We start from the raw sequence: 57,671 nt of genomic DNA on the forward strand, positions 1-57,671 counted from the left end.
AGGCAAAGAATGGCACCGCCCAGCTTATTCCAGAGTAACCTAATAAATTAACAAAGATTTTTTCTGAAATGGCCATCGAAGTATAGTAGGTTAAGACGAGTGAGCCAATTAGATAGAGCGGCATAATGAGGGAACGGAGCATGATCACTAAAATAATACTAATCCCAACAAGCATTAGCACTACGGTTCTTGAATAATCCGCTTTTGAAATAGAATCAAGGTCGTTATGCATACTTGATACACCGCCAACTGCCACTTTAGCATTTTCGAGTTTGGTGTCCTTAATCACCCGTTTGACTGCTTGCTTTATTTCTGGAACGCGGTCAATTGCTTCATTAGAATATGGATTTTTACTAAAGATCACATCGATCGTCATTACTTTTCGATCTTTTGACAAGTAAGCATCGAGTGCTTGCTCAAAGTCTTTACTGTCTAACACGTCCTGAGGAATATAAAATCCATTTTGTTTCTGATTAGATACTTCAGATAAGTAATCTTGAGCAGAATTCAGTCCGTCCGACACTTTATTTAAACCATCCGCACTTTGGGTTAAGCCATCTGAAAGCTGTGTGATCTGACTGCCCATATCTTGGAATCCTGTTAGGAGTTGTTTTTGCCCGTCATTGATTCCGGAGAGTCCACCGGTAAATTGGGGAAGTCCTGCAATGACTTTTCCTTGTCCTGCAGCCATTTTGTCAAGTCCAGTTTCAAGATCGGAAATCCCTTTTAACAGGCCTTCCATTCCGGTAATCAGGGCTTTCTGGCCAACTGTAATTTCTGTGAATTTACTGTTCGCAAACTCCATACCTTCTTGTGCACCTTTAAGTCCAGTATTTAATTGCTGTAACCCGCCAGCTAATTCTTTTGTTGCGGTTTGCGAGCCCTGAACACTCATTTTAATAGCTTGATAGTTTTGATTTTGACCGATATCACTGTATTGTTGTTCTAGATTTGAAAAATATTGATTTGTAGCCGTTAGAGTTTTGTTCAAGGAACCTAATCCTGTTGCTACTTTTTCATATTGCCCATGGAGAGTAGTTAATCCTGTACTTGCCTTTTTATATCCAGCGAGCAATTGTTTGCTTCCGGCTAAAACCTCTTCGGATTTTTCCTTAACCTGGGTTAAACCATCTTTAATCTGGGCAGAGCCGGCGGAACCAGATTTAAGTCCTTTCTCAATAACTGTCAGCCCGCCTTGGATGTCATCCATCCCCGTTTTTAGTTTATTGGTTCCATTAATTAACTCACTGATTCCGTCAGTGGCTTCCTTCATTTTCGGCTGATTTGCTGCCATCTGGCTGCCAGCTTCCTCCAGGCCATCGCTGATTTTTTTAATTCCAGCATTGCCTTGACCGAGTCCTTCCCCGAGACTTGCCACCTGTTTGGATAGATATAAATCATCAATTGTTTCCCCGATTGGACGGGTTACGGACCGTACAGCATTCACATCGTTGACACGTGCGAGCTCTTGACTTATTTTTTCAGTTATAGCCATATACTCGGAAGTATTCATTTGATCATCGTTTTTAATGACAATTTGGGTGGGCATAGACTCGCCTGGACCAAATGAATCAGAAATAATATTAAAACCCTTTATCGATGGAAAGTCATCACTGATTTCTTCAAGTGAATTAAACGATAATTGATCCTTATAGGTGAATAAGAAGGGGATAGAGATGACCCCGACAATAATAAATGCAATCAATGGACGTGTGAGTGCAAACTTGCCCACAAATCCCCAAAATTTACTTTCACTGTGTTCTAGTTTGCCCTTGGATGGCCAAAATAATTTTTTGCCAAGCACAGCCATGAAGAAGGGGACAACTGTAACAAGGGCGATTAATAGGATGGCGACACCTACGGCAACCGCCGCTGCTGATTGATAGAGCTTAAAGGTCGAAAAACCAATCGAAGCAAACCCAATCATAACGGCAACGCCACTAAAGAAAACCGTTTTTCCAGCGGTACGATAGGTTTCCATAATCGATTCTGTTACACTATCATTTTTTGCCATTTCTTCTTTAAAGCGGCTAAGCAGTAAAATACAATAGTCTGTTCCAATACCAAAAAGGACAGCAACTAAGAAAATTTGTGTAAAGGTTGAGAGTGGAAAGTTAACTTTATCCACTAATAAGGAAACAATCGATTGGGCAGTAAGATAACTGAACCCCACCGTAACCAATGGAATAATTGGTGCAATTGCCGATCGAAACACCAGTAGTAGTACAATGAGGATGAACCCCACGGTAATTCCCTCTGTTTTTTTCAAGCCTTCTTGTGAGTTGGTGACGAGGTCATCGCTGATTACCCAGTTACCAGTATAGTAATGATCCAGTTTTACATTATCAATTTCTTGATATAATTCATCAGCAATTTCTTTGGCTTCTCGGCCATTCACATCTACTTTTACGGAAACAAGAATTGTTTTTCCATCCTCAGAAACCAGTTGGTCTTTTAGGTCTTCTTGCTTAAAGTGGGATAAAATTTCGGAAATCCCCAGTTTTTCCTTGTTTTTTTCAAGCCTATTTACGGCTTTTTCCGCACTTTCAAAATCTGCCTTGGTTAACTTTGTATCACTATGAAAAACCAACGCTGTTTGTAGATTACTGCCACTGTTTTCACTAGATTGAACATCTTTGAGGATTTTTTCGGCTATTGTTGAGGAGTATCCTTCCGGTACAGTAATTTGACCTTTCTCCCGAACCAGTGCTTCCATATTTGGAGCTGCAATAAATAGTGCGGTGATAACGAGGAACCACGCGAGTATTATGACCCATTTTCCTTTTATGATTACTCTCACTGTTTATTCCCCCAGTTTTTCGTTTTTCTTGTTGTTTAAAATTTGTGCCAATTTTTCATACGTATTGATAAAAGTAGTAATTTCCGATTCTTCAAATTGGGTAATGATGGATTCAACAAGCATTTGAACTTTTTCTTGGCAATCCTCGTAAAGGGTGTAACCTTCCTTTGTTAGGGTTAAGTAAACCACTCTGCGGTCATTTTCATCACGTGTTCTTTGTATTAGTCCTCGGTCTACCATCCGATTAATGATGGCAGTGATGGCGCTTTTATTTACCTCAAAAGCATCGGCCAGCTCCGTAGAAGTGCATTCCTTTGCTTGGTGAATATATCTTAATATGTAATGCTGATCGTTTGTGAGTTCGTCGCCAATTTGCCCCTTGATTAAATATTCCGCTTTTTTGTGGACTTGAAAAGATACGGACACATATCGGTCAATTAACTCTTGAATGACGTTTTTATTCATGATTGTTTTCACCTCTTTATTTATAAAATAGTTCAACTGTTTAACTATTCACTTATTAAACTATATAATAACCAAATAATGGCTGTCAATCGAAAATAAACTTTGTTCAAATCGGTGATTCCCCGCAATTCTTAAGAACTTTTAAGGAAAAGTTAAGGAATATACATAATACTGGGTGTAAGTTAGTAATTTTGGCATCCTGGGCGGAATTCAGGAACGCAAAAAGGAGAAAGTATAGATGAAAAAATGGATAGTAATTGCAGGTAGCGTCCTAGTTATTGGTTTTGTCGGATATCAATGGAAACCATTATCGCTGAGTCCACAAACCGTGTCCGCGCAAGTTAGAACGGCAGTGGTCCAAAAAGGTACGTTAAACGTCAACATCAGTGGTTCGGGAACCGTTCAAGCGGTAACCAGCGAAGATATTAAATCAAAGTTTGATAATAGTGAAATAGACGAAGTGCTTGTAGCGGTTGGCGAGAAAGTAAAGAAAGGTGATGAATTAATTACCTTTTCGGATGGAAGTGACCCTATAACAGCATCAGCTACTGGAGTTATTACGAGCCTTGCTGTTTCAGCAGGTGAGCGTGTTACGAATGGACAAGTTGTTGCACATGTAACCAATTACAACGAATTACAAACCGTGGTCCAAATTGATGAGCTGGATATTTCCAAAATAAAAAAGAAACAGTCAGTTAACCTAACAGTTAATGCGTTTCCTGATCAAACGTTTACTGGCAAAGTTTCAGCCATTTCTGAAGAGGGGACATCCTCAAGCGGAATTTCCACTTTCGCTGTTACCATTCATATTGACAAACCAGATCAACTGAAAGTCGGTATGAGTGCTGAAGCACGAATTTTAACAGTCAGTAAGAAAGATGCCCTTTATGTTCCGCTTGATGCTGTATATACATCAAACAAAAAGAAATATGTCATCATCAATTCAAAGAGCACTGATAATAACACCTCTGAAACTAATAAAAAAACCATTCAAACCGGCTTAGCAAATGAAGATTATGTGGAAATAACAAAAGGTTTGTCAGAAGGTGAAACGATTAAGTTACCTCAATTAGCAAAAGCTAGCTCGTCTAAAACTTCAACTACAAATACTGGGGGAAGTGTTTTTGGTGGTTTGGGCAACGCGGGAGGAATGAACCGGAACTTTGGCGGTAGGGGCGGAAATTAAGTGGGAGGTAATTTTCCCTCTTAATTTCCCTCGTTATCAATGAAAGGTAAACAGCAATCATGTGGTATGTTAGGATTGCATTGTTTGTTATAATTATTTTTATATGATGCTTAGGAGAGAATGAGAATGCGCTTATTAGTTGTAGAGGATAATCTTCCTTTATTAGAATCAATCGTTCAGCTATTATCCGATGAGTTTGAAGTCGACCAAGCAACGAATGGTGAGGATGCATTGTTTTTGGCGATGCAGAATATCCATGATGTGATTGTATTGGATGTAATGATCCCTGAGATTGATGGATTTGAAGTGTTACGAACGATTAGGAAGGAAGGCTTAAAAATACCAGTTCTTTTCCTTACTGCAAGAGATTCGCTCGAAGATCGTGTCCAGGGACTTGATAGCGGCGGAGATGATTATTTGGTTAAGCCTTTCCAAGCAGCAGAATTAAAGGCGAGAATTCGTGCCTTGTTAAGGAGAAGCGGCAGCTTAACAACCAATCAAACGATTCAGTATCGCGGGATTGAATTGTTAGGGAAGGAAAGAGATATTGTTGTCGATAGCAAACAGATCAAACTGACAGCAAAGCAATACGAGCTGTTAGAATATTTGATTCAAAATAAAGGAGCCATTCTTACAAAAGAACAAATCTATGACCGTGTTTGGGGGTTTGACTCAGATACAACCATCGCAATTGTGGAGGTATTCATGCACCATCTCCGTAAAAAATTAGAACCATCAGGATATCAAACTGATATTAAAACGATTCGCGGCGTTGGCTATATGTTGAACGAAGAATAGGAGCTAACATGTTTCGGCAAACACTTATTAAATTAACCTATCTAAATTCATTAGTATTTATCGTTCTTATTAGTATACTAGGGACCGTCATTTATTTTTACACAGATAATAAATTATATAAAGATGTCAACCAATCCCTGCTCGAATCGATAGAACATTTGCAACAGCAGCCGGATGGACCAGGTGAAATTCGAGAAGGTAATGGGGGGAATGGCGGGCAATTTCCAAAATTTATTAGGCGAGACCCACGGATATTAACCCTAATCTGGGATGAAGACAATAAGCTGTTGTTGGAACAAAACCGGGATGCGGACATTTTTGAAGGTAATGAGAATTTAATCAAGCCAACAGAATTAAATACTTTAAAGGATGTGGATGTTGAAGATTTTTCATTTAGGTATATCGCCTTTAAGGTGGATCATCCCCAATTAGGAAAAATAACCGTTCAATTCATTCGCAATGTAAACTCTGAACAAGAATTATTGGACAGACTTTTGTTAATTATGTTAATTGGTATGGGTGTTGGAATCGTTTGTGCCGTGGCGTCAGGATATTTTTTAGCGGGAAAGGCATTAGTCCCGATTAAAAAAGCTTGGCAGAAGCAGACAGAATTTGTATCCGATGCTTCACACGAGTTAAGAACTCCATTAGCAGTTATCCAGGCAAAAACAGAAGTCCTATTTCGTGCTCCAAAAGCCACCATACAGGATCGGATTATTGATGTATCAACGATTTCCACTGAATCAAGACGGCTTTCTAAATTAGTGACAAACTTATTAACACTTGCGAGATCGGACTCTGATCAAATTGAAGTCAAAAAGGAACAATTCCAACTCGATGATTTGTTGAAAGAAATACTTCAACAATACGAGGAAATTGCAATGTATCAAGAAAAGTCGCTTCAATTGCAAGAATCGGAACCTGTGAAATTTTTTGCAGATAAAGCGAGAATTCATCAATTAATCGTCATCTTATTAGACAATGCCATGAAATATACAAATGAAGGCGGGGAAATATTGCTTTCATGTTCACAGAATCATTCCTCGATTTTTCTTAAAATAAAGGATACCGGGATTGGAATTCCCGAAAAAGATATTCCAAAAATCTTTGACCGTTTCTATCAAAGTGATAAAGCGAGGACCGCTGCGGAAGGAACCGGACTCGGTTTATCGATTGCGAAATGGATTATTGAGAAACATCATGGTAAGACAAAGGTGCAAAGCACCCTCGGTAAAGGAACGACAATTGAAATCATTTTTCCAAAAACCCAAAAAAGTTAATTTTTTTGGTTTTTTTTTTGAAAAAAATCAAGAGAAATCTATTTCTTAAGAAAAACTTAAGGAATCCCCTTCATAATGTGTTTGTTATTATTCAAGCAAAGATTTTTACATGGAAAACTGAAGGGAGAAGTCTTAACATGAAGAGTACAAGAAAGGCACATCTGTGGATAGGCTTAATTGCTTCCATTTTCATCTTTATCGAGTCCTTGACGGGTCTGTTAATGAATGAACCATGGTTAATCGGCCAAACACAGCTCGAAGGTGGAAAAGGGAATTTCCAACCAGGTCAGTTTAACCCAGGACAACGTCCACAAGGAATGAATGGTGGTTTTGAGCAAGGAAATCAACAAAATTCAGGACAGCAAGGCGGCCAATTTCAGGGACGAGTTAATGGTCAGAATGGAAGCGGTCAGTTCCAAGGGCAACGCGGCTTTGTAGGAAATGGAAACCTGCCGGAAGGAATTCGTGGACAAGCGATGGGCCAAGGTTCGATTATGTCAATCATCCGTGGACTTCATGAAGGTAGAATTGGAAATACAAATGTGAAATGGTTAATAGATTTAACGGCTGTTGCCTTAATGATTTTAACAGGAACAGGAATCTATCTTTCGATGAAGGTTATCGCTGCCGAAAATAAGCGAAAGAAGCGGCAGGCAGAAAGCTTATTTGAATAGATTAATAAAGTAAAAGCACACGATTGAAATTCGTGTGCTTTTTGACTAGCTTATTCTACAATAATCGTCCCTTTAAACATTTGCATTCCACAGCTAAAGGTGTATTCGCCTGAATGATCGGGAGTAAAGGTTAGTTTTGTAGTACCCGTTTTTAAGTTGACATTGTTAATATTAAAATCAGGAATCATAAAGGTGGAAATACAATTCGAGCTATCAAGCGGGTTGTTTATTTCTAGTTCAACCGGAACACCTTTTTTGACGCGAATGACATTTGGGGTATACCCTTGTGTGGTGACCTCCATCTTAACAAGCGGTTTACTTTCCTTTGTTACATCCACTTCCGTTTTGGGAACTTCTTGACTTTCAGCAGCTTGGGCAGTTTCTGGTTGGGTTGATTTACTTTGACCAGGAATTTCGATCATATCACTGCTATACATAAACAGAAATAACGACACCAGAACAACTCCCCCAGTGATGATCGCAAATGGCGAAAGTTCCTGTGTATCAAGGGATAATTTATTATTGGATTCTACGAAAATATACATAATCACAAATCCGATAATTAGGATATAGAATCCTAACAAGATTCCTAATAAAATCGTTGGATTAATAAACTGAATAAATGCACCAAGGATGGCGCCGATGATTCCGCCCATTAATCCTGAAATAGATCCCATTAAGATTGCTAGAATTCCGACTGGGTGGCCTGCTAAAAAGCCTACGACAAAACCGATAATCATACTGACTCCGACTACTAGAAAAATCTCACCTGAAATGATGCCGATGATACTGCCGGTCAGTAAACCTGTAATCACCGCAATGACCATACTAATCATTGTTCCAGAGGTAGTAGCTAGTTTATTTTTATGGCGGTAAACAGAATAGATGGAATATCCGGTTCCAGTGGCAACTATAATTGCCGTAATAATCGCAAATATATTCATTTTTGGTCTCCTCTTACGTGTAATTGATTAACAACATAAGAGTATTATAAATGCAAAAAAACCTTTTAAATTTGTATATTCAGTGATTAATATGAACGTTTTATGAATATTGTTGAGGTAAGATAAGTCGGGTGTAGTTTTGGGAGATGAATTTATTCCTTTTTTTCTTTATCAAGGGTATTTTTATAAATCCGTTTCATGGCCTCATTTTGCATCTTGATATATTCAAGCAAAAATTCTTTTTCTTCTTTTTCTTGTTGGAGATTATCTTTTTCTTTTTCCATGGAAACCACCACCCCTTTATTTTCTAATTACTAGCATTTTAACCGATTTAAACACTTGTTGAAAGTAAATGGTATGGCAATTTGTTGAAATCAGAAAAATATTCCATAAAAAAATTGACTTTTTTCATTTTCAAATATATAATTTTTAAAAATACTATTGAAACTATGACGGGGATTAGTAAAGTGAAATGGTCTTACGAAGAGAGGAAACCATTGGTGTGAGGTTTCTTAAGACGGTCATTTGAACCTGCCACCTGAGTTCTGTATCGAATTTGAAGATACATGCGGATCATGTCCGTTATCAAGGAAAGTGTATAGAGCAATTTTGCTTTATGAATTTAGGGTGGTACCGCCAGGCCTTGGTCCCTTTTTAGGATCAAGGCCTTTTTGTGCAGAAAAGCGGAAGCGCCCATATCTTTATTTTAAAAAAACAATGAGGTGTCAAACATGGCAAAAGAATTTGTAAAAGATGTTACGGCAATGGACGATGATTTCGCCCAGTGGTATACGGATGTCGTTACTAAAGCTGATTTAATTGATTATTCAAGTGTGCGTGGTTCAATGATTATCCGCCCGTATGGCTATGCTTTATGGGATAATATAAAAAATGAGCTGGATCGACGAATTAAAGAAACGGGGCATGAAAATGTTTATATGCCTTTGTTTATTCCTGAGAGCTTGCTTCAAAAAGAAAAAGACCATGTCGAAGGTTTTGCCCCTGAAGTGGCATGGGTTACACATGGCGGGTCTGAACTACTCGCAGAACGACTAGTTGTTCGTCCTACTTCTGAGGTTCTATTCTGTGAGCATTATAGCAACATCATTCATTCTTACCGTGATCTGCCTAAACTCTATAACCAATGGGCAAACGTGGTTCGTTGGGAAAAAACAACTCGTCCGTTCCTTCGGACATTAGAGTTTTTATGGCAGGAAGGGCATACTGCACATGCGACTGACGAAGATGCAATGGAAGAAACCATTAAAATGCTAAACGTTTATGCCGCTATATGTGAAGAAATCCTTGCGATTCCGGTTGTAAAAGGACAAAAAACGGAAAAAGAAAAGTTTGCCGGTGCAAAAGCTACGTTTACCATTGAAAGCTTAATGCATGATGGTAAAGCATTACAGTCTGGTACTTCCCACCACTTTGGAACAGGTTTTGCTGAGGCCTTTAATATTCAGTACACGGACAAAGAAGGTAAGCTTCAGTATGTGCATCAAACCTCTTGGGGCTTTACAACAAGAATTATCGGTGCCTTAATCATGGTTCACGGTGACGACCGCGGTTTGGTAATACCTCCAAAAGCAGCACCAACTCAAGTGATGATTGTACCAATTGCGCAGCATAAAGAAGGCGTCCTTGATTTTGCTTATGATTTGAAAAATTCACTTGGTAAGGTTGCTCGTGTTGATATTGATGCCAGCGATAAAAAGCCAGGCTGGAAGTTCAATGAGTATGAAATGAAAGGTATTCCAGTCCGTCTTGAGGTTGGACCTAAGGATATCGAAAATAAGCAAGTGGTTCTAGTAAGACGTGATACCTTAGAAAAAGTGTTCGTTCCATTAGATCAATTAGAAACAAAGCTTGTTGAATTATTAGATGAAATTCAAACAAATCTTTATAATAAGGCTCTAAATCACCGTGAAGAAAGAACTTCAGTTGCTTTAACTTTAGGTGAGTTAAAAGAGTCACTTGAAGCTAAACCTGGTTTCATTAAGGCTATGTGGTGCGGCGAATTAGCATGTGAGGAAAAAATTAAAGAAGATACTGGGGCAACATCAAGATGTATCCCATTTGAGCAAGAACAAGTATCGGAAAAATGTGTCTGCTGTGGAAAAGATGCAGACAAGATGGTTTATTGGGCAAAAGCATACTAAAAATAGCAATATTGGGGCTCTTCCTTGTATGGGAAGAGTCTTTTTTATTTTTTATGGTGCTGAAATTTTAGACAATATTATGTTATGAGCGGATTTTGCGAGGTAATGGGCAAATTTGCTGGTTTATGAGCGGGTTTTTTTCGGCTTTTTATCATAGGATTTTTCAATCAGCGAATTTAATGGTTCTATCAGCGAATTTCTCCATTCTATCAGCGAATCTTTCTAATCAATCAGCGAATTTTCCCATCCAATCAGCGAATCCATTCCCAGGAGATTTTTTTCTGAAAAAGGAATTACAAAATCAGTAGAGAATACTTTATTTTTAGAAGGAGGGCAAGATTATGAAACCAATACTATTAGACTTTTCAGAAGAGTTTTACACTGAGAGATTACTTATACGCAAGCCTTTACCCGGAGATGGTAAAGCTGTCTACCAAGCCATGCAGGCATCCTTAACCGAACTAAAAGACTGGATGCCTTGGGCCCATCGCGAGCAGACAGAGGAAGATGTAGAAGCAAATATGCGTGAGGCACATGCCAAGTTTTTAACCCGTGAGGATTTGAGGTTACATTTATTTAATCGGGAAACAGGGGAGTTCATTGGTTCTTCAGGTTTACATAGAATTAACTGGAGTATACCAAAGTTTGAGATAGGCTACTGGATTGATTCGCGCCTTAGCGGTAAAGGGTATATTACCGAAGCCACCGAGGTGGTCACTAAATTTGCCTTTACCGAACTTAAAGCAAAGCGGGTGGAAATCCGCTGCGACTCCCAAAATATCAAAAGCCGGGCCATTCCTGAACGACTAGGATTTACCTTAGAGGGGATATTACAGAATGAAGGACTTTCTTCGGATGGTAAAGAATTACGAGATACATGTATTTATGCGAAAACAATCCAAGGTTAAAAAACAAGAGTACCGACCCCGGTACTCTGAATTTTTTACATATTAGTCAAGAATATATCTCTTTAAATAGAATTTTGTAATCGCTAAATATTCGCGTGAATATGATTTTGGCACGGCGATCCATGGAGTTTCTGCTGGGAGCCCTTTAACCTCTAAACCGTAGTCTCGAGCAATGGAGACAGCACGGTAGAGATGAAAATTATTTGTCACCACCAGACCATGCCTCTTCCCCTTAGGAATAAGCCTTTTTGAAAAATTAATATTTTCATAGGTATCAGTAGATTGATCTTCTAAAATAATCCGAGCCTCGCTTATGCCCTGGTCGAGCAGTTCTCTCCTGATCGATTCCGCTTCAGAAATATCTTCACCAGGTCCCTTTCCACCAGATGCGATGACAATTGTATCTTTGTTTTTCTTTAAATATTCCGCTGCAGCATTTATTCTACTCGCAAATGCCAAAGAAGGGACGGTACCTTTAACCCTAGCCCCGAGAACAATTAAATAGTCTGCATTTTTAGGAACTTCTTTATGACTATATTGACTAATTTTAAATTGTAAAAAACCAAAATAAATCAAACCTAAAGTAACAAGAACACTCGCCAATACAAACACTCTTTTCTTATGTGTCATCATTTCAAATCCATTTCATGTTATTTTTTAAATTTATTATATAAAATAAAAGATTAAAGTGGAGGAAAACTCTAACATTTTTTTGAAATAGAGTATAATAATAGAAGAATTAGTTACATTTAATGCCTACAACATTAAATAATGGAGGTTTTTAAAATGTCATCAATTAGTCTATTGAAAAAAACGGCAGGTATAGTTTTAGAAAAGAAAAAGCTAACGAAAGTTGTTTCTAGAGTTGGTTTAGTATTGGATATCTCAGGTTCTATGAGAAACTTATACAAAAATGGTACGGTTCAAAAAGTTGTGGAGCGTATTCTTGCGGTAGCAAGCCAATTTGATGATGATGGATTATTAGATATTTGGGTATATGATAATGAATTTTCTCGGTTGAAATCAGTTTCTGAAGGGGACTTTATCAACTATGTAGAAGAGTATATTTTAGCTAACGATTTAATACATAAGTTTGGAAGGAATGATGAACCGCCTGTTATGGAGGATGTCATTCAGAAATACACGGTAGAATCTCCGGCCAAAGAACCCGTTTTTATTGTTTTCATTAATGATGGTGGCTGTAAAAGAACAATAAAGAAACCAGTAGTTGAATCGTCAACAAAACCGATTTTTTGGCAATTTGTCGGAATCGGTGACTCCAACTTTGAAGTTTTAGAAAAGTTGGACACTATGGAAGGGCGTTTTATCGATAATGCTAACTTTTTTCACATTAAAGATATCGAAAAAACCACGGATGAGGAATTGTATAATCAGTTACTAAATGAATTCCCATCTTGGTTAAATGAAGCCAAAGCTAAAGGGATTTTACCGGGCGGGAAAAATTAAAAAAATTAGGTAAGCATTAATTGTTCCCGCAATCATCTATTTTTCGATGGTAAGGGCACAAATAACATCAAACCTTCAACATGTGAAATCTCTGCCAACCAAATGATAGAAAAAGGACTGAATTCATCAGTCCTTTCCAACATTATTCGCAAACCCACGAAAGTCCAAGTGTTCCAACCCCCGTATGCACTCCCGCAACTGTAATCAACATCATTTTTTCCGTTTCAATCTCCGGGAATGTTTCGTTGACTAATTTCTCTAACGCAGTAGCTCGTTCGATATCGTTAGCATGAACAATAGCTGCCTTCCTAACAGTTTTTGTTTCCAAATCGGTTTTTAAATGATTAATTAACCATGCGATTGCTTTCTTTTCAGTTCGAACTTTATCTTTTATCTTAGCGCTTCCATCTTCAATTGCTAAAATTGGTTTGATGTTAAATAGAGAGGCTAGAATTGCTTGTCCGCCAGATACTCTGCCGCTTTTTTTGAGTTGGTCCAAATTTGAGGGGACCAAATATAATCGGGTGTGGTCGCGTAATCCATTTAGTTTGGCGGTCACTTCGCTGATATCATGTCCTTGTTCTACTAGCTCGATCCCTTTTTTTATTAAAAATGAGAGAGGGTAGGAGCCAGTCAAGGAATCAATAGGTACCAATTTGAAATCAGCCATTTCCGCTGCCATCACAGAGGTTTGAAATGTTCCGGACAGTAAGCTGGAGGCATGAATAGCGATTCCAAAATCATAGTTTTCCTTTAATTTTGTAAAAAGATTCACAAAATCACCAAGACCTGGCTGAGATGTTTGAAATTTCGAATCTTCCTTTTTCATTCGCTCGTAAAACTCTTTTTGAGTAATATCTATTGTTTCCTTGTAGGACTCTTGGTTAATGATAATATTTAGTGGAACAACGTGAATATTATTTTCCTCGATAAATTCATTGCTGAGAGAAGCCGTGGTGTCAGTGATCCACGCAATTTTTGCTTTGTTCATCTAATTCCTCTTCCTCCAGTGAAAATCTCTTATTTAAGTATCCCTTACCTCAATCGTTTTGGGTAAATATTAATGGAATTATTCTGTATTCTGAAAACTAGGTTTAACATTACAAGATGAAATATTAGACGACAAGTTATATATGTCATGTTAAAAAGTTAACACTTTGTGACAAAAATATATAGTTCAAATTATTCAAATATAGGAAACTGTGATTTAAATCACTTAGTACACGTGTGAAATTTCATATAATCACTATGGAAATAGTAATTACATAGGGAGTGTTATTCATGTTGGAACAAAAAACAATTGAAATAATTAAATCTACTGTACCAGTATTAGAAAAACATGGTGAAGCCATTACCACTCGGTTTTACCAATTGATGTTTGGTAACCATCCTGAATTATTAAATATCTTTAATCATGCCAATCAAAAACAAGGTAGACAACAAAAAGCATTAGCCGGAACAGTTTATGCCGCTGCCATGTATATTGATAATCTGGAAGCCATTCTTCCGGTTGTAAAACAAATTGCCGAAAAGCATAGAAGCCTTGGAATTTTGCCGGAGCATTATCCGATTGTTGGTAAACATCTTTTGCTTGCGATAAAGGATGTGCTAGGTGATGCTGCAACTGACGACATTATCGATGCATGGGCAGAAGCGTATAATGTCATTGCTGATGCATTTATCAGTATTGAGGCAGAATTATATGATGAAACAGAAAATCAGCAAGGAGGCTGGAGCGGCTTCCGCAACTTTATTGTTGACCGCAAAGTAGTTGAAAGTGACGTGATTACATCATTTTACTTAAAGCCTGAAAATAATAAGGCAATTGCTCATTTTACACCTGGTCAATATATAAGTATCAAATTAGAAATTGCTGGTGAGAAATTTACTCATATTCGTCAATACAGTCTATCAGATGCTCCAGGTAAGGGTTATTACCGAATCAGTGTGAAACGAGAAGCGGGTACTGAAAATCCAGATGGTATGGTGTCCAACTATTTACATGATGGTGTGAATCAAGGTGATATTTTAAAAGTTAGTGCTCCTGCAGGCGATTTTGTCTTAAATACTGAGAAAAATACTCCTGTCGTGTTACTTAGTGGCGGTGTTGGTTTAACACCAATGATGAGTATGTTAAAGACAGTTGTCGAGGTTCAACCAGAACGGAAGGTCACTTTTGTTCATGCCGCTGCAAATGGGAATGTCCATGCTTTAAGAGATGAAGTAGAGGAATTATCGAAATTAGACAACTTCAATTCTTATTTCTTCTATGATTCACCTACAGAAGAGGACCGCGAAAATAATCGATTTGATGTAGAAGGATATGTAACTCGCGATTGGCTGCAAGAAAAAGTCAATGCAAAGGATGCAGATTTTTATTTCTGTGGACCTGTTCCATTTATGAAAGCAATTAACCGTTCATTAAAGGAAATGGGTGTAACCGAAGATCGAATTCACTTTGAATTTTTTGGACCGATGGGAAATCTAGAAGAATAGTAATGAAAAAAAGCTGATTTCTGCTGGAAATCGGCTTTTTTTATTGTTTTTGCAAACACTTTTTCTTAAATTCCAATGTATTCATGGAAAGCGATACTAGATTAGAGAAGAATGGATAAAATACCTGTATTGATTAATGACTATTAACTGAAATAAATCCAAAAGGAGAAAGGAGCTTTCATCATTGCATTTTTTAACCACAATTATGAACGAGTATGGATACCTTGTCCTTTTTCTTTCAATCGCGCTAGGAATATTTGCGCTTCCAATCCCGATGGAAGCAGTGTTAACGTATGCAGGTTTTCTATCCTTTCTTGAACAACTCAATTGGTTTGGTAGTATTCTCTCCTCGGCATTAGGATGTACCTTAGGTATGCTGCTCTCCTATTTGGTGGGATTTAAACTCGGTATGCAATTTTTTGAAAAGCATGGCAAGCGACTTCATATAGAGTCAGAGCGTTTAGATGCCATTTCAAATTGGATGAGAAAATATGGAAATAAACTGTTAATCATCTCATTATTCATCCCCGTATTTAGACATTTCATCGGCTATTTTTCAGGAATCACTCGTGTTCCAATTAAGGTTTATACTTTATATACGGGAATCGGATCGACCCTTTGGGTTTCGAGTTTTATTTTTATAGGTAAAATCCTCGGACCTCAATGGGATATATTTTTTGAAGCCATCAAGAGATACGTGATTCTAACAAGTATCGTCCTTTTTATTCTAATTGGAGTCGTATATTTGTTTAGGAAAATTAGGAATGTAGTTATGGAAACGGGAACCAAATAAATGAACAAAACAAAGGAATTCTCTTTGAGGTTCCTTTATTTTTATTGTGTAAGTAATTATTAATGTTAACGATTATCAACACTTTGGAATTTTTCAGCAATTACAAGTATAGAAAGTTTGATTCATATCGCAACTATGATTAAATGAAAGATATAAATGGCCAGAAAGGAAGTTATTTGCATGAATAAGAATGTCATTCGTTCGATCACGGGCATAGCTGTGCTGTTTTGCCTCCTCTGGCTGGTCGGGCTTGGCTGGGCAGTTGGCGAGTATTATGCGGGAAAACCGGAGAAGGTTCCGGAAGTAAAGACCGTTTCCAAGGTAGAAAATAAAAAAGGATTAACCATCGTGGCCCTAGGTGATTCCTTAACTCGAGGGACTGGTGATGAGACTGGAAAGGGGTATGTCGGTGTCTTGGTCGATGAAATCAAGGGAAAAACAAAACGTCCAGTTCAACTTACCAATCTCGGCATTAATGGCCAAAGGTCTGATTCTCTAAGGCAACAAATCCAGCAAACGGAAGTCGGCCGCCAAATTCAAAAAGCAGATATGGTGCTGGTAACGATTGGCGGGAACGACTTATTCCGTGGGGGCCAAGCATTAATGGATTTTGAAACAGAAGACATTGCTACCATTGAAAAGAAATACTTGGGCAATTTAAAATTTGTTTTAAAACAAATACGTAAAAACAACCCAAATGCTAATGTGTTTTTCATTGGATTGTATAATCCGTTTATTGATTTAGATCAGGGAAAAGAAATGTCAAAGGTGGTACGTCAATGGAATTATGACAGTGCTGAAGTTAGTGCTTCTTTTCCAAAGATTGTATTTGTTCCTACCTTCGACTTGTTTGAGTTAAAGGTAAATGATTATTTATATTCAGACAAGTTTCATCCAAACTCAAAAGGGTATCGTTTAATTGCCGAACGAGTTGCCTCACTGCTCACCTGGTAAGGAGGGGAAATCGATGGAGAAAAAAATTACATTAGCAGTTAAAGATTTAAAAAAGGTGATTGGAAAAAAGGAAATCATTAAAGGATTGACTTTTGATCTACGAGAAGGAGAGGTATTTGGTTTTTTAGGACCAAATGGAGCAGGAAAAACAACAACCATCCGCATGCTTGTCGGATTAATCAAACCTACATCTGGCAGCATTCATATTTGTGGCTCTAATATTGAAGGGGATTTTCAGGAAGCAATGACCAACCTCGGCTGTATTGTGGAAAACCCAGAATTATATCCCTATTTGTCTGGCTATAATAATCTTCTTCATTTTGCCAGAATGATCGAAGGGATTGGAGAAGAACGGATTAAAGAAGTTACCGAACTTGTAGGGTTAACAGAGAGAATTCATGATAAAGTAAAAACCTATTCCTTAGGGATGCGACAACGTCTTGGTATTGCTCAAGCATTATTGGGTAAGCCAAAAGTGTTGATCCTTGATGAGCCGACCAACGGCTTGGATCCGGCAGGAATTCGGGAAATGCGCCAATTTATTCGTTATCTTGCAGAGGAAGAAGGTTTAAGTGTTTTAGTTTCAAGCCATCTTTTAAGTGAAATCCAACTTTTATGTGATCGAGTCGCAATCATTTCCAAAGGGACAATCATCCGAACGGATACGGTCCAACAATTGCTTTCCAATCGTGAACGAGTGATTTGGCATATACAACCACTTGATGGGGGAAGGGAAGTATTACGTTCTCTAACAAATATTGAAGAAACAGATGATGGTACTATTTTGACGGAATTTAATGAACAAAAGATTCCTCTATGGAATAAACAATTGGTTGAAGCCGGTGTTTCCGTGATAGAAATGAATCGAAAAATGCCAGTACTGGAAGATTTATTCCTCGAACTAACCGGGGGTGACATGATTGAATAAATTAATTCAGAATGAAATGATGAAACTGATTGCCAAGAAACGGCTCATTGTTATTGCTATCATTATTGGCGTTCTTGTCATGTTATTTACATATGCACAATATAAACAAGTCCAAACACAACGTGAAAAACTAGGAACCAGTGATTGGCGAACAATATTACAACAGCAGATAGTTGATACGACGAATCGTTTAAGCAGCAGTCGAATTACAGATGAATGGAAAAAACAGTTGCAAATCTCTCTCCAGCAGCAACAATATTATCTCGACCATGATATCAATCCATCTGAGCCAGGTGCCCCAACGTTTATGAGAATCTTCCTGGAAAACTCGATTGATCTGTTTATTCCTTTAATGGTTATGGTTATAGCCAGTGATTTGGTCTCGTCTGAACATAGCTTAGGATCGATCAAGCTACTGTTGACAAGGCCCGTCAAGAGGTGGAAGGTGCTCTTGAGTAAATATTTTACCCTGTGTTTAGCCATTTCCTTAATTATTGCGATTGCAGGGATTCTTTCCTATTTAATATCCGGTCTGGTCTTTGGTTACAAGGGGTGGGGGGCACCAATCTTGACTGGATTTAATGTGACTGAGACAGGATTAAATACGTCAGAAGTCAAATTGATGGGTCAGTGGAAATTTTTGTTAATGGACTTTGGACTAGTCTGGTTTGTATCCATTGTTGTTGGTACGCTTTCCTTTATGCTGTCAGTATTGATTCGTAGTACCGCAGCTGGAATGGGTGTGATGCTTGCCTCATTAATCTCAGGAGCAATCTTAACAAACATGGTGTCCTCGTGGGAATCCGCCAAGTACTTTTTTATGGTCAATTTGCGGTTAACTGATTATATGAAAGGAACAGCACCACCGATAGAAGGAATGAACCTATCTTTCTCCATCCAAGTCCTCTTCGCTTGGTGGGCAGTAGCAATATTCGTTTCATTCTTTGTCTTTACCAAAAGAGATGTATATTAAAATGATGAAATTTCGAACTTGAAAGAAAATTATAAAATTAATAAAATATGAGAGAGGAGAATTGTCAAACGGAGGAGTGTCTATGTCATTTGCAATAAAAAGGATCGATCATATCCAACTTGCTGCCCCTAAGGGGTGTGAAGAAGCCGCAAGGGAATTTTTTGGTGGAATACTAGGGTTAATTGAAGTGGAAAAGCCTGCAGAATTAAAGAAACGAGGCGGTGCTTGGTTCGAATTTGGGACTTTTCAACTTCACATCGGAGTAGAAGAACCGTTTTCACCAGCGAAAAAAGCACATCCTGCCTTAATTGTAGAAAATATCGAAGAATTAAAAGTTCATCTACGTGAAAAGGGTGTTACATTTACAGAAGACGATTTACTTCCAGGGGCGAACAGAATTCACCTCCATGACCCCTTCGGTAATCGTCTTGAGATCTTAGAATGGGATTAGGAAAGGCCTTTAAATAATAAAAAACAGCCCCCTCCAAACTATGGAATGGGGCTGTTTGCCTTGAATTGGGGGATTGAAGGCATAATTACATAGGGATATTCTATTCAAATTCCAGAAAGGGGGGACCTTCTGGAAGGGAAACAAGCATAAAGTAATATCAATTATAAATTATTGTTTCGCAGTAATTTTCACAGGTTCACTGCTTACTCCAAAGTGCTGTTTTATGATTAATGAAGGACCGCCAAGATTAAACAGATAACGGGCTTCAATGACTAGTTTCATAAATGCTCCTATTAAACCAGATAAACTTACATTCCCTACTTTGCCGACTCCGGCAGATAGTCCAATCGAAGCAACAGAGCCTTTGTGATGATATTCAAAAGCAGATAAAGATTCACCACGCAGGGAGGCAACGATGTTTTTGGCGCATACTGGTGCTTGTTGCAAAGCCACTTGTGCAGTAGGTGCCAAGGCGGTGTTATCATCCTTCATGAATAATGAGCAGTCACCAATACTAAAAACATTATTCGTGTTCTTCACACGGAGAAATGGGTCGACAGCGAGTTTGCCTTTTTCAATTGGTAACCCCCATTTATGAACAATGGTGTTACCTTGTACGCCGCAGGACCATACTAATGTTTTGGTTGGGACTTCGAGTTCATTTTCAAGGATTACTTTATCAGGTGTACATCCAAGGATTTTTGTTGATGTAATCAACTTAATTTTTAGCTTTTCTAAGACTTCTGTCGTATATTGGACAGATTGCTTTGGAAAAAAAGGAATAACAGACGGAGCTGCCTCAATACCGATAATTTTTACTTTCTCAAATGGAACATTGTGTTCCTTACATAGTTTAGGTAAACCATCAGCCAGTTCTCCAAGCAATTCGATTCCTGTAAAGCCTCCACCCGCAACCACAAAAGTTAAACGGGAAGGGTCCAGATCTTCCTTATAAAGGTTGAGCTGTTTGATGATATGATGATAAATCGCTTTAGAGCTCCTGAAACTGCGAATTTCAAAAGCATGCTCTTTAATGCCGGGAATGCCAAACGTTTGCCCTTCAAATCCTAATGCTATTAATAAATAGTCATATTTGACTGTTTCTCCGCCTTCAAGGTGTACTTTTTGGTTCGAAGTATCAACATTGGTTACAGTAGCTTTTAAAAAGTGAGTTTTGCTGAGGTCGATTAGTGCGGGTATAGACATAGCAATTTGACGATCTGAAGCAGTGCCAACACCTGTTTTATGAAGCTGTGTTGTAATATAATGATACCCGTGTTTATTAATTAACGTAACATCTGCTTCACCAGATTTAAGTAGTTTCTCTAATTTCTTGCTTGTGATGATGCCACCGTATCCTCCACCTAGGATCACTATTTTTGGTTTGTTCATAACTTCCCACTCCTAACTTCTCTCTATAATTTATTGTGAATAATTTCACATATGTATTTTAAAAAAATAAAACTGCAAGTTTTAATAAAAATTGTGAAATGTTTCACAAATATTCTATTCATAGAATAATCTACTTAAAATAATTTCTCAAGAGCTTCTTTACTAAAAATTTGTCAAATTGGTAAATTTTTTTTCGATTATTGGGAATGATAATTTCGTACCAGAGATGAATGTACTAAATACCTATGTGGAAGGAGATACTTATGAAGTTTAAATTGTTACTTTTATCATTAGGCTTATTAATGGCAGTGCCTGGAATGGCAGCTGCTGCCCCAGCCACACCAGATACCTCCAATGGCGAACAGAGGGAAAAAGCCCCTTGTAATTGTGGAGAGAACGGGCATCACCAAATGAACCATAGAGATTGGCAAGCAAAGATGGAAGAAAGACAGAAAATGCTTCTTTCTTGGGTAGATCAGTATACACCAGAGAAAAAAGCAGAATGGACGGCAGTCCTTGCTGAGAAGAAAACACTAAGGAACCAATGGATGAGTCCTGAGAATGCAGCCAAACGTGAGCAATGGAAAAAAGAAAAAATGGGAAAAATTGTAGAACTAAAAAAACAATTGGATGCTGGAAAGATAACAAAAGAAGAATTTTTTAAACAAGCACATGGCGGAAAAGAAATGTCCCATTGGAAAACGTTCCATGAACTAAAGATGGCAGTTGAAAAGAAGGATAACAAACAAGCAGCATTACTTCTAAATCAATTGTTAGCACAAAGTAAACAACATAATGAAAAAATCAAGGAATTATTAAAAAAGTAATAAGAATCAGTCAAAAAACTAATTCAAGCAGAATTAGTTTTTTATTTTTTTCTCATTGGGAACAGATTGTAAATAATTTCAGTTGCTAAAATGGATTAATAAAGGGAACATTTAAGAATGACAATCAATGAGGAGGTTTAAAATGAAAAGAAAAAATTTAATGATGACTACCGTTGCACTTGGCGCAGCATATTTATTCCGAAATCCAAAATCCAGGAAAAAATTAATGAATCAAGTTCAATCGTTTACTAAAAAATAATATCAAAAAACATCCCCATCAAGTGATTGAAGGGGATGTTTTCTGGAGTTAAGGTTTACTTCTTTAAATTAACTGTACCTTGTTGAGATTCTTTGATATCTTCTTTAATTTCTTCCCTTATATCATCCGCAATTCCATCAGTGGCTTTTTTAAATTCACGAATTGAACGGCCAAAGGCACGGCCAATTTCAGGGAGTTTGTTTGGACCAAAAATGACTAAAGCAACGATTAATATCAAAATTAATCCTGGTACACCAATATTAGAAAACATATTTTCATCTCCTACTGGATTAAATCCGCCTGCACGTAATGATACAGTAGTTTTGAAGTATTTTCAATGGAAGTTTCATGTGTTCTCTCGAACGCATGAGAAGAATCGATTCCAGGCCCGATTAAGCCATGGACGATATCATGACCAGAGCGGATTGCAGCAGAAGCATCTGAACCATAGAAAGGATATATATCCAATTTATAATCGATGTTGTTTTCCTCGGCAAGTCGCACTAAATTCTTTCTCAATTCAAAATGATATGGTCCACTTGCATCCTTCACACAAATAGAAACAGTGTATTCATCCGTTGATTGTCCGTCGCCCATTGCCCCCATATCGACTGCTAAATATTCCACAGTTTCGGGAGTAATATTTGAGTTTCCCCCATAACCGATTTCTTCATTGTTAGAAATTAGGAAATGAGTTGTATGGGGGAGGGTGATATTTTCTAACTTAATTTGTTTTATTAATTGAAGTAGGATAGCCACACTTGCTTTATCATCTAAATGGCGCGACTTAATATAGCCACTTGGTGTGATTTCCACACGAGGGTCAAATGAAACAAAATCACCCACTTCAATTCCAAGTGCACGAACTTCTTCGGCATTATGTACCTTTTCATCGATTCTAATTTCAATATTATCCTGATTGCGCTCAGCTTTCCCCGCATCTTTATAAACATGGACAGAAGTTTGGTGCATTAAAATGGTTCCGGTGATTTTTTTTCCGCTGCTTGTTTCAATTTGACAATATTCGCCTTCAATGGAGTTATACTTAAATCCGCCAATTAGATCAATCTTTAAGCGTCCATTTGATTTTACTTCCTTTACCATCGCACCAAGTGTATCCACATGTGCTGTCAGCATCCGATGTTTACTTGAATCCTCTCCTGAAATTGTCGCGATTAGCCCGCCTTTACGGTTTCTATATGTTTGAATTTGTAATTCGGCCAGGTATTTTTCAACATAGGTAATGACTTCATTTGTATTTCCAGAGGGGCTTGGAATGGATACTAAATCAGCTATTAATTTCATTGTATCTTTAGTTTTTGTATTTACCACAGCAACTGCTCCTTTCTAAATAACCCTAGCTACTATTATACATAATAATGACATTTAAGTGTTTATTCGCAATTATGGTCAACTATTTAAAACCTTTATTTAAACCAACCTTTCTTCTTAAACCAAAGAGACATGCCCATCGCAACTAAAACCATTAGAATCAGCGAGAAAAAAAAACCATATTTCGATGATAATCCAGGCATATAGCCGAAATTCATCCCATACAATCCAGCGATAAATGAGAGCGGCATAAAAATCGTGGTAATCACGGTTAAAACCTTCATGACATGATTGGTTTGATGGGAGTTGAGTGAAATATAGCTGTCGCGGATGTCCGTGGTTAATTCACGGTTTGCCTCAATCATTTCTGTTAATTTCAGTAAATGGTCATGAATATCAGAATAGTATTCCCTTTTCCCCTGAATGGAAGTAAGTCGCTGTGAATTTAGGACTCTGTATATAAGATCGCGCATCGGTGAAATGGTGTGCCTCAATGATAGTAGATGGTGCCTTGTATCAAATAAATCCTCCAGCAATGCCTCCATGGATCTTCCTCTAGAATTCTCGTCAATTTCAGTTAATCGTTCTTCGATTTTAAAGACTTGCGGGAAATAACTATCAACCATTTTATCAAGTACAAGGTATAAAACATGTGTTGGCTCCCACTTTTCAATGTTAGTCGACTCAGTAAATCGTTTCCATACCGCTTCGATTTCAGTTGAAGGGTTAAGGTGAAAGGAAACGATATAGTTTTCACTTAGGAAAAAATCAATCTCGTCTCTTTTGAGTGTTTGGTGATTTAGAGACTGTGTAATAAAAAAAGTGTGGTCCTCATAATAATCCAACTTAGGTCTTTGTAAGTGATTAATACAATCCTCGATCGCCAATGGATGAAAATGAAAAGGATCTCGTAGATATTCGATTTCCTCATCCGTTGGTAGATGAAAATCAATCCAATACCATTTATATTCCCCTCTAAGCAAATCAACGATTGCTACATCTTTAACCAATTCATAATTTTCATTTACAGCAATTGTCTTAATCATAATAACTCCTTAAATTGACTGACCATCTTCTTTTATAGGATGGTATAGTTTAGGAATAAAATACCATCTAGTGAGGAATTTATAAAGAAAGAAGTTGTTGAGAGGTAAAAAAAATAAACATTGAGGATAAGGGGTCAAATGAATAAAAAAGAGGTATTCAAAGAAGAATGCCTCTTAATAAATCTAAAAATATTACACACTAGGTGAAGTTTCTTTATTCCGCATCGCTTGTGGTATGTAAACACAGAACGGTTCACTTTCCATATAGTCTCCTGTAACTGCATAGGTACGCGAACGAGAGCCGCCGCACATTTTGTTATATTCACAGACGCCGCATTTTCCTTTGTAGTTATCAGGCTGGCGTAGTTCTTTAAACACTTTTGCTTCACGGTAAATTTCAGCGAGCGGGGTATCACGGACGTTTCCACCGACGATTGGGAGTAAGCCACTTGGCATTACATCACCAATATGCGAGACAAATGCAAAGCCGTTGCCATCATTTACACCTTTTGGTGCCCGCTTTAAACCATCATGCATAGAAGCAAAATCAGTAGTAATGGAATCTTCGTAATGAATTTCACCTTTTTCAATCAATTGTTCGCGTGTTTTTTGCTGCAAAACAACTCTGCGGTAATGCTGGGCTGCCGTTGTTTTGATATCATATGGAGCAGTTTTGCTCAATTCATATAACCAACGGAACACTTTTTCATGTTCAGCGGGGGAGATACAAGCGTCCATTTGTCCTCTGCCTGTTGGAACAAGTAAAAAGATATACCACATTACAGCACCCAGTTCGCTGACAAGCTTTGCCATTTGTTCAAGCGAATCATAATTATAACGTGAGATGACAGTATTTATTTGCAGCGGCATATCTAATTCGTTTAGATATTTTATTTTTTCAACGGTAAGATCAAATGATCCGGGAGTCCCGCGGAAATGGTCATGAATTTCTGGAGTTGGACCATCTAAGCTAAAGCCCCAGCGAGAAAGTCCGACGTCCTTGAACATTTTCATTTTTTCTTTGGTAACATTAGCAGTAGCACTTGGTGTCATCGAAACACGCATACCTTTTTTGATCGCATAATCAGCAAGCTCATAAAGGTCTTCTCTCATCATACAATCCCCGCCAGTAAATACGAGCATCGGATTATCCATTTCATAGATTTGATCAATTAAATTAATTCCTTCAGCATGTGTTAGTTCACGTGGGTCTGGAGTAAGCTGGGCATCAGCACGGCAGTGAACACACTTAAGCTGACAGGCTCTAGTTACTTCCCAAATGACAATAAATGGATTCTTGTCATAATCTATTACATTTCTCATTCCATGAGGATGCCCCATAGCATGAGGATGTCCTTTTCCAATTCCTTGTCCTTGCATCATCATCACCCAAATCATTATGATTTATAAAACTATAAAGATTGTTTCTATAGGTTTATTATAGGTTTAACAGACTAGAGTGCATGGTAGGATTGTTACAATATTTCTACATTACTTGTGTGAATTATTTGATTTCTGCAAAAATCAAAAACATCCTTTCTATTACATTTATGTTACAAAAATATTAATAAATAAATTAGGAACCCCTAGCAAGACAGATTGATAGAGGATTTAGGGATAATTTTTTTGAAATATTTGCGGTTATCTTTGTTAATACTGTTATTTTTTTACTAGTAAGCCATATCTTTGGGGATTCAACCAACCATTCACAGTCGTTTATGATGTAAGTACATAAACGAAATTGAAAGGGTGCTACGATGAAAAAACATCTACTATCTATCGCAGCAACGGCGGGGATCCTGTTTTCTACATATGTTGGAACGGCTAGTGCACACGAAAACATTTATACTGTCCAATCAGGGGATACTCTATGGAAAATTTCACAAGCCAATAAAGTCAGTGTTGCAGACTTGAAAACTTGGAACCAACTTACGACTGATTCTCTTTATGTAAATCAGAAGCTGACATTATTAGCACCACACAGCCATGAAACAGCAACTGTAACCTATACAGTCCAAAAAGGGGATACATTATACCTAATTGCGATCCGTAACAAACTTACTGTTGTCCAACTTAAATCACTGAATAATCTTACATCTGATACAATTTATATTGGACAAGTTTTGAAAATAACTACTAGTGGAACAACAACACCAGTGCCGGTCCCAACAGTATCAAAGGCGCAAATGGTAATGGAAGAAGCAAAAAAATACATTGGGACACCGTATTTATGGGGCGGAAATACGCCTGCTGGTTTTGATTGCAGTGGGCTAACGAGCTACGTGTTTAATAAGGTTGGAGTATCAATTCCACGAACGGCGGCCACACAATGGTCAGGAATGAAGGCTGTCAGCACCCCAAAACCCGGAGACTTAGTATTCTTTGAAACATACGCTCCTGGTCCTACACATGTAGGGATATATTTGGGCAACAACCAATTCATTCAAGCTGGTTCAAAAGGCGTATCAATCGCTGATATGACAAATTCCTATTGGAAACCAAGATACCTTGGTGCGAGAACAGCATTTTAATAGAAAATCAGAAGGGCCTTTTCAACACGAAAGGCCCTTTTATTTTTCAAAAATTAAAAATATAGTATGATAGGATTAATCAAAAAATGAAGTGAAGGGAGTTGTCGGATGTTTAAAAGAATATTAAGTATAGGAATTCTATTGTTAATCATAGCAATTGGTTTATTTCAAAAGGATGAATTACTTCACCTTGTTCAACAAGGGGGAGCCTTATCCATTTTAATAAGTATGTTATTAGTAGCGATTTGTGTCTTTTTTCCCGTCATTCCATTTCCCGTTCTAGCAGGAACGATTGGTGCGGTATTTGGAACATCTCAAGGGTTGATTGTATCCTTAACAGGCGCCATGGTAGGAACAATGGCTTTCTTTTTCCTGTCTAGGTATGGTTTTCGTGATTATGCTCAGCAAAAACTAATGAATTATCCAAAGGTTCAAGAATACGATGAGCTTCTAAATAAGAATTCCTTTGTTGCGATCTTAACCTGTCGATTAATTCCAATCATACCGGCACCGGTTGTTAATATCGTTTGTGGTTTAAGTCATGTTAAATGGTTAACTTTTTTTACGGCATCATTCATTGGAAAAATACCAAATATTCTACTGTTGTCGTACGCAGGTGCATTATTTAGTAACAACAAGCTCTACTCTTTTGGAATATATGGAGTTTATTTCATTATTATTTTTATCATTAACTTTATTATTATTTATCGCAAACAAGCAAATAAATCATTGGATTAAACGACTTCTCGAATGTTTAAATCATTTTGTTTTTCAACAGAGATAACTTCCTTAAAAAAGCTTTTTAAGATGAGCCATTTAGCTGGATAACTGTAAATGAAATCTTCTATCACCTGTGAGGAATAATACAAAAAACAATCGATATGAACTTTTTCTTTTTTTAAGTCATAAAGAAGCGCATGTGGAATGGTGTAGTAGTCATTCAACTGATAAGGATTGAACTTTACGACTTGAATTTTTTGCTCATTGATAAAATTTTTTAAAGATTGTTCTTGAAAAGCTATACTTTCTTCCTTACTTTGTCCATTTAAAGAAATACGATCATTAATAAAATAAATTCCCTGCATAAAATACACCCCAATTTTTTTCATTGATTGGTATTGTTATTGACAGGGTTTAGAAGAAGTATACTTAATTTAGAAAATACATATGGAGAGAAAAAAATGATAAGTGCCGCAATACATGGATTTATTTTAGCTTTTGGACTCATCCTGCCTCTCGGAGTCCAAAATGTGTTTATTTTTAATCAAGGGGCGATGCAGTCACGATGGTTCTACGTTCTACCAGTCGTTTTGACCGCTTCCATTTGTGATACATTACTTATTTCATTAGCTGTTTTTGGTGTCTCAGCGGTTGTTTTAGGTGTTGCCTGGATAAAGGTAACGTTATTGCTTTTTGGGATATTATTTTTGCTATACATGGGGTATTCAACATGGAAAAGTAAACCGAATGCCGAGAAAACAACAGGTGATAGATTTTCACCCCAAAAACAGATTATCTTTGCTGCCTCAGTCTCTTTATTAAACCCTCACGCAATCATGGATACCATTGGAGTAATTGGTACTAGCTCCTTATCATATTCGGGGTCAGCCAAAATTACCTTTATGGTGGTATGTATTTTGGTTTCCTGGCTATGGTTCTTTGGTTTGTCGATTGTGGGCAGTTTGGTAGGGAAAGTAGATTCCTCAGGGAGATTTATTCTTATTTTAAATAAAATTTCGGCTCTAATAATGTGGGGAACAGCTGTTTATCTTATGTTTTCTCTTTAACGAAATGTGTATTCTTCTTACTATTTGAAGGATATGGAACAAAAGCACGCATTTAAGTATGAATGCGTGCTTTTCCCATGAGATAAAAAAATTACCCAGCTATTGGCCGGGTATGCAAAACTAATCTATATTTTAAGGGGGCGGAGGTTTAAGGTTCTTCCGTGAACCTATTTATATGATAATGGATAAATATTAATAAATTATGAACGAAAGATTAATAGTATAAGAAAAGGTGATAAAATGAGAGATTTTCATTGTTGCGCGACATGCAGGCATTTTAAAGCGGAGAAAAGGGCAGAGGGGATGCACTATTATTGTAGTCGTTTAGGCTTTGAAACAAAAACGGCCTACAAATTTAATTGCTGGAGTCCAAAAGAAAACATTAAGAAAATGATTGATAATAATAGGAAGGATATTGATACTCAAGGATGAGTTACACTTTTTTCTATAATTAATGACAAATATACATTGTCCTCCTGTTATTATCATGGTATTTTCATCAATATCATTTAAGGTTTGATTATTGGCAGGGAGTGAATTCTAATGGCTGCAACACATGTTTTTTCAAAGAAAGAGGAACTAGCGAATTCAATCACACACGGAATAGGAGTAATGCTTAGTATTGCTGCCTTAGTAATATTAATTGTCTACTCATCCCTTTATGGAAACGTTTGGCATATCATAAGTTTTACAATCTTTGGTGTAACAATGTTTATTCTATATATGTCTTCTACGCTGCTTCATAGCTTCCCGGAAGGAAAGGTTAAGGACATTTTCGAAATTTTTGACCATTCTTCTATTTACCTTTTCATTGCCGGGACCTATACCCCGTTTCTACTAATAGTAATTAAAGGAGCACTGGGCTGGACACTTTTCGGAATAGTTTGGGGACTAGCGATTGCTGGCACAGTCTTTAAATGCTTTTTTGTGAAAAAGTACCTTTTTACCTCGACAGCTCTTTATGTTGTCATGGGGTGGTTAATTGTCTTTGCCTGGAAACCTTTAGTGAATAATCTCTCGCCACAAGGAATGACCTTTTTAATTATAGGCGGTGCACTTTATACACTAGGCGCCATTTTCTATGTGTGGCGAGGGTTTAGATATCACCATGCGGTTTGGCACGTGTTTGTATTGGCCGCAAGTGCAGCACACTTTTTTTGTGTGTTGTTATATGTATTGCCGATAAATTAAAAGAAACAGCACTCGACACGAGTCTGTTTCTTTTTTTATTATATTTCAGCTGTTAGACATGCCTCATTTTTCTAAAATTCAATGTTTCTCGTGAAAACCATAAACTCATTAAAAAGCTGATGACTCCTGTTACCAGTAAAACCTGTCCAATAATTTTCATACTTTCCGCTGTAATCTCTTCACCAAAAATTAATCCTAAGATGATGGAAGCTAGAATAGAGCCTAAATATCGGCAAGTTTGAAACAGGCCGGAAGTTGTCCCAAGTATCGCATTTGGACTTTCCTTAACCATTGCTACTTGTAGTACCACATTTCCAATTCCGTAGCTTAAGCCCATGATTGATAAAATAATCCCGATACCGAGAAAGGTAGAATGAATAAAAAACAGCATAAATGACAGTGCACCTATAATAGATATAAAAGCCCCAACCATAATTGGCTGGTTTACTCCGAAACGATCGATCCATTTCCCCGTAACAGATGAAATAAGAATGCTGACTCCGGACATAAATAACATTAACAGACCGCTCATTTCAACACTTAAACCCATTCCTTCTTGAAAATAACTTGGCAGTCCGAAAAATAAACAATAGAAAAAGATATTTAACAAGATAAACTGAATATACACCATCGAAAGCTTAGGATGTTTTCTGAAAATCCGAATGTCGATAAATGGTTCTTTGACCCTTAATTCCCTCCAAGCAAATAAACAGAAAAAAATGATTCCAACAATACCCGAAAGATAATGTATTTTCGTTTCAAAGGATAACAGGAACCATAAAAAGAAGACCATTCCTGCAGCGAAATAACCAATACCTAGAAAATCTAGATGAGAAAGTAGTCCCTTGATTTGAGACTTATCCTGTTTCAGGTCTTTGGGAAACATATACCAACCTAAAATAAAACTGAGGAGAATAAATGGAAAATTAACCCAAAAGATAGCTGGCCAATTCCCTAAAACGATTAAGAAACCACCGATTGTCGGCCCAAGTGCGACCATGGCGGAGGCAAAAATTGATAAAACGGCAAGGGCTGAAGCCTGTCTTTCTTTAATATGGTCTCGAATTAACGACATTCCAGACGGATAAATGGCACTAGAGCCTATCGATTGAAGCAGCCTCATTGCAAGTAACATCAGAAAGGAGGATGCAAGAGGGGCACCAATCGCTGACAGGGCAACTACAATAAGTCCGGTTAAGAAGGTCTTTTTTCGGCCAAAGATATCTCCTAGCTTTCCCGTCACTGGTTGTGCTACCGCACTTGCTAAATAGAAACTGGATATTAGCCAGGAAACCGTGGAAAAGGATAGGTGAAAATCCTTTTGAATACTGTGTAATGCCAAGGCAATCATTGATGAATTCAGCGGATTTAACATTGTTCCTGATGCAACCGCCGTGAGAAATAATGCTCGATTTTTCTTCATGACTTCTTCCTTTACTGGATATAGAATTAATATATTTTTTGCAATAAATGTAACATCATACCAATTAATAGTATATTTCATTAGTCTAAAAAAAGATAATTATTGATTTAGATGAAGCCATGAAAAGGACATTATCCATTAAACATAAAAAATATATCATTCTAGGAATAGCCTCTCAATTAATATAAATAGGATAGGTCATCACATAATCGCGGGGGGGAGGGAGAAATTTGGAGGTTATTGGGAAAAGCGTCATTCGTAAAGAAGCACTGGATAAGGTGTCAGGGAGGGCAAAATATACCCATGATTACCATTCCATTCCTATGTTATCTGGCAAAATGGTCATTAGTCCTTATGGCCATGCGAAGATAGTGAAAATTGACACATCCGAAGCTTGGAAGATTAATGGGGTAAGGGCCATTCTTGCTGGAAAGGAGTATCCATTAACAGGGGAGGCCATTCGGGACCGGCCGCCTATCGCCTTTGATAAGGTTCGCTATCACGGTGAAACGGTTGCACTTGTTGTAGCTGATTCACCAGTCCAGGCTAAAATGGCGGCCGACCTGATTAAAGTCCAATATGAATTGCTGCCGGTCGTAAACTCACCATCCCAAGCATTTGAAAAAGGAGCCCCCTTAGTCCATGAAAACTTAGGAAAATATAAAAAAGAGGATGACTCGCATCCGGTGCCTGACACCAACATTGCTTCCCATATAAAAATTCGTAAAGGTAATATGGAAAAAGGGTGGGCTGACACTAACACAGTGGTGGAAGCAAGTTATTCATTTTCTCCTTCTGATCATGCGGCAATGGAAACAAGGTGTGCGTCTGCCGAAATCATGCCCGATGGAAATATCTTTATTACCACTTCTTCTCAAGCACCTTTTATGGTCAAAACACTAATCGCTGATTACTTTGGTGAGGATATGGGGAAAATTATTGTCCGTACCCCGCTTGTAGGCGGTGCCTATGGGGGAAAAGTTGCCGTTCAACTGGAAGTTCTGGCCTATCTAGCCTCAAAGGCTGTTGGCGGTAAACCTGTAGAGATTCTCAATACGAGAGAAGAAGATATCTTAACGTCTCCCTGTCACATCGGTTTAGATGCAAAAATTAAGCTCGGAGCAGACAGCAGCGGCAAAATTAAGGCAGCAGAAATTCGTTTTTTATGGGATGGCGGAGCCTATTCCGATAAAGCGATTGACCTAACTAGGGCTGGAGCGGCCGATTGTACTGGACCATATAACATACAAAATGTCTGGTGTGATTCCTATTGTATGTATACAAATCACCCATATGCATCACCATTTAGAGGTTTTAGCCATTCCGAACTTTCCTTTGCCATTGAGCGAACATTGGATTTACTTGCACAAAAAATAAAAATGAACCCGCTCGAACTTCGGTATATAAATGCGATTAAACCTGGACACACTACCCCGACAAGGGTCCGTCTAAATAAAAGTAATGTCGGTAACTTACAACAGTGTATTGAGAGAGTAAGAGATTTAATCAAATGGGATGAAGGTGCGATCAAAGAAGTAAACGAACGGATTGTTAGAGTAAAGGGAGTTAGCTGCAGTTGGAAAACATCGACGATTGATCCCAATGCCCCTTCGGGAGTGATATTAACATTTAATCGAGATGGAAGTATCAATTTACTTTCTGGTGTGATTGAAATTGGAACTGGTACAAAAACCATCCTTGCTCAGTTGCTTGCCGAAAGGTTGAAGATGGACGTGGATATGATACATGTTCGGATGGAAGTGGATACGCAAACAATACCAGAACATTGGAAGACTGTTGCCAGCAGAGGAACATTTATGGCTGGAAGAGCTCTGCTTGAAGCCGCTGATGATGTAATTAGACAGTTAAAGGAAATTGCTTCAACCGTTTTAAGAGTACCAACAGAAGATTTAGAAGTTGCACATCATAAAGTCTATTTACGAGACGATCCTTCGATCGGAATTCCGGTCAAAGACATCTGCTATGGATATCAATACCCAAATGGTAATTCGATAGGCGGACAAATTATTGGCAGAGGGAATTATATTTTGCGTCATCTTACCCATTTGGATCCTGAGAGTAGAGCGGGTAAGCCAGGACCTGAGTGGACAGTTTCAGCCTATGGTGTAGAAATTGAAATCGATAAAAGAGATTATACCTTTCGACTATTGAAAGCTTGTACCGTGGTCGACATTGGTCGAGTTTTAAATGAAAAAGCAGCATTGGGCCAGGTAATGGGTGCGATGAGCATGGGATTAGCTTTTGCTGGAAGGGAAACGTTTTATTTTGACGAACTCGGCAGGGTTCTTAATCCGCAGCTCCGAACGTATCGGCCACTCCGCTATGGTGAAAATCCAGAATATTTAGTGGCATTCGTTGAAACACCGCAATTAGATGGTCCGTATGGGGCCCGAGGTGTGGGGGAGCAAGGATTAATGGGCATGCCTGCTGCACTCGGTAATGCTTTGTATACAGCTGCAGGGGTTTCACTTCACCATCTGCCTCTTATTCCTGAATTAATTTGGAAGACAAAGGAGGCGCAAAAAAATGCTTCCCTTTGAGTTTGATTATTTTAAACCAAACACATTAAAAGAAGCAGTCGATTTATATCAGTATTTAGATAAAGGTGGAAAGAAACCAATGTTCTTTTCAGGGGGTACGGAATTAATTACGCTTGGAAGAATCGATTTAGCGTATACCGAGGCGGTTATTGATATTAAGGATATCCCTGAATCCAAGGTAATGCAGGTAAGCGGTGATCATTTGTTGCTTGGCAGTACTCTTTCGCTAACAAAGATTGAAGAGGCAAATCTTTTTCCGTTATTAACGAAAACAGCTAGTGAAGTTGCGGATCATACGTCGCGAGGGAAAATTACTTTAGGTGGGAACATTTGTGCACGAATCTTTTACAGAGAAACCGTTTTACCATTTTTACTTTCAGATAGCCAAGTTTTAACTATTGGACCTGAAGGAAAAAAGATGGTACCAATTAATGAAATTTTTCAAGAGCAGCTTCGATTAAAAAATGGGGAATTTCTTGTCCAATTAGCAACAGAAACGCGGTTTATTGCTGCACCATTTATTAGTATCAAACGCCGTCAGCAGTGGGACACTGGCTATCCATTAATTACAGTGGCCGCATTAAAATTGGGGCAGGAGGTGCGCGTCGCAATCAGCGGCTTGTGCCCATTTCCGTTTCGGTCAAAGGAGTTGGAGTCTTCTTTAAATAATAAAGGACTGCCGTTGACTCAAAGAATTACTGATGCCATCGCTAAGTTACCGAAGCCGATTTTAGATGATGTTGAAGGGTCAGCAGATTACAGGCTATTTGTATTACGGAATGTCTTGTTAGATGTGTGTTCTGCATTGGTTCCTGCTGGTTCTTGAGAATGATAGATTAATTGCATGAAGGAGGGGGAAAGGTGAAATCACACACGATTATATTAAACATAAATGGAGAAAAGCAAAACATACTGGTACGGTCTGCCGACACACTTTTATATGCAATTCGAGGTAAACTTGGACTGACAGGCGCTAAGCCTGGGTGTTTGAACGGGGATTGCGGTGCTTGTACAGTCAATATTGATGGGTGGCCGATGAAATCATGCCTAATGCTTGCTGTTGAAGCGAATGGAAAGAAGGTAACAACGATAGAGGGTTTGGAGAATACACCCATTCAGCAGGCATTTGTCGAAAACTTTGCCTTCCAATGTGGCTACTGCACACCGGGATTTATTATGAACTGTTACTCGTTAATCGAGCAGCATCCAGATGCAGATGATAACCTGATTAAAGAATGGCTGGAGTCAAATATTTGCCGCTGTACCGGCTATGCAGAAATTGAAAAGGCAGTGAAATCAGTGCTAAGAAATAATGAAAGAAGGGAATAACGGAACAAAAAGGATGCCATTAACTTGGCACCCTTGTAATGATTATCTTTTCTTCATCTGAAAATAAGTATCCAAGACGCGGCGACCAATTTTCAGGTTCGCTCGATTGTCTTTTTTACCTTGGTAAGCCCATGGAACAATAACGGCCATAGCCACTTCTGGATTCGAACTAGGGGCGTAACTTACCAAGCTAAGGTTCATCACTGGTGGTGGTTCTTTCCCAAATCGGTACCGTTCAGGACCGTCGTAAAAGGCTTCAGCAGTTCCTGTTTTACCGGCAGGAGAGTAAGGTGCATTGCCGAAAAACTTATACGCCGTGCCGCCGCGTTCTTGCATAACCTTTTTAAAACCTAATTTGACACGGTACAACCAATCCGATTTCATATCAATTGTATTTAGGACCGTGGGGGGGATTTCTTTTACAACATGCCCAAGTTCACTTGTTCCTTCTTTAGGTTCGAGCATTTGTTTGACAACATGCGGCTGCATTCGGTAACCGCCATTTGCTATGGTAGAAACATATTGTGCTAACTGCATGGCAGAATAGGTATCGTATTGTCCAATCACGAGGTCAAGCAGATATCCCGGAAGATGACTTTGACCTTTAAATCCCGATTGCTCATTTGGTAAATCAATCCCTGTTCTGGTTCCAAGACCGAACGAGGAAAACGAGTTTCGAATGGTATCGAAAGCCTTTGAACTTATATTTATGGGTTGATCGTACTCATAATGTCCTTTTCCAATTCTTATCGCTGTATGGAACATATAAACGTTGGAAGATAATTTTAAGGCATTAATTTCATTTAATCTCCCTAAGTAGGCATAGGATTTTTTTAAAGGAGTGGCCCGGATTTTTAAACCTGCATCATCAAAAACCGTACCTGGAGCGATAGCCCCTGTTTTATATCCAGTCAAAATAGTAGCTCCTTTGACAGTAGAACCAACGTTATAGGTGGTGGTAAATGTACCGAGAGCGTCATCTTCCATTTCTACACTGCCTGTTTGATTATTTCTAACTATTTTTTTACCAGACATAGCTAAGACTTCGCCAGTTTTTGGGTTCATTAAAACCACATATGCTCGGTCAGTTAGATAGGTTCCCGGATATCTTTTCGCAGCCCAAAGTTCTTCTTCAATGATTCGATCAACCTTCCTTTGCAAATCCATATCAATGCTTAAGACAAGGTCTTTACCCTTTTTACCATTTGATACGGGATGGTTTTCGATCACATTTCCTGTTTTATCGGTTACATTTTTTATTTTTGATTTGTAACCATGTAAGACATTTTCATATTGCCACTCAAGTTGACTTTTTCCCACTCTGTCATTTCGGCTGTAATCTCTTGCTAAAAAATATTCCAATTGCTCAGCAGGCAGCCCTTCATCGGATTTGGTTACTTTTCCTAACACCGACTTTAAGGTTCGGTTGAAAGCGTAAGATCTCTCCCAGTCCGTTGTAGTATCCACTCCAGGAAGTGATTGTAGATTCTCACTCACAACTGCCAATTCTTTCGCAGTTACATCCTCATTCTTTATTATTTGGGTCGTAAACTTGTAGCCGCTGTTAAACTCTTTATAAAGCGCAAGGACCTCTAGTCTGTTTTTAGTCAATTCTTTTAATTCGCCAGTTGTGATGCGCTCTAATTTAAATTTATAAATATCACTATCTGTTAATTTCTTTGCATAATATAATTCCATTTCCTTTTTCGAGATTTTGGCATCCGCACGTTCTGGATTCATAATAATCCAGAAATCACGTTTATCCCTCTCTGTCACCTTGTTTGTATTTTTCGAAATCAGTTTTGCTAATTTTTCAGCTGTTTCGAGCATGACTTCTTGGCTAAACCCTTCATTGGTGTAGGAAATGGCACTTTTAGGGACATTATCAACGATAATTCTGTAATCTCGATCAAGGATTCTTCCTCGCGGGACAGGACTACTAATTGTGATATCTTCTTTTCTTGCTAAATCTCTTTTGAAATTTTCGCCATAAACAATTTGCACAAAACCAAGCCGGAGGATTAGTACGGAAAATAAGAAAAAAACACTGAAAAATAGAATATTTAGACGAACGGGGAAATGAGACTTCTTCATTTTCTGTTTTTCCAATTTCCTGCACATCCTTTTTTCAGAACCAATATAAATTACATATATATACTGCCCATTTGTATATGACAGTATGATAATTATTCCAATTAATTCCTAGGAATTTTTATAAATCGACATGTTTCTAGAATGATGAATTTTTTGTCAATAAAAAAATTTCTAATTTTTGCCCAAATTTTTAATTTTACTTTATAATCAGAAAGGGATGTGGTTGATTCTTTAACAAACATCTCTAGAAACGAGAGATTGATAGGAGGTCTAGATTATGGAACAGAAAGTCATTGATCCAGTGGTACTTAAGGCATTAGCGCAATTTAAGACTTTGGATGAAAAAATCACTCATTTTTCAAGCATCATTGGTTTAGCTGACTGGGATCAAAAAGTCATGGCACCGAAAAAAGGGAGAAGTACGTTTGCCAAGGCAACGGGGACCCTTCGGACGGAAATTTTTAAGCTTTCTGTTTCAGAGGAAATGGGAGAACTGCTAGCGGAGCTAACTCTTCCTGATAACTTGGTATTATTAGATGAAGTGACAAGAGCAAAAGTTAGAGAATATAAAGAGTACTACCAAAAATCAAAGAGCATTCCTGCGGACCTATTTCAGGAATACAGCATCTTAACGGCTCAGGCAAATGATGCTTGGGAAGAGGCAAGGGAAAACAATGATTTTGCTCGCTTCCTTCCGTACTTAGAGAAAATCGTTGATTACAAGCGAAGATTTGCTGATATCTATGGGTATGAGGACCATCCGTACGATGCCCTCTTAGATGAGTTTGAACCAGGTTTAACGGTGAAAAAACTCGATCCATTGTTTTCAAAATTAAGAGATTCTAGTGTTAAGCTGTTGGAACGCATTCAACAAAATGGAAAGCGGACACAGGCAGAAATTTTTGAACAATCATTTTCGATTGAAAAGCAAAAAGAATTTAACCGCTATATCCTGCCCATTTTAGGCTTTGACCTTGATGCGGGTAGATTGGACGAAACAGTCCATCCTTTTGCACAAACCGTTAATACAGGTGACGTACGATTAACAACTCGTTATTTAGAAGGAAATGTCCGCTCTGCTTTATTTGGAACCATTCATGAGGCTGGGCATGGAATTTATGAGCAGCATATCAATCCTCAGTTTGAGGAATCAGTTCTACAGAGTGGGGCATCCTTCGGTATCCATGAATCTCAATCGAGATTTTTAGAAAATATGGTCGGCCGCAGTAAGGAATTCTGGAAGTGCTTCTACCCTAAACTTCAAGAGTATTTTCCAAAGCAACTCGAACATATGACTGTTGACGAATTTTATCGGGCTGTAAATACGGTGCAGCCATCATTTATCCGTGTTGAAGCCGATGAATTAACCTATAATTTGCATATCATGCTTCGTTATGAAATCGAAAAAGCCTTAATTAGAGGAGAGATTGAAGCGAAGGATCTGCCAGTAGTTTGGAATCAAAAAATGCAAGATTATCTCGGTGTAACACCTAGTACTGACGCGGTAGGCGTTTTGCAGGATGTTCATTGGTCTTTTGGAGGCATCGGTTATTTCCCGTCCTATTCATTAGGGAATCTCTATGCAGCTCAAATTCTCCGTACGATTCAAAAAGACCTTCCAGATTTCTATAACCATATTGAAAATGGACGTTTTGATCTTATCCAAGAATGGTTAAAAGAAAAGATTCATCAATACGGAAAGCTTTATACACCAAACGAATTGATTGTTAAGGTAACGGGGGAAGAATTAAACGCGGAATATCTGGTTGAATATCTTGAAAAAAAATACACCGAGGTTTACGGGTTGTAAAGTGCAAAGCCGTGAAGTATGTGGTTATTAAACTCTTAAACTAACATTGACATTTTCTTTGCAGTATAATAAACTATAAGTAATTAAATATTTCCTTTTTAAAGGGGAGTAGCTGCTACAATAAAGTCGTCATTCCGAGTATTTATTACTCCGGCTTTATTGGCAACATTTACGTTGTTAGCAAGACCTTTACTTTACTGTAAAGGTCTTTTTGTGTTTTTTTAGGCCTTTACTGTAATCAGTAAAGGCCTATTTTTATGGCGTAAGGGAGTATTTTTAAAAAAAATCAACTTTAAGGAGGAAATATTCATGGACTTAACTCTTTTACTGGAATACGGCTGGGTGTTATTAATTTTGGTGGCATTAGAAGGTCTCTTAGCCGCAGACAACGCGTTAGTGCTTGCGATTATGGTGAAACAATTACCAGAAGAAAAACGTAAGAAGGCATTATTTTACGGTTTGGCAGGAGCCTTTGTGTTCCGCTTTGCTTCCTTGTTTGTGATTTCGTTTCTTGTGGATGTGTGGCAGGTTCAAGCCATTGGTGCTCTATATTTGCTGTTTATGGCTGGTAATCATATATTCCGTAAGGTGGTCATTAAAGGGAAGGAAGAAGATAAAGAGGAGAAGACGGGATCAAAAAAGAGCAATTTTTGGATGACAGTATTAAAAGTAGAAGTGGCTGACATTGCTTTTGCTGTTGATTCGATCCTTGCGGCGGTCGCAATGGCCGTTGCCTTGCCAAACACACCGCTTCCAGATATCGGTGGTCTGGATGGTGGTAAATTCTTAGTAATATTTGCTGGTGGGATTATTGGATTAATAATAATGCGCTTTGCAGCGAATCAGTTTGTAAATTTATTGGAAAAACGACCAGGTTTAGAAATTGCTGCTTTTGCAATTGTAGGCTGGGTTGGTGTGAAGCTTGCCGTCTACACGTTATCACATCCTATGCTAGCTATTTTAAATGAAGATTTTGCGCATTCAACAGTTTGGAAAATAACCTTTTATGTAGTATTAGTAGGTATCGCCGCAGCCGGCTGGTTTTTCTCAAAAGATAAAAGTGTAGAACCAGTAAGAGAAGAACCAAAGACACTATAATTATTTTTTGCCTCATCAGAAAGGCAGACTGAACCATATCTGCCTTTCTTATTGCCTTTTTTACATACATTCCAATGGACAGGGACAGTGAGGTTGAAAGTTGTAGAAGTTGAAACAATGAGCATCCTATAAATTATATTCATATATCTAATTTTCAAGAGAGGTTTGTAAAGATGAAATTAAAAACATATCTTGTAATCGCCTTTAGCATAAGTGTTGTTTCCATTATTGGCTTTAGTCTGATATCCTTGTTAATAAGTGACCAAAAAATCATTCATTTTGATCGGACGATAATCGACAGTGTTCAAGGAATGGAAACACCGCTTCTTACATCTGTAATGAAATTCTTTACGTTTATTGGTTCTGCTCCATTTGTCATTGTCCTTAGCCTATTTCTTTTATTTTTTCTCTATAAAGTGCTGCATCATCGCTTAGAATTGATCTTATTTGTGGCAGCCATTGCGGGTTCAGCGATATTAAATGGAATTTTAAAGAATTTTTTTCAACGCGTACGCCCAGAGTTTCATCGCTTAATTGAAATTGAAGGTTATAGTTTCCCAAGTGGGCATGCGATGAATGCTTTTACGGTCTATGGGATTATTTCGTTCTTATTATGGCGGCATATTACAAGCGCGTTAGGAAGATGGACACTAATCTTCGTAAGTATGGTGATGATTTTAGCCATTGGCATCAGTCGAATCTATTTAGGTGTCCATTACCCCAGTGATATCATTGGCGGATATTTTGCAAGCGGCTTTTGGATTACAACAGCTATTTTATTTTTCCAATATTATCAGGAAAAACGTTATAATAAAAGACAACGCCGCGAAAAGAATAGTGCCTAAATTTCTTATCTAGTATGGAGTGATACATATTATCAGAAACAGTATTCCTAATTTATTTACCATTTCTAATTTATTTTTCGGATATTTATCCATCATGTATTCCGCCCAGGGGGATTACAAAAATGCAGCCATATTAATATTAATAGGGATGATGCTCGACAGTATGGATGGCAGGATTGCAAGAATGTTACGGGTGGATAGTGAGTTGGGGAAAGAGTTAGATTCGCTAGCAGATGTGGTAACTTTTGGTGTTGCACCGGCAATGATGGCATATTATTCATATTTCTCTGAGTTTGGGGTGGCAGGGATGGCCATTTCAGGATTATTCCCTTTATTCGGAGCCTACCGATTAGCACGTTTTAATATTAATGCTGTTAAATCTTCAAATCATTATTTTACCGGTGTTCCCATCACGGCAGGTGGGGGATTGTTAACTCTACTTACCTTATTCCAAGGTAAAATGCCAGAGCTCATTCTGCCCATTGCCTTTTTTATCATCTGTTACTTAATGGTGAGCACGATAAAAATTCCTAGCTTGAAAGATGTTCCACTACCCAAATATGGAATTATCGTCACGCTTTTCCTAGGGTACGCGATATACCTCGTCTTCAAAAAAGAGCAGCATCGCTTTCCATATTTCATCTATGTCGCAATCCCGCTATACATAGCTTTTATCATCTTCCAATTAGTAAGAAGAAAAAGAAAAAGTAACGGCGGAATAAAAAAATAAGAACAAAAAAAGGGTGTCAGGCACCATGTGAAGAATTCACGTGGTGCCTGACACCTATTTATTTACCTACATTTCTATTACATACCGAAGGACATAACCCAGATCGATCCCGCAACGGTTACGAAGGCGATGAAGAAGCCGTATACGACGTTGATTACCTGGGATTTGCCGTCTTCTCCTTCGTTCATATGCATGAACATATATAGTTGAAGGGCGGCCTGGATGACAGCTAAAGAGCCGATAATCCAGAGTATTGTTTTAAAAGGAAGATTGGTTTTCAGTGCCACACCAAGTGCTGCGAAGGTGAGTACTAATGACATAATAAAACCTAATACATGTGTAAGTGGAAAACCTTTTGTATTTTTAGCCATTTATGCCACCATCCTTGCTAAGTACACAAATGTGAAAATAAAAATCCAGACAACATCTAAAAAGTGCCAATATAGACCGATGATAAAAGTTTTACGAGCAGTAACAGGTGTTAAACCTCGTTTTAGTATTTGGATAATAACCATAGTCGCCCAGCCAATACCCATACTCACGTGCAGTCCATGTGTTCCAAGTAATACAAAGAAGCTAGAAAGGAAAGCACTTGTTTGCATTGTGGCACCTTCATGAACATAATGGATAAATTCTGTGATCTCCATGAACACGAAGCCAGCACCAAGGAGAAGGGTAATGATAAACCATAACAATAATCCATTCCGGTTATGACGGCGCATCTCATAAATGGCAAGACCACAAGTAAAACTACTAGTTAATAAGAGGATCGTTTCGACCATAACATCTTTTATTTCAAAAAGGTCCTTTGGAGTTGGACCGCCAGCATATCTCGCACTTAGGACAGAAAACACCGCGAAGAGGGTACCAAAGAGGATAATCTCCGCTCCTAAGAAAATCCAGAAACCGAGAATATTCATCCGGTTCTGTTCTGTTTGATATTCGAGTGGTAAGGCTGTGTTTACATTAGCTGACATGGCTGTTCCCCCCTTTATCGACGTTACGCCATGCTTTTTCAGTCTCTTTAATTTCGTCAACATGAACATGGAAGCCATCGTTATAATCGAATGAACGAATGATTAACCCAATAAGGATTCCTACAGTGGCTATAAGAGCCGCAATTTTCCATTCAAAGACTAGGAAGAAGCCTGCGATTCCAAAGATTACACCCATATAGATTGGTAAGCCGGAATTACTTGGCATATGGATTTCTTCAATTTCTTCGTCTTTCAACGTCAATCCTTCGTTATTCTTTTTCATATACCAGAAGCTATCGACAGATTTCACTTCAGGCAGTTTCGCAAAATTATAGAATGGAGGCGGTGAAGCAGTTGCCCACTCTAGAGTTCTTGCATCCCATGGGTCGTTAGAAATATTGCGGTCTGCATAACGTGCACTCCAATAAATATTATAGCAAAGCGCCCCAAAGCCGATTGCTAAAATGACTGCGCCTATTGTAGATAGCATGAATAGTGGTGCATACCCTGATTCAGCTGAATACGTGTATGAACGTCGTACTGCTCCGTCAAGACCTAGGAAGAACATTGGCATAAAGGTTAAGTTAAATCCAATTGTAAAGAACCAAAAATGTATTTTACCAATTTTCTCATTGAGCATATGGCCGAACATTTTTGGCCACCAGTAATAAAGTCCAGCAAATACCGCAAACACAACACCAGGAATTAATACATAGTGGAAGTGAGCGACAAGGAATAGGGTGTTGTGATATTGATAATCCGCTGCACCCATTGCAAGCATAACCCCAGTAACACCACCAATAATAAAGCAAGGAATGAACGCAAGGGCCCAAAGCATCGCTGTTGTAAACTGGATTCGTCCTTTTCTCATCGTAAATAACCAGTTAAACATTTTGACTCCCGTTGGAATGGCAATCATCATTGTCGTAATGGAGAAAACAGAGTTAACTCCTGGTCCAGCTCCCATTGTAAAGAAGTGGTGAACCCAAACTAGCATACTTAAAAACGCAATTCCCACGATTGAGAATACCATTGATTTGTACCCGAACAGCATTTTTCTAGAAAAGGTTGAAATAACCTCAGAGAACATCCCAAATGCGGGAAGGACCACGATATATACTTCAGGGTGACCCCATAACCAGAAAAGGTTAGCCCACATCATATCCATACCGCCACCCGCTAAGGTGAAGAAGTGAGTTCCAAAGATCCGGTCAAACGTCATCAATGCAAGCGCAACAGTGAAAATTGGGAATGAAGCAACAATAATCACTGACGCAATGAATGAAGTCCAAGTAAACATTGGCATTCTCATTAGTGTCATGCCTTTTGTTCTCATTTTTAAGATAGTGACAATAAAATTAATACCCGTCATTAGGGTGCCAATCCCAGCAATTTGCAGGGCAATGGCATAATAGTTATTCCCAATTCCAGGGGTAAATTCTTTACCAGCAAGAGGGAAGTAAGCAGTCCAACCAGCATCCGGCGACCCACCGACAACAAACGAAATATTAAACAGCATCGCACCACTAAAGAACAGCCAGAAGCTTAACGCGTTAAGTTGTGGGAATGCAACGTCACGAGCACCGATTTGCAGTGGGATTACCACGTTCATTAATCCAATTAATAATGGCATCGCAGCAAACAAAATCATAATGACACCGTGTGTAGTAAAAATTTCATTGTAATGTTGTGCATCTAAAAATTTCATCTCTGGACGTGAAGTTTGAGCCTTCATTAAAAGGCCGTCCACACCGCCACGGAAAAACATCAACACACCAGAAAGGATGTACATAATCCCAATCCGTTTATGATCAACGGTTGTTAACCATTCTCTCCAGAGCCATTTCCATTTCTTTAAATAGGTAACTCCAGCCACAATTCCGATCATTGTTAAGAGAATAGCAATCTGGGAACCTAGTATTAATGGGTTGCCAACAATAAAAAAGTCATGCCAATTAATGTTCATCTTGCTCACCTCCATCTGATTTCTCACTCTTGTCCATACCTTCCATGTCCATAGAATGACCAGTTGTTTCTTTCTCTTCAAAAATCTTTCCTTTAACGCCATGTACTTCGTATAATTCAGGATTTGTATAAGTTTTAGAATTCATATCCGCATGGTTTACCCAAGCTAGGTGAGTTCCAAGGAATGTTTCCCGACCTAAGTGTGTAGGCTTAAGAAGTTGATTGTATTTCTTTTCTGTTAACTTTGGAGCAGTGTCTTTAACTTCTTTTACCCATTTTTCAAAGGCTTGCGGGGATTTCGCTTCAACTGTAAATTCCATTTCAGCATATCCCTTGCCGTTAAAGTTTGTATTTCTTCCTAAAAATTCACCCGGTTTGTCCGCAGTAAGATACAGCTCTGTCTCCATTTTGTTCATGGTGTACTTTTGTCCACCTAAAGCAGGAACCCAGAAGGACTGCATTGTACCTGCAGAAGTTAACTTAAACTGTACAGGTGTGCCAGCAGGAATATTTACGTAGTTCACTGTTTCAATCCCTTGTTCTGGATAACTGAAAATCCACTTCCAATCAGCTGAAGTCACATTGATAGTGATTGGTTTTTTATTTTCATACCCAGCAGGTACTTTTTCTAGCTTATAGATTGTTTTAACAGTAGGAATCGTTAAAGCAATGACAATAAGAATAGGAATGACAGTCCAAATTATTTCTAATTTTGTGCTGCCATGTTCTTCAGGTGGTTCGTAATCTGCATTTTCAGGCTTAGCGCGATATTTCCAGATGATATATCCAAATAAACCAAATACAACGACAACCACTAGCAACATAAAAATGAGTGACCAGTTAATTAAATCTAGAATGTCACGCGCGGCAGGTCCTTTTGGATCAAAGACGACCATATTCGTACATCCGCTTAAAAGCAAAGTTGGTACTAAAGCTAACAGTGGAATTAAGTAGCTTTTTTTAAACATGAATTTTTCTCCCCTCCAAAATGTTCACTTTTACGATTATAATCGTGAAACCTTTCACAAACAAGACTTAACTACTTCTTTTTTTTTGGTAATGTAATGAATAATCCTAATTTAAATTAGTTATTATTTAATAGTAATTAGTCTGTTAGTCTTTTCTAAAACCTATATTAACAATAATGCTGTGATGTTAATACACGTTTTTCGATTAATTTGTGACAAATTTGTTAAGGTTTTAAAATTCCTTTCGAGGAAAAATATGTATGTTGATATTTACCTGGAAATTTAGTCTTTTTTGTTCGAAACTAATAATTGTCTATTTTTGCAAAAAAGTGGGATAATACGAAGGAATACATAGATAGAGGAGAGCAAAAAAGATGAAGGTAAAAGTGAATCGGAATGCAGCAAAAGCTTTGAAAAAAATGTTAGAACAAGAAGAAGCACAAGGAAAACTATTTCGTGTATATGTCACAAGTATCCATGGGGACCATGCCCATTATGATTTAAAACTGGACACGCCAACAGAAAACGATGCGGTCGTTACAAGTGATAAAGAAATTGATTTTATTCTTGATAAAAATGAGCCCACTTTAAATAGTATCTGGATCCAATATTTCCAATTACCGAAAGAAGAATGGCTTATTACCAATCCAACTATGGGTGTCCATCACCATCATTAATAGAATCCCATTAAAGCGCTTGTTTAAGACAGGCGTTTTTTTTATTATTTTTATTTTTTTGTGATAGAGGAGGGAATCGCTGAAGATAGCAGCCATGATGATTTAATCGAACAAGAAGGCATTTTTGCCAACCTATATCTTGTCCGATACCAACAATAATCACAAAGCAGGTATACCCTTCTACCATCATAGAAGGGAAATCTTTTTGTACTAAGCCTTCACAATATTGGCGAAGAGATTGACCCCAAAGGTCTTATATCTATAAAAGCCCTAATCAACGCTTATTTCGAGGGTATGATATATGAAGTAGTCCATTATTAATTTGTAAATGCATTAAATGAGCCTGTGTTGGTTCTGGAAGGTCAATTACTCGTTCAAAATCACCATATTCGCGCTCTCTCTTCAGTTCCATTTCTAATGGTAAAACAGGTTTTATTCTGCCATTAATTTTTAAATGTGTATTTGAAATTAAGCTAAGCGAAACATCTTCTTGATTTACCCCAGGTATTTCAAAAATAATAAAGTTATAATAATCATTTTGGTATAAGTCAAATTTTGGATTAAGCGATACTTCTCTAAAAAATTCATCGGGTTGTTTTTGCTTGAGTACACTAGACCAAAAATTGCTCTCTCTATACTCGTTTGTAATCTCTAGCCATTTTCTCATTTTTTCTATATCCATATTACTGCTCCTTTAAATTTGATTGGCTATAGGCATAGAAGGGTTAGCTATTTGATCCTGATCACTAACATCTGTATCTATATTGCCTGAGTTCATTAAAGCAGTAGCTGGTGAAAAATCACCTAAAGTGAAATTTGCTCCAACAAATTTACTATTAGCAGTATGGCTGTTATGCACAGTAGGACCTATATCAACACTCCCGTTTTGGGTGGCTCCATTTATCTTGAAATTAAAAATATTTATTTGATTTGGCATATCATATAACTCCTATAATTTTAGATTGGTGGTAAAGGTTGAATTGGTGTATTTATATTAGTAGAATCAGTAGTTCCAATAGAGGTTTGATCATTTACATCTGGATCATTTAACAGGTTTTCCATCATTGCCTCAGTTGGTGAAGTATCTCCATATGAAGCATTAATTCCTTGTAATTTACTATTGGCAGTGGGACTGTTATGAGATGCCTCCCCAATAGTTATGGATCCATTACCCGAAATACTGTTTATTTTTAGATAATATAAATTGATAACAACCGATGGCATCATTAAACACCTTTCTATTCTTGGCTTATGGGTACTATATGCATTAGAGTGCCTATATGTTACTTAATAAAGGATCTAACGAAAAACCGAAGGGTCCTTGTTCAATTGTTTCTTATAACGATATTATGTAAACTTAAATGTTTGATTAGTTTTTAGAAATGATGTTAATCTATAATGGGAAAAGTATGGAAGGGAGCATGTTAATACATATGGATAATTTTTATAATGACATTGAAGTCAAACTAGTTGCACTCGATATGGATGGTACGCTTTTAAATAATAAAGGACAGGTATCGGAAGCAAATCGCCAAGCCATCAAAGCTGCTAAGGACAAAGGAATCTATGTGGTTTTAAGTACAGGTCGTTCGCTTTTGACAAGCCGAGAGCATGCTGACGCATTGGAGCTTGATTCTTATTTGGTCACCGTTAATGGAAGTGAAATATGGGATGATCAACGTGAATTAGTTGAGAGGAACTTGGTAAAGTCTGATCTTGTCGAGTGGATGTGGAGGTTATCGCAGCAACATAACACTAAGTTTTGGGCGATTAGCACGGAACGTAATTGGCATAATGAAATGCCAGAGGACTTGCATACATTGGAATGGATGAAATTTGGCTTTAATATTGAAGATGACGAAACAAGAGAGTTAATTATGAAAGAATTACAGGCAAAGGGTGAATTTGAACTTAGTAATTCCACGTTGAAAAATATCGAAGTAAATTCGGCCGGGATTAATAAAGCGAAGGGTCTGGAGATTGTTTGTAACAAGCTCGGATTGGATATGAAAAATGTAATGGCCGTTGGTGATAGTCTTAATGATTTGGCGATGATCAAGGCAGCCGGCATGGGAGTTGCGATGGGAAATGCACAAGATCTTGTTAAAGAGTCTGCAGATTGGGTAACTGCCACAAATGAGGAAGACGGAGTCGCTAAAGCAATCTACAAATGGGTTTTATAAACAATGTTCATTTCCATGTAAAATTTTTAAAAATGTCATGGTATAGGTAAAAAGGAAATGGGTAAAAATATTTATGCAATCAATTTGCAATTTACATGTAATTGTTACATGCTAGGAGGCTACAAAGAATGGAATCAGGTAAAGTAAAATGGTTTAACAGTGAAAAAGGTTTTGGATTCATTGAGCGTGAAGGTGGAGAAGATGTATTTGTTCATTTTTCTGCTATTCAAGGCGAAGGATACAAAACATTAGACGAAGGTCAAGAGGTTACGTTTGAAATTGAAAGTGGCCAACGTGGACCACAAGCAGTAAACGTCCGTAAATCATAATGACCCGCCGATAAACAGACTCAAGCCTTTTGGGTCTGTTTTTTATTTCCATTAAAAAAGCCCACTTGCATCATTGCGCAAAGTGGACTTTCTTAAACTAACTATTAATTTCTTTAACTCTGCCAACTTGTCCATCCGTAAGCCTGACCTTTATGCCATGAGGATGAAAGCTGGACTTGGTTAATATATCCTTGACGGTCCCCTCAGTTAGTTTCCCACTTCGTTGATCCGCTTTTAGGACAATTTTGACGAGTGCACCTGGGGAAATATCTACTCGATTTTGACCACTAGACACCCATTTTTCTCCGCGAGTTACTTACTTTTTTCGTTTGCTGGCTTTGTAGTTTTTTAGTTGCCATCGAGTTATTTGAACCAGAAGTTCCACCAGCAGATTTGTTCTTCTTATTTTGCAGTTGTTGTTTCATCGCTTCTTGCAGACTTATTTTCTTCTTCGGTTCTTCCTGTGAATTGGTTTGATTTGTATCACTCATAAAAAAATCCTCCTATTAACATGTTAAATCCATTATAAGCTATTTTCATCCAAATTATAAAATTAACCTCTTAATTTAAAAAGATAGATAATTAAAAAAATTTTTGGACGTTATTTCTCAATTTTGGAATAAGCTCCTTTATTTTTAATACCTATACATGAGCGGACTTTTTGAATGAATTTAGTCGAATTATTTTTGCAGGATTTTAAGAGTTTCGATGAGAATTATATTAATATGATAATTCAAAAGGGGGATTAGCATGAGTATTCAAGTAATAGAAAAAGAAGAAATGAAGGTTGTTGGAATTTCATGGAACGGAACTTATTCACAAATCAGTACACTCCCAGGTCTATTTAAACAGATGCTAGATCGGCTAGAAGAAGTATCCTATCAAACCAAAGAACCTGTCTTGATCGCACCTTTTCACAGCAGAGAAACAGAATTTACATATTACGTTACAACTCCAGTTGAAAAAATTGAGGAAATCCCAGATGGTATGGTTGGTTTTACGATTCCAAGTAAAAATTATGTTTTTGCTACACATCGAGGAAGTCATGAACAAGTGGAAAGTACATATAAACAAATTCATGCTTGGATGGAAGAATATGGGTATGAACAGGATCACAATGCATTAAGTATGGAAGTATTTAAAGAAGAGCATAAACATCAAAATGAGACTGGCGAACTTTATTTTGATATTTATTTACCTGTAAAAACTTATAAACAATAACTAAGACGGGAAAATAAAGAAGGTAAAATAAGAATTAGAGCTGTCAAATCATCTTTAGGGCAAACTAAAAAGTGCTGATTACTTTACTATTAGAATGAAATATCATAACATATAAGTATATATTCGAATAATTTCCTTCGGGGTCAGGTGAAATTCCTAACCGGCGGTGATGAAGCTATGCTTCTTAGTCCGTGACCCGGTTAACATTATTTTGTTAAGCGGTGGATCTGGTGAAACTCCAGGGCCGACAGTTAAAGTCTGGATGGGAGAAGGAAAAGACAGGATTAACAATAGGGTGAAGTGTACCTATTTTTAAGCCTTTATTTTCTATTGTCTTTTTTCAAGACCCTGATGACTTATTGTTATCGGGGTCTTTCTTTTTTTAGAGTCAGAATTAAAGGGAAACATAGTAAGGAGTATGGACAATATGTTTACTGGAATAATTGAAGAAATTGGCGTAGTCGCGAACATCCAGCGGACCGGTGAGTCATTTGTTTTAACCGTTGAAGCAAAAAAAATACTGAACGATGTCCATCTTGGCGACAGTATTGCCGTTAATGGGGTTTGTCTGACGGTTACATCCTTTTCGGGGAAACTGTTCACGGTAGATGTGATGCCGGAGACGGTCAGAGCTAGCAGTTTAAACATGGTAAAACGAGGTTCAAAAGTAAATCTTGAGCGGGCGATGGCAGCAGGTGGAAGGTTTGGCGGTCATTTTGTTTCAGGACATATTGACGGGACAGGCATCATAAAGAGTAAAAAATCACTAGAAAATGCGATTTACTATGAGATTGAAGCCGAAGAGGAATTATTGCGATATGTAATTTTAAGAGGGTCGATTGCGGTGGATGGGACAAGCTTAACCGTATTTGCCGTTTCCGAAAAAAGTTTTACCTTATCCATTATCCCGCATACATTGTCAGAATCAGTTTTAGGGTTTAAGGGTTCAGGGGACATTGTTAATTTAGAATGCGATATGATTGGAAAATATGTAGGGCATTTTATGAAAAACTTTTCAAATGATTCCCAACCTAAAAGTTCCAAAGGCATTACCGCTGAATTTTTAGAAAAGAACGGCTTTTTTTAAAAAAGGATTCTTAATAAACGAATGAAAGGTGATATGAAACATGTTTAATAAAATTGACGAGGCCCTATCAGACTTGAAAAAAGGAAAGGTTGTCATTGTCTGTGATGACGAGAATAGGGAAAATGAAGGCGACTTTATTGCCCTTGCTGAAAAGGCAACTCCGGAAGTGATAAATTTGATGGCAACTCACGGAAAAGGCTTAATATGTGTTCCGATTGAGGAGGAATTGGCTGAGAAGCTTGAATTATCCCCAATGGTTTCCAAAAATACAGATCCACATGGAACGGCTTTTACCGTGAGCATTGATCACAAATATGCGGCTACAGGCATTTCTGCATTTGAACGTTCGGAAACGGTGATAAGTATGATTGATCCAGAATCGAAAGCGGCTGATTTTAAACGGCCAGGTCATACGTTTCCGCTTATTGCCAAAAAAGGTGGAGTCCTGCAGAGGACTGGGCACACAGAAGCAGCCGTGGATCTTGCCAAATTATGCGGCGCTACGCCTGCTGGGGTTATTTGTGAAATTATGAATGAGGATGGAACGATGGCCCGCGTTCCCGATCTTTTCAAAATTGCTAAGAGTATGAACCTTAAATTAATTACCATTAAGGATTTAGTTGAATACCGAATGAAAAAAGAACAAATGGTCAAGCGAGAAGTTTAGATGACAAGCTGTTAAGCTCTAATACACAAAACAATAGATGGAGGCACATACATGGGAAACATTTTTGAAGGAAATTTAGTTGGTTCTGGGTTAAAAATTGGAATTGTTGTTGGACGTTTTAATGAATTTATTACCAGTAAATTATTAAGCGGTGCACAGGATGCACTTAAAAGACATGGAGTTAGCGAGTCAGACGTGGACCTTGCTTGGGTTCCTGGGGCATTTGAGATTTCATTAATCGCTCAAAAAATGGCAAATAGTAATAAATATGATGCGGTTATTACGCTTGGAACGGTCATACGCGGTTCTACTCCACATTTTGACTTTGTTTGTAATGAAGTGGCAAAAGGTGTTTCTGCGATCAATTTAAAAAGTGGCATTCCGGTAATTTTTGGAGTGTTAACAACGGATTCAATTGAACAAGCAATTGAGCGTGCCGGAACAAAGGCGGGTAATAAAGGTTGGGATGCAGCAACCGCTGCGATTGAAATGGCAAATTTATGCAGAAGTATTGAATCATAAATTATTGTAAAAAAACATATACAATTCATTCCACTTTTTCTATAATTAACGTAACAAAAAATATTTTTTAAATTAGGTGCTAAAATCTTATCAAGAGATTTTATGCTTAAAAGGGAAGTTGTTAGAAGCCAACGCGGTCCCGCCACTGTAAATGGGAGCAACCTATAATATGTCACTGTCAATTACGATGGGAAGGCATAGGGAGCGATGATCATAAGCCAGGAAACCTGCCTAATTCTTGTGCGCCAAGTAACCTACGAGGATAGGAAGGTGTTGAAGGCTAGACTCCTTTTACTTTTGCTAGTAATAGAATCTATTCATACCAACATCTCCATTAAAACGTGGAGATGTTTTTTGTTGTTATCCAAGCCAATTTGTTTGGCACAAGAAAGATTTATTTTTTGTTACATACAAGATATAACACAGAAAGCAGGGGGAAAAAATGAAAAAATTGTATTCATTGCTGTTAGTAGTATTATTGACAGTAGGAGTGTTAGCGGGTTGTGCTGAAAAGAAAGACCAGGTAAAGGAAGAACCAAAAACTGGTGTAGAGAAGAAAACAGCGGAAATAACTTTTCCACTAACGCTTACGGATGCAACCAAGGCGAAAGTTACTATTGAAAAGAAACCAGAAAGTATCGTTTCTCTGATTCCAAGTAATACTGAAATTGTTTTTGCTTTAGGTCTTGATAAGGAAGTAGTGGGAGTAACCGATTTCGATAATTATCCGGAAGCGGCAACCAAGAAAGAGAAAATTGGCGGACAAGAAATAAACTTAGAAAAAATCATTTCCTTAAAGCCAGATTTAGTGTTAGCACATGCCTCTTGGGCTTCAAGTTCTGAAGCAGGTCTTCAGCAATTAAAAGATGCAGGGATTCCTGTATTAGTCGTTAATGATGCGCAAAACTTTGATCAAGTCTTTGATTCTATAGACTTAATTGGGAAAGCTACTGGTGAAACAGTAAAAGCTAATGAAATCATCACTGGGATGAAAAATAAATTAGCCGAAATTAAAGCAAAGGCTGGAGCGATAAAAGAAAAGAAAAAAGTATTGGTTGAGGTTTCACCGGCTCCAGAAATCTATACGTCTGGAAAGAATACGTTTATGGATCAAATGCTTAGTGTAATAAACGCTGAAAATATCGCTAACGATCAAGAAGGCTGGATTAAAATTGACCAAGAAGCAATGATTAAACGCAATCCTGATGTTATCGTTACTACCTATGGATTCTATGTCAAGAATCCTGTCGATCAAGTATTAACTAGGAAGGGCTGGGAAACAGTCAACGCTGTAAAGAATAAGAATGTAGTTGATGTGGATTCGGATCGTGTGACTCGCTCAGGCCCAAGGATTGTTGAAGGAGTAGAAGATCTTGCGAAGGCTGTCTATCCTGAAGTTTTTAAATAACAAGTATTTAGCCTTTTGTATAGCTGGAATTTTCCTTGTTCTTTCTATATTAATAGGTATTTCGATTGGAACGGTTTCGGTTCCAATCGTAACCATTATAAAGATAATAAGTGCAAAATTATTTGGGTTCATTTCCTTGGAGACCTTTGACCCAATGGATACGAGTATTGTCTTAAATATTCGTTTACCTAGAGTAATCTTATCAGGTCTTGTCGGGGCTTCCCTTGCTATTGCAGGGGCAGCCTTTCAAGGACTGCTTAGAAATCCGTTAGCAGATCCTTATACATTAGGTGTCTCCTCGGGAGCTTCTGTGGGGGCAGTTTTGACCCTGTTTTTTCAGCTGTCCATTCCCTTCATAGGATCCTTTACATTACCATTGCTAAGTATCCTATTCTCTTTTTTTACAATCTTCTTAGTACTCATGTTTGCGAGTAAAATCGAACGATCGATGCGAGTAGAAACCATTATCTTAACAGGTATTATTTTCAGTTCCTTTCTAGGAGCCATTATTTCGCTCATGATAGCACTGACAGGAGATGAACTTCGGCAGATCATTGGCTGGCTTTTGGGAAGTGTTTCCATGAGAGGCTGGGATTACATAAAAATCATTTTACCATTTTTCATCATAGGCTCATGTTTGCTTCTATTCAATGCAAAGGAACTAAATGCGATGTCATTTGGAGAAGAACGGGCACAACATTTAGGAGTTAATGTACATAAGAGAAAGCTCATAGTTTTAACGGCCGGCTCGATATTAACCGGGGCAGCCGTTGCGGTGTCAGGCACCATTGGTTTTGTTGGTCTGGTCATTCCACATCTGTCGAGATTATTATGGGGACCAGATCATCGCCATCTTCTTCCTTTGTCGATTATAACGGGGGCAGGTTTTTTAATTTTAGCTGACCTGGTTTCAAGAACGATCATTTCTCCAACAGAATTACCAATTGGTGTCATCACAGCTTTAATTGGTGCTCCGGTATTTGCAATAATCCTGCTACAAAGAAAAAGAGAAAGAAGTGGTTAAAGGATGCTTAGCGTTCAACAGGTTTCTGGTGGATACACGAATGAAGCGGTTCTGGAGGATATTTCTTTTCAAGTGGAAAAGGGAGAACTTTTCGGAATCCTCGGTCCGAATGGGAGTGGGAAAACAACCCTTTTAAAAATGCTAAGCGGCATTTTACCAATCCAAAAAGGTGAGATTCTAATCAACGGAAAACGGCTCCAGCAATACAAGGCAAAACAATTGGCCAAAATAATAGCTGTCCTCTCCCAACATTCAACACAATCTTTCTCTTATACGGTGAAAGAAACCGTTTCGCTCGGGCGTTATGCCCATCAAAAGGGGTTGTTTCAATCCTGGGGACCCGCCGATGAAGTGGTTGTCCAAAGAGTAATGAAGCAAATTGGTGTATCCAGATTCCAAAATAAAAATATTCAGGAGTTATCAGGCGGTGAAAAACAAAGAGTCTTCCTCGCCCAAGCTCTAGCCCAGGAGCCTGAGATCCTTTTATTAGATGAACCTACGAATCATTTAGATTTATCCTACCAGAAGGAATTATTAGATTTCTTAAAACAATGGACATCAGAAAATCGGTTAACGGTCATTTCTATTTTTCATGATTTAAACCTTGCGGGGCTTTATTGTGACCGGCTGCTTCTCCTTGAAGATGGACGGATTAATATCAATCACATTCCTAATGAGGTACTTCGTGAAGAACGAATCAGAGACGTGTACCATACCGACATTCAAAAACACCCTCATCCTAGAGTCCCTGCACCACAGATGGCATTATTGCCAAAAGTAAATCACAAGAATGTCATGTTAATAATTGATGAGTCGAGGTTACATATATCAGAAGAATGGATTGAATTAACTTCCCCCATGCCGTTAAGGACCATGTCCTCAGGAGTAATTGGTTCGGGTACCGGATGGCATCAGACGTTTGTGAATAGACATGTCAACAAGGATTACAGATGTAGTGACCATCGCAGAGAGATGGCCTTATTTCTGAAATCAAAAGGGTTTGAACCGTCGGAAACAGTGGGCATGATGACAGCAGTCATCTTGGAAAATCTCGTTTACAAAAGATATACCGGTACAGGCTTCTCGATATTTGTGGTGGTAACAGCAGGGGTTGGAAATGCGATTGATGCTTCGAAAAGTGAGCTACATTCATTTGAAATGGTACCTGGAACCATCAATACCTGGATTTTTGTCGAAGGAGAGTTAACTGAAGAAGCCTTTATCCAAAGCATCATGACTGCCACTGAAGCAAAGGTTAAGGCAATGCATGATTTAAAGGTAATGGATGAAGTGACCGGAACCTTCGCGACCGGAACCTCGACCGATAGTATTTTAATAGCTGCTACACAAACAGGCTCGGTGCTGGAATTTGCAGGAACGATTACTCCGTTAGGAAAGCTCATCAGCAAAGCTGTTTATCAGTGCACCACAGAAGCGATTCAAAAATCAAGCAAAAGGAAACGAAAATGTTAGTCAATCATTTAGCAGCGATAACAATTGCGTATATTATCGACATGTTTATTGGCGATCCACCCAACTGGCCTCATCCTGTAAAATGGATTGGTACAATGATTTCTTTTTTTGAGAAACGCTTGAATACGGGGAAGTTAAAAAAATGGAAAGGGGTAGGAATGCTCCTTTTTATTTTACTCTTTGTTTATTTCATTGTATTCGGTTTAATTTTGGTAGGTTATCGTGTGCACCCATTTGTTGGGATATTAGTAGAAAGTATCATTATATCAACAACTGTTGCTCAAAAGAGTTTAAAGGGAGCGGCCCTAGAGGTTTATCGACCATTAAGAAAAGGGGAACTTTCTGAAGCGAGGAAAAAACTATCCTATATTGTTGGCCGTGATACTGAAAGCCTTGATGAAGGTGAAATTGCAAGGGGTGCGATTGAAACGGTGGCTGAAAATACAAGTGATGGGGTGACAGCTCCAATGTTTTGGGCATTCATTGGCGGGGCACCACTGGCGATGGTTTATAGAGCCACTAATACATGTGATTCGATGGTGGGCCACAAGAACGATAGATATATAGAGTTTGGCTGGGCTTCTGCAAGATGGGATGATGTGATGAATTGGATTCCTAGTCGATTAACAGGTATGATCATGCTGATCGGAAAACGACCAGAAAAGACAGGATTCAGGCAAGCTTGGATGATTTTGTTCCGTGATGCGAAAAAGCATCCAAGTCCAAACAGCGGATGGGGAGAGGCAGCTGTTGCAGCTATTTTAGGGATCCAGCTAGGCGGTATCAATTATTACAAAGGGATTCGTTCGAACCGCGCAAAAATGGGTGATCCTTTTCAAATGATCCAAGCATCGCATATCCTTGAAGCCAATACTATTCTTTACAGAACGGTCTTTCTATTTTTACTACTATTATGGATAGGGGGAATTTTCCTTGATTTGGCCGTCACATGGATCGAATCCTCAATATTTATATAAAGCTATGGGGTTAGCGCTCCCAAAGGAGTTTCTCGATTTTAGCGCAAATATCAATCCACTTGGTTCACCAACTGCACTGAAGGAAAAGTGGGTAGATTTTTTTCAAGAAATTCATGTGTACCCGGATCCATTTGCCACAAAGCTTACGAACATGATTTCAAAAGCAGAACAGACCGAGAGTAATTCTATTATAATTGGCAATGGCGGAGCAGAACTGATTACACTGCTTGGACGAATGCTTGCTCGCAAAAGAGTCCTCATCGTCGAGCCGACTTTTTCAGAATATGAAGAAGTATGTCGGGCCAATCAATGTGAAATTGTCTATCATCAATTAATGGAGCCAGACTTTACCTTGAATCTAACCGATTTACGATCTAGTCTAGTAGAAGTGGATGCTTTGTTTTTGTGTAACCCTAATAATCCAACCGGCATTCACTATCCTCCGTCAACGATAATCTCAATCGTAGAAGAGTGTGAAAAACGAGATTGTCTCGTCATCTTAGATGAAGCATTTTTTGATTTTTTAATCGAATATGAATCATTTGTTCCATACATAAACAGGTTTTCAAATTTAATCATTATTCGTTCGCTGACAAAGATGTTTGCGATACCAGGAATTCGCTTAGGGTATTTAGTCGCTCAACCAGCGCTGGTCTCAG

The 57,671-nt window shown here is 38.1% G+C and carries 59 protein-coding genes, 1 pseudogene, 2 riboswitches and 1 other annotated feature (2 of these 63 running past the window's edge); of the genes and pseudogenes, 37 read left to right on the forward strand and 23 right to left on the reverse strand.

Going from position 1 to position 57,671, the window contains the following annotated elements:
- On the reverse strand, positions 1–2,800 hold the 5' portion of the coding sequence (locus BR30_RS0122175; RefSeq protein ID WP_026566908.1) for an MMPL family transporter. It extends 341 nt beyond the left edge of the window; only the first 2,800 of its 3,141 coding nucleotides appear in the window; its start codon is at positions 2,798–2,800; its stop codon lies beyond the left edge, outside the window.
- 3 nt (positions 2,801–2,803) lie between these two features.
- On the reverse strand, positions 2,804–3,265 hold the full coding sequence (locus tag BR30_RS0122180; RefSeq protein WP_026566909.1) for a MarR family winged helix-turn-helix transcriptional regulator: 462 nt from the start codon (positions 3,263–3,265) through the stop codon (positions 2,804–2,806).
- Between the two features lie 238 nt (positions 3,266–3,503).
- Here BR30_RS0122180 and BR30_RS0122185 point away from each other — a divergent pair, with 238 nt between their 5' ends.
- The 4 genes from BR30_RS0122185 to BR30_RS0122200 all read left to right on the forward strand — a co-directional run bounded on the left by BR30_RS0122185 (position 3,504) and on the right by BR30_RS0122200 (position 7,203).
- Complete coding sequence (locus BR30_RS0122185) at positions 3,504–4,451, forward strand: efflux RND transporter periplasmic adaptor subunit (RefSeq protein WP_026566910.1); 948 nt, start codon at positions 3,504–3,506, stop codon at positions 4,449–4,451.
- Between the two features lie 126 nt (positions 4,452–4,577).
- Complete coding sequence (locus tag BR30_RS0122190) at positions 4,578–5,249, forward strand: response regulator transcription factor (RefSeq protein WP_026566911.1); 672 nt, start codon at positions 4,578–4,580, stop codon at positions 5,247–5,249.
- A gap of 8 nt (positions 5,250–5,257) precedes the next feature.
- Positions 5,258–6,529 carry a sensor histidine kinase gene (locus tag BR30_RS0122195; RefSeq protein ID WP_026566912.1) on the forward strand — a complete coding sequence of 424 codons (1,272 nt, stop codon included), beginning with the start codon at positions 5,258–5,260 and terminating at the stop codon, positions 6,527–6,529.
- Positions 6,530–6,666: 137 nt separating this feature from the next.
- On the forward strand, positions 6,667–7,203 hold the full coding sequence (locus tag BR30_RS0122200; RefSeq protein ID WP_026566913.1) for a PepSY-associated TM helix domain-containing protein: 537 nt from the start codon (positions 6,667–6,669) through the stop codon (positions 7,201–7,203).
- Positions 7,204–7,253: 50 nt separating this feature from the next.
- On the opposite strand, the gene BR30_RS34270 is transcribed toward BR30_RS0122200, so the two are convergent.
- Both BR30_RS34270 and BR30_RS38525 read right to left on the reverse strand, forming a co-directional pair.
- A complete protein-coding gene (locus tag BR30_RS34270) occupies positions 7,254–8,147 on the reverse strand; it encodes a cupredoxin domain-containing protein (RefSeq protein ID WP_035445796.1) in 894 nt (297 codons plus the stop codon).
- 152 nt (positions 8,148–8,299) lie between these two features.
- Positions 8,300–8,431 carry a hypothetical protein gene (locus tag BR30_RS38525; RefSeq protein WP_269320629.1) on the reverse strand — a complete coding sequence of 44 codons (132 nt, stop codon included), beginning with the start codon at positions 8,429–8,431 and terminating at the stop codon, positions 8,300–8,302.
- Between the two features lie 156 nt (positions 8,432–8,587).
- Positions 8,588–8,802: a binding site (T-box leader), on the forward strand.
- A gap of 67 nt (positions 8,803–8,869) precedes the next feature.
- On the opposite strand from BR30_RS38525, the gene proS reads away from it, so the two are divergent.
- Positions 8,870–10,309: a proline--tRNA ligase gene (gene proS, locus BR30_RS0122215; RefSeq protein ID WP_442852987.1), complete on the forward strand. Its 1,440-nt coding sequence runs from the start codon at positions 8,870–8,872 to the stop codon at positions 10,307–10,309.
- Positions 10,310–10,650: 341 nt separating this feature from the next.
- Positions 10,651–11,217, forward strand: coding sequence for a GNAT family N-acetyltransferase (locus BR30_RS0122225; protein WP_026566916.1), 567 nt, complete (start codon positions 10,651–10,653; stop codon positions 11,215–11,217).
- A gap of 42 nt (positions 11,218–11,259) precedes the next feature.
- On the opposite strand, the gene BR30_RS0122230 is transcribed toward BR30_RS0122225, so the two are convergent.
- Positions 11,260–11,847 carry a YdcF family protein gene (locus BR30_RS0122230; protein ID WP_026566917.1) on the reverse strand — a complete coding sequence of 196 codons (588 nt, stop codon included), beginning with the start codon at positions 11,845–11,847 and terminating at the stop codon, positions 11,260–11,262.
- Between the two features lie 156 nt (positions 11,848–12,003).
- Here BR30_RS0122230 and BR30_RS0122235 point away from each other — a divergent pair, with 156 nt between their 5' ends.
- Complete coding sequence (locus BR30_RS0122235) at positions 12,004–12,684, forward strand: vWA domain-containing protein (RefSeq protein WP_026566918.1); 681 nt, start codon at positions 12,004–12,006, stop codon at positions 12,682–12,684.
- Positions 12,685–12,826: 142 nt separating this feature from the next.
- On the opposite strand, the gene BR30_RS0122240 is transcribed toward BR30_RS0122235, so the two are convergent.
- A complete protein-coding gene (locus BR30_RS0122240; protein WP_026566919.1) occupies positions 12,827–13,675 on the reverse strand; it encodes a DegV family protein in 849 nt (282 codons plus the stop codon).
- Positions 13,676–13,965: 290 nt separating this feature from the next.
- Here BR30_RS0122240 and hmpA point away from each other — a divergent pair, with 290 nt between their 5' ends.
- The 6 genes from hmpA (at position 13,966) to BR30_RS0122270 (ending at position 19,279) form a co-directional block, all read left to right on the forward strand.
- A complete protein-coding gene (gene hmpA, locus BR30_RS0122245; RefSeq protein ID WP_026566920.1) occupies positions 13,966–15,180 on the forward strand; it encodes an NO-inducible flavohemoprotein in 1,215 nt (404 codons plus the stop codon).
- A gap of 205 nt (positions 15,181–15,385) precedes the next feature.
- Positions 15,386–15,973 (forward strand): DedA family protein, encoded by a 588-nt coding sequence (locus tag BR30_RS34275; protein ID WP_155928768.1) that lies wholly within the window; start codon positions 15,386–15,388, stop codon positions 15,971–15,973.
- Between the two features lie 180 nt (positions 15,974–16,153).
- Positions 16,154–16,927: an SGNH/GDSL hydrolase family protein gene (locus BR30_RS0122255; RefSeq protein ID WP_026566921.1), complete on the forward strand. Its 774-nt coding sequence runs from the start codon at positions 16,154–16,156 to the stop codon at positions 16,925–16,927.
- 13 nt (positions 16,928–16,940) lie between these two features.
- The gene (locus tag BR30_RS0122260; protein ID WP_026566922.1) at positions 16,941–17,855 is read left to right on the forward strand and encodes an ABC transporter ATP-binding protein; all 915 of its coding nucleotides are present in this window, start codon (positions 16,941–16,943) and stop codon (positions 17,853–17,855) included.
- Positions 17,848–18,828: an ABC transporter permease gene (locus BR30_RS0122265; protein ID WP_026566923.1), complete on the forward strand. Its 981-nt coding sequence runs from the start codon at positions 17,848–17,850 to the stop codon at positions 18,826–18,828. The genes BR30_RS0122260 and BR30_RS0122265 overlap by 8 nt, the downstream gene beginning before the upstream one ends.
- 82 nt (positions 18,829–18,910) lie before the next feature.
- Entirely contained in the window at positions 18,911–19,279 is a 369-nt protein-coding gene (locus BR30_RS0122270) for a VOC family protein (protein WP_026566924.1), read from the forward strand.
- A 168-nt stretch (positions 19,280–19,447) separates the two neighbouring features.
- Here BR30_RS0122270 and BR30_RS0122275 read toward each other — a convergent pair whose 3' ends face one another.
- Entirely contained in the window at positions 19,448–20,671 is a 1,224-nt protein-coding gene (locus BR30_RS0122275; protein WP_026566925.1) for an NAD(P)/FAD-dependent oxidoreductase, read from the reverse strand.
- Between the two features lie 263 nt (positions 20,672–20,934).
- Here BR30_RS0122275 and BR30_RS0122280 point away from each other — a divergent pair, with 263 nt between their 5' ends.
- Positions 20,935–21,498 (forward strand): hypothetical protein, encoded by a 564-nt coding sequence (locus BR30_RS0122280; RefSeq protein WP_026566926.1) that lies wholly within the window; start codon positions 20,935–20,937, stop codon positions 21,496–21,498.
- A 314-nt stretch (positions 21,499–21,812) separates the two neighbouring features.
- Here the strand turns inward: BR30_RS0122280 and BR30_RS0122290 are convergent, their stop codons facing one another.
- The 4 genes from BR30_RS0122290 to BR30_RS0122305 all read right to left on the reverse strand — a co-directional run bounded on the left by BR30_RS0122290 (position 21,813) and on the right by BR30_RS0122305 (position 25,476).
- On the reverse strand, positions 21,813–22,028 hold the full coding sequence (locus BR30_RS0122290; protein ID WP_026566927.1) for a twin-arginine translocase TatA/TatE family subunit: 216 nt from the start codon (positions 22,026–22,028) through the stop codon (positions 21,813–21,815).
- 11 nt (positions 22,029–22,039) lie between these two features.
- Positions 22,040–23,062 (reverse strand): M42 family metallopeptidase, encoded by a 1,023-nt coding sequence (locus BR30_RS0122295; RefSeq protein WP_035446001.1) that lies wholly within the window; start codon positions 23,060–23,062, stop codon positions 22,040–22,042.
- A 122-nt stretch (positions 23,063–23,184) separates the two neighbouring features.
- Positions 23,185–24,135 (reverse strand): magnesium/cobalt transporter CorA, encoded by a 951-nt coding sequence (gene corA, locus BR30_RS0122300; protein WP_026566929.1) that lies wholly within the window; start codon positions 24,133–24,135, stop codon positions 23,185–23,187.
- Between the two features lie 192 nt (positions 24,136–24,327).
- Complete coding sequence (locus BR30_RS0122305; protein ID WP_026566930.1) at positions 24,328–25,476, reverse strand: TIGR04053 family radical SAM/SPASM domain-containing protein; 1,149 nt, start codon at positions 25,474–25,476, stop codon at positions 24,328–24,330.
- Positions 25,477–25,892: 416 nt separating this feature from the next.
- Between BR30_RS0122305 and BR30_RS0122310 the strand changes: the two genes are divergently transcribed.
- Together BR30_RS0122310 and BR30_RS0122315 are read left to right on the forward strand one after the other, a co-directional pair.
- The gene (locus BR30_RS0122310) at positions 25,893–26,666 is read left to right on the forward strand and encodes a C40 family peptidase (protein ID WP_026566931.1); all 774 of its coding nucleotides are present in this window, start codon (positions 25,893–25,895) and stop codon (positions 26,664–26,666) included.
- Positions 26,667–26,774: 108 nt separating this feature from the next.
- Positions 26,775–27,404 (forward strand): TVP38/TMEM64 family protein, encoded by a 630-nt coding sequence (locus BR30_RS0122315; RefSeq protein WP_026566932.1) that lies wholly within the window; start codon positions 26,775–26,777, stop codon positions 27,402–27,404.
- On the opposite strand, the gene BR30_RS0122320 is transcribed toward BR30_RS0122315, so the two are convergent.
- On the reverse strand, positions 27,401–27,751 hold the full coding sequence (locus BR30_RS0122320; protein ID WP_026566933.1) for a hypothetical protein: 351 nt from the start codon (positions 27,749–27,751) through the stop codon (positions 27,401–27,403). The two genes, BR30_RS0122315 and BR30_RS0122320, sit on opposite strands and share 4 nt — an antisense overlap.
- A gap of 96 nt (positions 27,752–27,847) precedes the next feature.
- Here BR30_RS0122320 and BR30_RS0122325 point away from each other — a divergent pair, with 96 nt between their 5' ends.
- Both BR30_RS0122325 and trhA read left to right on the forward strand, forming a co-directional pair.
- Positions 27,848–28,453 carry a LysE/ArgO family amino acid transporter gene (locus BR30_RS0122325; RefSeq protein ID WP_026566934.1) on the forward strand — a complete coding sequence of 202 codons (606 nt, stop codon included), beginning with the start codon at positions 27,848–27,850 and terminating at the stop codon, positions 28,451–28,453.
- A gap of 543 nt (positions 28,454–28,996) precedes the next feature.
- Positions 28,997–29,644 (forward strand): PAQR family membrane homeostasis protein TrhA, encoded by a 648-nt coding sequence (trhA, locus tag BR30_RS0122335; protein WP_026566936.1) that lies wholly within the window; start codon positions 28,997–28,999, stop codon positions 29,642–29,644.
- Between the two features lie 52 nt (positions 29,645–29,696).
- Here the strand turns inward: trhA and BR30_RS0122340 are convergent, their stop codons facing one another.
- Positions 29,697–31,148, reverse strand: a complete 1,452-nt coding sequence (locus BR30_RS0122340) for an MFS transporter (protein WP_155928770.1) — start codon at positions 31,146–31,148, stop codon at positions 29,697–29,699.
- A gap of 149 nt (positions 31,149–31,297) precedes the next feature.
- Here BR30_RS0122340 and BR30_RS0122345 point away from each other — a divergent pair, with 149 nt between their 5' ends.
- Genes BR30_RS0122345 through BR30_RS0122355 form a run of 3 tightly spaced genes read left to right on the forward strand, consistent with a single transcriptional unit; the run spans position 31,298 to position 34,957 of the window.
- Positions 31,298–33,628, forward strand: coding sequence for a xanthine dehydrogenase family protein molybdopterin-binding subunit (locus BR30_RS0122345; RefSeq protein WP_026566938.1), 2,331 nt, complete (start codon positions 31,298–31,300; stop codon positions 33,626–33,628).
- Positions 33,615–34,454 carry an FAD binding domain-containing protein gene (locus tag BR30_RS0122350; RefSeq protein ID WP_026566939.1) on the forward strand — a complete coding sequence of 280 codons (840 nt, stop codon included), beginning with the start codon at positions 33,615–33,617 and terminating at the stop codon, positions 34,452–34,454. Before BR30_RS0122345 ends, BR30_RS0122350 begins: the two co-directional genes overlap by 14 nt.
- 35 nt (positions 34,455–34,489) lie before the next feature.
- A complete protein-coding gene (locus BR30_RS0122355) occupies positions 34,490–34,957 on the forward strand; it encodes a (2Fe-2S)-binding protein (RefSeq protein ID WP_026566940.1) in 468 nt (155 codons plus the stop codon).
- A gap of 42 nt (positions 34,958–34,999) precedes the next feature.
- On the opposite strand, the gene BR30_RS0122360 is transcribed toward BR30_RS0122355, so the two are convergent.
- Positions 35,000–37,066 carry a peptidoglycan D,D-transpeptidase FtsI family protein gene (locus BR30_RS0122360; protein WP_026566941.1) on the reverse strand — a complete coding sequence of 689 codons (2,067 nt, stop codon included), beginning with the start codon at positions 37,064–37,066 and terminating at the stop codon, positions 35,000–35,002.
- A 262-nt stretch (positions 37,067–37,328) separates the two neighbouring features.
- Between BR30_RS0122360 and BR30_RS0122365 the strand changes: the two genes are divergently transcribed.
- The 4 genes from BR30_RS0122365 (at position 37,329) to pssA (ending at position 41,534) form a co-directional block, all read left to right on the forward strand.
- Positions 37,329–38,861 (forward strand): carboxypeptidase M32, encoded by a 1,533-nt coding sequence (locus BR30_RS0122365; RefSeq protein ID WP_051633728.1) that lies wholly within the window; start codon positions 37,329–37,331, stop codon positions 38,859–38,861.
- A gap of 309 nt (positions 38,862–39,170) precedes the next feature.
- Entirely contained in the window at positions 39,171–39,959 is a 789-nt protein-coding gene (locus BR30_RS0122370; RefSeq protein WP_026566943.1) for a TerC family protein, read from the forward strand.
- A 173-nt stretch (positions 39,960–40,132) separates the two neighbouring features.
- Positions 40,133–40,804 carry a phosphatase PAP2 family protein gene (locus BR30_RS0122375; protein ID WP_026566944.1) on the forward strand — a complete coding sequence of 224 codons (672 nt, stop codon included), beginning with the start codon at positions 40,133–40,135 and terminating at the stop codon, positions 40,802–40,804.
- 19 nt (positions 40,805–40,823) lie between these two features.
- Positions 40,824–41,534, forward strand: coding sequence for a CDP-diacylglycerol--serine O-phosphatidyltransferase (gene pssA / locus BR30_RS0122380; protein WP_026566945.1), 711 nt, complete (start codon positions 40,824–40,826; stop codon positions 41,532–41,534).
- Between the two features lie 77 nt (positions 41,535–41,611).
- Here the strand turns inward: pssA and qoxD are convergent, their stop codons facing one another.
- Genes qoxD through qoxA form a run of 4 tightly spaced genes read right to left on the reverse strand, consistent with a single transcriptional unit; the run spans position 41,612 to position 45,444 of the window.
- Entirely contained in the window at positions 41,612–41,905 is a 294-nt protein-coding gene (qoxD, locus tag BR30_RS0122385) for a cytochrome aa3 quinol oxidase subunit IV (RefSeq protein WP_026566946.1), read from the reverse strand.
- Entirely contained in the window at positions 41,906–42,511 is a 606-nt protein-coding gene (gene qoxC, locus BR30_RS0122390) for a cytochrome aa3 quinol oxidase subunit III (RefSeq protein ID WP_026566947.1), read from the reverse strand.
- A complete protein-coding gene (gene qoxB, locus BR30_RS0122395) occupies positions 42,501–44,477 on the reverse strand; it encodes a cytochrome aa3 quinol oxidase subunit I (protein WP_026566948.1) in 1,977 nt (658 codons plus the stop codon). The genes qoxC and qoxB overlap by 11 nt, the downstream gene beginning before the upstream one ends.
- A complete protein-coding gene (gene qoxA / locus BR30_RS0122400; protein ID WP_026566949.1) occupies positions 44,467–45,444 on the reverse strand; it encodes a cytochrome aa3 quinol oxidase subunit II in 978 nt (325 codons plus the stop codon). Before qoxA ends, qoxB begins: the two co-directional genes overlap by 11 nt.
- Before the next feature lie 374 nt (positions 45,445–45,818).
- Between qoxA and BR30_RS0122405 the strand changes: the two genes are divergently transcribed.
- A complete protein-coding gene (locus BR30_RS0122405; RefSeq protein ID WP_026566950.1) occupies positions 45,819–46,121 on the forward strand; it encodes a heme biosynthesis protein HemY in 303 nt (100 codons plus the stop codon).
- Positions 46,122–46,395: 274 nt separating this feature from the next.
- On the opposite strand, the gene BR30_RS0122410 is transcribed toward BR30_RS0122405, so the two are convergent.
- Genes BR30_RS0122410 through BR30_RS0122420 form a run of 3 tightly spaced genes read right to left on the reverse strand, consistent with a single transcriptional unit; the run spans position 46,396 to position 47,345 of the window.
- Entirely contained in the window at positions 46,396–46,803 is a 408-nt protein-coding gene (locus BR30_RS0122410; protein ID WP_026566951.1) for an Hsp20/alpha crystallin family protein, read from the reverse strand.
- A 12-nt stretch (positions 46,804–46,815) separates the two neighbouring features.
- Positions 46,816–47,058, reverse strand: a complete 243-nt coding sequence (locus BR30_RS0122415; RefSeq protein WP_026566952.1) for a spore germination protein — start codon at positions 47,056–47,058, stop codon at positions 46,816–46,818.
- A 20-nt stretch (positions 47,059–47,078) separates the two neighbouring features.
- Positions 47,079–47,345 (reverse strand): spore germination protein, encoded by a 267-nt coding sequence (locus BR30_RS0122420; RefSeq protein WP_026566953.1) that lies wholly within the window; start codon positions 47,343–47,345, stop codon positions 47,079–47,081.
- A gap of 209 nt (positions 47,346–47,554) precedes the next feature.
- On the opposite strand from BR30_RS0122420, the gene BR30_RS0122425 reads away from it, so the two are divergent.
- Entirely contained in the window at positions 47,555–48,304 is a 750-nt protein-coding gene (locus tag BR30_RS0122425) for a Cof-type HAD-IIB family hydrolase (protein WP_026566954.1), read from the forward strand.
- A gap of 128 nt (positions 48,305–48,432) precedes the next feature.
- Entirely contained in the window at positions 48,433–48,633 is a 201-nt protein-coding gene (locus BR30_RS0122430) for a cold-shock protein (RefSeq protein WP_026566955.1), read from the forward strand.
- 97 nt (positions 48,634–48,730) lie between these two features.
- Here BR30_RS0122430 and BR30_RS0122435 read toward each other — a convergent pair whose 3' ends face one another.
- Together BR30_RS0122435 and BR30_RS0122440 are read right to left on the reverse strand one after the other, a co-directional pair.
- A complete protein-coding gene (locus BR30_RS0122435; RefSeq protein ID WP_026566956.1) occupies positions 48,731–48,928 on the reverse strand; it encodes a YwbE family protein in 198 nt (65 codons plus the stop codon).
- Positions 48,921–49,124 carry a hypothetical protein gene (locus BR30_RS0122440; RefSeq protein ID WP_026566957.1) on the reverse strand — a complete coding sequence of 68 codons (204 nt, stop codon included), beginning with the start codon at positions 49,122–49,124 and terminating at the stop codon, positions 48,921–48,923. The genes BR30_RS0122435 and BR30_RS0122440 overlap by 8 nt, the downstream gene beginning before the upstream one ends.
- A gap of 259 nt (positions 49,125–49,383) precedes the next feature.
- Here BR30_RS0122440 and BR30_RS0122445 point away from each other — a divergent pair, with 259 nt between their 5' ends.
- The 9 genes and pseudogenes from BR30_RS0122445 to cobD form a co-directional block, all read left to right on the forward strand.
- Positions 49,384–49,854, forward strand: coding sequence for a GyrI-like domain-containing protein (locus BR30_RS0122445; protein WP_026566958.1), 471 nt, complete (start codon positions 49,384–49,386; stop codon positions 49,852–49,854).
- Positions 49,855–49,983: 129 nt separating this feature from the next.
- A riboswitch (FMN riboswitch) is annotated at positions 49,984–50,132 on the forward strand.
- A gap of 149 nt (positions 50,133–50,281) precedes the next feature.
- Positions 50,282–50,941 carry a riboflavin synthase gene (gene ribE, locus BR30_RS0122450; RefSeq protein WP_026566959.1) on the forward strand — a complete coding sequence of 220 codons (660 nt, stop codon included), beginning with the start codon at positions 50,282–50,284 and terminating at the stop codon, positions 50,939–50,941.
- Positions 50,942–50,981: 40 nt separating this feature from the next.
- Positions 50,982–51,605 (forward strand): annotated as a pseudogene (ribB, locus tag BR30_RS34280) (3,4-dihydroxy-2-butanone-4-phosphate synthase); the annotation flags it as partial.
- A gap of 54 nt (positions 51,606–51,659) precedes the next feature.
- On the forward strand, positions 51,660–52,130 hold the full coding sequence (ribH, locus tag BR30_RS0122460) for a 6,7-dimethyl-8-ribityllumazine synthase (RefSeq protein ID WP_026566960.1): 471 nt from the start codon (positions 51,660–51,662) through the stop codon (positions 52,128–52,130).
- A gap of 57 nt (positions 52,131–52,187) precedes the next feature.
- A riboswitch (cobalamin riboswitch) is annotated at positions 52,188–52,379 on the forward strand.
- A gap of 193 nt (positions 52,380–52,572) precedes the next feature.
- On the forward strand, positions 52,573–53,538 hold the full coding sequence (locus BR30_RS0122465) for an ABC transporter substrate-binding protein (protein WP_026566961.1): 966 nt from the start codon (positions 52,573–52,575) through the stop codon (positions 53,536–53,538).
- Positions 53,504–54,562, forward strand: a complete 1,059-nt coding sequence (locus BR30_RS0122470; protein WP_026566962.1) for a FecCD family ABC transporter permease — start codon at positions 53,504–53,506, stop codon at positions 54,560–54,562. Before BR30_RS0122465 ends, BR30_RS0122470 begins: the two co-directional genes overlap by 35 nt.
- Before the next feature lie 3 nt (positions 54,563–54,565).
- Positions 54,566–56,035: an adenosylcobinamide amidohydrolase gene (locus tag BR30_RS0122475; protein ID WP_026566963.1), complete on the forward strand. Its 1,470-nt coding sequence runs from the start codon at positions 54,566–54,568 to the stop codon at positions 56,033–56,035.
- A complete protein-coding gene (cbiB, locus tag BR30_RS0122480; RefSeq protein WP_026566964.1) occupies positions 56,029–57,012 on the forward strand; it encodes an adenosylcobinamide-phosphate synthase CbiB in 984 nt (327 codons plus the stop codon). The genes BR30_RS0122475 and cbiB overlap by 7 nt, the downstream gene beginning before the upstream one ends.
- A protein-coding gene (gene cobD / locus BR30_RS0122485; RefSeq protein WP_026566965.1) for a threonine-phosphate decarboxylase CobD crosses the window boundary here: on the forward strand, positions 56,969–57,671 show its 5' portion. It continues 383 nt past the right edge of the window; 703 of the gene's 1,086 nt are visible here — the first part of the coding sequence; the start codon lies at positions 56,969–56,971; its stop codon lies off the right edge, out of view. Before cbiB ends, cobD begins: the two co-directional genes overlap by 44 nt.

The sequence above is a fragment of the Bacillus sp. UNC41MFS5 genome, assembly GCF_000686805.1.

Coding starts and splice junctions, on each gene's coding strand:
- BR30_RS0122375 (WP_026566944.1), top strand. CDS start 40,133: ATGAAATTAAAAACATATCTTGTAATCGCCTTTAGCATAAGTGTTGTT.
- BR30_RS0122440 (WP_026566957.1), bottom strand. CDS start 49,124: ATGAGTGATACAAATCAAACCAATTCACAGGAAGAACCGAAGAAGAAA.
- BR30_RS0122225 (WP_026566916.1), top strand. CDS start 10,651: ATGAAACCAATACTATTAGACTTTTCAGAAGAGTTTTACACTGAGAGA.
- BR30_RS0122200 (WP_026566913.1), top strand. CDS start 6,667: ATGAAGAGTACAAGAAAGGCACATCTGTGGATAGGCTTAATTGCTTCC.
- qoxC (WP_026566947.1), bottom strand. CDS start 42,511: ATGTCAGCTAATGTAAACACAGCCTTACCACTCGAATATCAAACAGAA.
- BR30_RS34275 (WP_155928768.1), top strand. CDS start 15,386: ATGAACGAGTATGGATACCTTGTCCTTTTTCTTTCAATCGCGCTAGGA.
- BR30_RS0122415 (WP_026566952.1), bottom strand. CDS start 47,058: ATGCCAAATCAAATAAATATTTTTAATTTCAAGATAAATGGAGCCACC.
- BR30_RS0122180 (WP_026566909.1), bottom strand. CDS start 3,265: ATGAATAAAAACGTCATTCAAGAGTTAATTGACCGATATGTGTCCGTA.
- BR30_RS0122240 (WP_026566919.1), bottom strand. CDS start 13,675: ATGAACAAAGCAAAAATTGCGTGGATCACTGACACCACGGCTTCTCTC.
- BR30_RS0122350 (WP_026566939.1), top strand. CDS start 33,615: ATGCTTCCCTTTGAGTTTGATTATTTTAAACCAAACACATTAAAAGAA.
- BR30_RS0122195 (WP_026566912.1), top strand. CDS start 5,258: ATGTTTCGGCAAACACTTATTAAATTAACCTATCTAAATTCATTAGTA.
- qoxD (WP_026566946.1), bottom strand. CDS start 41,905: ATGGCTAAAAATACAAAAGGTTTTCCACTTACACATGTATTAGGTTTT.
- BR30_RS0122310 (WP_026566931.1), top strand. CDS start 25,893: ATGAAAAAACATCTACTATCTATCGCAGCAACGGCGGGGATCCTGTTT.
- BR30_RS0122255 (WP_026566921.1), top strand. CDS start 16,154: ATGAATAAGAATGTCATTCGTTCGATCACGGGCATAGCTGTGCTGTTT.
- corA (WP_026566929.1), bottom strand. CDS start 24,135: ATGATTAAGACAATTGCTGTAAATGAAAATTATGAATTGGTTAAAGAT.
- BR30_RS0122230 (WP_026566917.1), bottom strand. CDS start 11,847: ATGACACATAAGAAAAGAGTGTTTGTATTGGCGAGTGTTCTTGTTACT.
- BR30_RS0122275 (WP_026566925.1), bottom strand. CDS start 20,671: ATGAACAAACCAAAAATAGTGATCCTAGGTGGAGGATACGGTGGCATC.
- BR30_RS0122445 (WP_026566958.1), top strand. CDS start 49,384: ATGAGTATTCAAGTAATAGAAAAAGAAGAAATGAAGGTTGTTGGAATT.
- BR30_RS0122405 (WP_026566950.1), top strand. CDS start 45,819: ATGAAGGTAAAAGTGAATCGGAATGCAGCAAAAGCTTTGAAAAAAATG.
- trhA (WP_026566936.1), top strand. CDS start 28,997: ATGGCTGCAACACATGTTTTTTCAAAGAAAGAGGAACTAGCGAATTCA.
- cbiB (WP_026566964.1), top strand. CDS start 56,029: ATGTTAGTCAATCATTTAGCAGCGATAACAATTGCGTATATTATCGAC.
- BR30_RS34270 (WP_035445796.1), bottom strand. CDS start 8,147: ATGAATATATTTGCGATTATTACGGCAATTATAGTTGCCACTGGAACC.
- BR30_RS38525 (WP_269320629.1), bottom strand. CDS start 8,431: ATGGAAAAAGAAAAAGATAATCTCCAACAAGAAAAAGAAGAAAAAGAA.
- BR30_RS0122270 (WP_026566924.1), top strand. CDS start 18,911: ATGTCATTTGCAATAAAAAGGATCGATCATATCCAACTTGCTGCCCCT.
- BR30_RS0122290 (WP_026566927.1), bottom strand. CDS start 22,028: ATGTTTTCTAATATTGGTGTACCAGGATTAATTTTGATATTAATCGTT.
- BR30_RS0122465 (WP_026566961.1), top strand. CDS start 52,573: ATGAAAAAATTGTATTCATTGCTGTTAGTAGTATTATTGACAGTAGGA.
- ribH (WP_026566960.1), top strand. CDS start 51,660: ATGGGAAACATTTTTGAAGGAAATTTAGTTGGTTCTGGGTTAAAAATT.
- BR30_RS0122305 (WP_026566930.1), bottom strand. CDS start 25,476: ATGGGGCATCCTCATGGAATGAGAAATGTAATAGATTATGACAAGAAT.
- BR30_RS0122320 (WP_026566933.1), bottom strand. CDS start 27,751: ATGCAGGGAATTTATTTTATTAATGATCGTATTTCTTTAAATGGACAA.
- qoxB (WP_026566948.1), bottom strand. CDS start 44,477: ATGAACATTAATTGGCATGACTTTTTTATTGTTGGCAACCCATTAATA.
- BR30_RS0122410 (WP_026566951.1), bottom strand. CDS start 46,803: ATGGATATAGAAAAAATGAGAAAATGGCTAGAGATTACAAACGAGTAT.
- BR30_RS0122420 (WP_026566953.1), bottom strand. CDS start 47,345: ATGCCATCGGTTGTTATCAATTTATATTATCTAAAAATAAACAGTATT.
- BR30_RS0122260 (WP_026566922.1), top strand. CDS start 16,941: ATGGAGAAAAAAATTACATTAGCAGTTAAAGATTTAAAAAAGGTGATT.
- BR30_RS0122425 (WP_026566954.1), top strand. CDS start 47,555: ATGGATAATTTTTATAATGACATTGAAGTCAAACTAGTTGCACTCGAT.
- BR30_RS0122280 (WP_026566926.1), top strand. CDS start 20,935: ATGAAGTTTAAATTGTTACTTTTATCATTAGGCTTATTAATGGCAGTG.
- hmpA (WP_026566920.1), top strand. CDS start 13,966: ATGTTGGAACAAAAAACAATTGAAATAATTAAATCTACTGTACCAGTA.
- BR30_RS0122295 (WP_035446001.1), bottom strand. CDS start 23,062: ATGAAATTAATAGCTGATTTAGTATCCATTCCAAGCCCCTCTGGAAAT.
- BR30_RS0122430 (WP_026566955.1), top strand. CDS start 48,433: ATGGAATCAGGTAAAGTAAAATGGTTTAACAGTGAAAAAGGTTTTGGA.
- ribE (WP_026566959.1), top strand. CDS start 50,282: ATGTTTACTGGAATAATTGAAGAAATTGGCGTAGTCGCGAACATCCAG.
- BR30_RS0122340 (WP_155928770.1), bottom strand. CDS start 31,148: ATGAAATATACTATTAATTGGTATGATGTTACATTTATTGCAAAAAAT.
- BR30_RS0122235 (WP_026566918.1), top strand. CDS start 12,004: ATGTCATCAATTAGTCTATTGAAAAAAACGGCAGGTATAGTTTTAGAA.
- BR30_RS0122315 (WP_026566932.1), top strand. CDS start 26,775: ATGTTTAAAAGAATATTAAGTATAGGAATTCTATTGTTAATCATAGCA.
- BR30_RS0122370 (WP_026566943.1), top strand. CDS start 39,171: ATGGACTTAACTCTTTTACTGGAATACGGCTGGGTGTTATTAATTTTG.
- BR30_RS0122190 (WP_026566911.1), top strand. CDS start 4,578: ATGCGCTTATTAGTTGTAGAGGATAATCTTCCTTTATTAGAATCAATC.
- qoxA (WP_026566949.1), bottom strand. CDS start 45,444: ATGTTTAAAAAAAGCTACTTAATTCCACTGTTAGCTTTAGTACCAACT.
- BR30_RS0122185 (WP_026566910.1), top strand. CDS start 3,504: ATGAAAAAATGGATAGTAATTGCAGGTAGCGTCCTAGTTATTGGTTTT.
- BR30_RS0122475 (WP_026566963.1), top strand. CDS start 54,566: ATGCTTAGCGTTCAACAGGTTTCTGGTGGATACACGAATGAAGCGGTT.
- BR30_RS0122325 (WP_026566934.1), top strand. CDS start 27,848: ATGATAAGTGCCGCAATACATGGATTTATTTTAGCTTTTGGACTCATC.
- BR30_RS0122365 (WP_051633728.1), top strand. CDS start 37,329: ATGGAACAGAAAGTCATTGATCCAGTGGTACTTAAGGCATTAGCGCAA.